This is a genomic window from Hydrogenophaga sp. RAC07, from assembly GCF_001713375.1.
In the GTDB taxonomy this organism is placed as follows: domain Bacteria; phylum Pseudomonadota; class Gammaproteobacteria; order Burkholderiales; family Burkholderiaceae_C; genus Hydrogenophaga.
The window spans coordinates 2,477,563-2,531,470 of sequence record NZ_CP016449.1 but is presented as its reverse complement, the minus strand read 5'-3'; the positions used below and the strand labels follow the sequence as shown (position 1 = coordinate 2,531,470).

Genomic DNA, 53,908 nt, shown 5'->3' with positions numbered 1-53,908 from the left:
CGCGGTGGCAGACGCTGGCCGGTGCAAGGCGGCGTGAATCCGTTGGGCGACACGCTCGCGCAGCTGGAGGGTTCCGCTCACCAGCGTGCTGGCCAGCAGGCTGGCGCCCAAGCAGACCAGCAGGTCGGTGGCGATGCGCAGGCGATCGCGCAACTCGGCGGCTTCGGCCACCGCCTTTTCCAGCCGAACCTGAACATCCCGCGAGGTCGGCTCCAACGCGGCTTCGGGCCGCGGTGTGCCTGTGTCGGCGGCCACGAGAAAAAACACGGTGCGGCCGTTCAGTTCGAAACGCACCGAATCCGGTGTGGCGGTGTGCGTCACCGTGGGACGTTCAGCGTTGCGCAGGGCCTCGGCCAGCGCGACTCGGGCGAGTTCCACCCGGTCGGCGGGCGAATCGCCGAGCAGGCTGGCGCGAAAGGTGGCGATGTGCCGGTTGTGCAGGTACAGCGCATTCGCTGGACGCGTGTCGTGCTGCACGCCGGTGGGGCGTGGCGTGAACACGTCCAGCGGCTGTGCGAGCGCGAAGCCCGCAACGAGTCCCAGCCAGCCCGCCAGCGCGAAACCGCGGATGGCGTTGCGGGGGAGGAGAAAACAGCGCGTGCGCAACACGAACTCCTGGCAGAACACAGACCGCCAGCGTTCCACAGTGCGTCACTCGCGACCAGCCGGTGCAGACCGCAGGCGCTTGGCCGCAGACGCCCCGGGTGTCAGCGGCGGATGGCGTTCGGAAAGTACAGCGCGGTGAGGCTGCGGCTGTGCACGGGCGAAAAGTCGTCGCTCACGCGCGAGGCCGTGTTGCCCCAGCGGCGCCAATCGCGTACCCAGTGCAGCTGGTCGCACACCTCGGCCAGGCCCACGGTCTCGCGGTCGCCGATCAGGATGCCGTGCACGCGCAGCGCCAGACGTTGTTTGGCATCGCGCAGTTGGGCCAGCGTCGCGTGGGTCACGCCGAACTCGCCATCGCCCACGATCAGCACATCGGCCTCGTGCCATCCCGTGGTCTGCACCAGCGCCACCGCGCGCTCCAGCGGTGTCTGCACATCGGTGCCGCCATCGAAGCTCTGGCCCATCAGGTCGAGCAGGAGCGACAGGCCGTCGGCGTCCATCGCCAGATCGCGTTCCAGCAGTTCGTCGGGTCCGCCGAAGGCCAGCAGGCGGCAGGCGCGGCGGCCCGCGTGGGCGCTGCGCAAGGCCTGCAGCACGCAGGCCTTGGCCACGTTTTCCGGCGCGCCGCGCATCGAGCCCGAGGTGTCCAGGCACACGATGAGCGGGCCGCGACCGGCGTGGGTGGCGGCTTGGCGCAGCGCTTGGGGCTCGGGCTGCGGCAAGGGGCGCTTCGACTGTTCGCGCGCGCGGTCGTCGTAGGTGAGCAACTGGGCTTCGGCAAAACGCGCGCGCCACAGGCGCCGCAGCACCGGGCGGGTGAGGTTGAGGCTCTCGCCACCGGTCATGCGTGCCAGCGTGCGCGAGCGGCGCACACCGTCCACCGCGGTGGGTTCGGGACGGCGCTCGTCTTCGTCGGCCGGATGGCGCGCGGCGGGCAACTGCTGGCGGGTATCGGGCTGTGTGGTGATGGCCGGCGGCTGCTGCGCGTGTTCGCGCCGACCCACGCCGTCGATGAAGCGCGCGAGCTGTGGCAGGCGCTGCAGCAGCTCGCCGATGCGCCGCGCCTCGCCCCATTCGCGCCGGTTCAGGTGGCCTTGCAGATCGTCCCAGCGCAGGTGGGCGAGGTCCCCCAGCGACTGCAGCAGCGAGAGCACCTCGTCCCAGCCCTGGCGTTGCACGTCCCAGCTGTCGCGGAATTCGGCCCGCATGCGTGCGATGGCCTGGTCGCGTGGTTCGCCGGGCGGGCGGTCGACCAGGCTGTCCAGGTGCCACAGCAGGCTCTGCATCACCTGCCGTGTGAGCGGCGCGCTGCCCTGGGTGAGGGTCAGCAGTTCCAGTTCCAGCAGCAAGGGGCGCAGGGACTGCGTGGCGGGGGCGTCGCCAAAGTCGTCGGTGGTGTCGGGCAGGGCGCCGGCCATCAGCGCGGTCATCCAGCGCGCCATGTGGGGCAGGCGCGCGGCGGGCTGGCCACTGCTGCACACCACGGCCCATCGCCACAGCTCGCGCGGCAGGGTCTCGAGGTGGTGGTAGGGCGTTGAGGGAGCTGACACCATCGTGCCCTCGAATCGATCAGGCCTCTTGCCAGGTCAATGGCGCAGGCCGATCCGTGAGCACTGTGTCCACCGGCAGGTCCGCGAAACCGCTGCGGGTGACGCGCAGTTGCGCCAGCAGCGCAGCCAGGTGCTCGCAGCGGCCCAGGTGCACCGATTCGATCTGCGCCAGCCACGACGGTGGCAGCCAGTCGTGTGAGCGCGCGGGCTCCAGCACCGCGTGCGCCACGGCCACCAGCTCGCTGTGCAGCGCTCCCAGGCGCTCGAGCAGTTCGTCGGTCTGCGCCACGCGCGCCTCGATGTGCACCGGGCTGTAGCGTCTGTGCGCTCGCTCGCTGGTGATGCGCACCATCTCGCTCTCGCCCGCGGTGGGGCCGGCGATGGACCGGGCCAGGGCCACCTTGCCCGCGCTGTCGTCCTGCGCATCGGCCGGGGCGCGGCGCTCGATGTCGAGCTGCTGTTCAAACGCGTTGACCGCGCGCTCCAGTCCGTCCAGCGCAAGCGGGGCGGTCTGCGCCACGCGGTGCATGAAGAAGTCGGTCCAGCCGGGCACGTGTGACGGATCGGCCGCGAGCACAAAGGGCAGCAGCCACAGGTCCCAGTCGGACACCTCGGGAGTGCCTCGGCTGGCGGCCTGCAGTTTCAGCAGCTCCACGAGCTGGCGCCAGCGTCGGTCCGACACGGACTGGCTTGTGTGCGTGGCGTGTTGCCGCGCCTGCAGCAACAGCCCGAGCACGGAGTCGCCCAAGGTGGTGTGCGATGCCTGCGCGCGCAGGGCATCAAGCCGGTGCCGATCGATCAGCGTTTCGGCCGGGGGTGCGCCGGCGCTGGCCACGCTGGTTTGCAACAGTGCGGCAAAGTGCGCGTCGTCCACCGGCTGCACCGGCACGCGCAGCAGAAAGCGGTCGTAAAACGCGAGCAGGCTGTCGTCCTGCGGCTGCTCGTTGCTGGCGCCCACCAGGCACACCAGCGGCACCGGCAGGCGCTGGCTGCCGTTGTCGAACTGGCGTTCGTGCAGCAGGCCCAGCAGGGTGTTGAGAATCGCCGAGTTGGCCTTGAACACCTCGTCCAGAAAGGCCACCTCGGCGCTGGGCAGGTAACCCTCGGTCAGGCGCTCGTAGCGGTCGTCTTCGAGCGCGCGCAGCGAGAGCGGGCCGAAGAGTTCCTCGGGCACGGTGAACCGCGTGAGCAGGCGCTCGAAATAGTGTGCGCCCGGCAGCAGGCGCTGCAGCCGGCGCGCGAGTTCGCTCTTGGCGGTGCCCGGCGGGCCGAGCAGCAGCACGTGTTCACCGGCCAGCGCAGCGAGCAGCAGCGCGCGGGCGGCCACGTCGCGCTGCAGCAGGCCGCGTTCAAGTTCGGCCAGGGCGGGCGCCCAGGGTCTGGGTGGAGCGGGAGCGTGATCGGGCATGGCGGTCATTCTGCCGCCTGGCCTTCAAATCCGCTCGAAGATCGCTGCAATCCCCTGGCCGCCACCGATGCACATGGTCACCAGCGCGTAGCGGCCCTGCACACGGTGCAGTTCGTGAATGGCCTTGACCGTGATCAGCGCGCCGGTGGCGCCGATCGGGTGGCCGAGCGAAATGCCCGAGCCGTTGGGGTTGACCTTGGCCGGGTCCAGGCCGAGGTCGCGCGTGACGGCGCAGGCCTGGGCCGCAAAGGCTTCGTTGGCCTCGATCACGTCCAGGTCCTTCACCGTGAGGCCCGCTTTTTCCAGCGCGATCTTGGTGGCGGGCACCGGGCCGATGCCCATGTACTTGGGGTCCACGCCGGCGTGCGCGTAGGCCACCAGACGCGCCAGGGGCTTGGCGCCGCGCGCCTTGGCGGCACCGGCTTCCATCAGCACCACGGCCGCGGCCGCGTCGTTCAGGCCCGAGGCGTTGCCGGCGGTCACGGTGCCGTTTTCTTTCAGGAACACCGGCTTGAGCTTGGCCATGTCTTCCAGCGTGCAGTCGGGGCGGAAGTGTTCGTCGGTTGCCCAGGACACGTCACCTTTGCGGCTCTTGAGCACCACCGGCACGATCTGGTCCTTGAAGCGGCCTTCCGCGGTGGCGCGCTGCGCGCGGTTGTGGCTTTCCACCGCCAGCTTGTCCTGGTCTTCGCGGCTGATGCCCCACTTGGCGGCGATGTTCTCGGCCGTCACGCCCATGTGGATGGTGTGGAAGGGGTCGTGCAGCGCGCCGACCATCATGTCCACCATCTTGGTGTCACCCATGCGGGCGCCCCAACGCATGTTGAGACTGGCGAACGGTGCAAGGCTCATGTTTTCCGCGCCGCCGCCAATGGCCACGTCGGTGTCGCCCAGCAGGATGCTTTGTGAGGCCGACACGATGGCCTGCAGGCCCGAGCCGCACAGGCGGTTGACGTTGAAGGCGGGCGTGCCCTCGGCGCAGCCGCCGTTGATGGCGGCCACACGCGAGAGGTACATGTCCCTGGGTTCGGTGTTGACCACGTGGCCAAACACCACATGGCCCACCTCCTTGCCATCCACGCCGGCACGCGCCAGCGATTCGCGCACCACGAGCGCGCCGAGCTCGGTGGGGGCCTGGTCTTTCAGGCTGCCGCCAAAGGTGCCAATGGCGGTGCGCACGGCGCTGACGACAACAACTTCTCTGCTCATGGGATGTCTCCTGATGTGTGTGAAATCGCTATCGTAGCCCCCGCATCAGGCCCCACCTTGATCTGCGTCAGAACGTCTGGCGGGCCAGCACACGCAGGCGGGCAGGGTCTTTGCCCTGCGCACCGGGGCGCGTCACGAAAACCTCGCCCATGGCCAGAAACTCACCCGTGAGTGCGCTGACATTGACCTGGTGCGTGACCAGCATCAGGTTGCGCGGCGCCTGCCAGCCCTGCACGGCTGCCAGCACCGCGCGGGTCTGTTCGTCCTGCCCACCCGCACCAAAAAACGAGTTGATCGGTGGCCACACGGTGTTCTGCTTGAAAGCCAGCATGGCGGTGTCCACACAACGGCACCAGGCGCTGGAGCGCACCTGGTCGAGCTTCACACGTTCGCGCATGAATGCCGCACCCACGCGCCGCGCCTGCTCGCGCCCGGCCTCGCTCAGGTTGCGCTGCGTGCTGCAGTTGCCGATCTGGAAGTTCGGCGGGTCGCCCACACCGGGGTCGGTCAAAGCATGGCGCATGAGCACCACGCAGCCGCCTTCACGCAGCAGGTCCCAGAAGCCCGGTGCCTGGGCCCAGGCGGGCAGGGCGGTGCTGCCCAGGCCCACGGCGGTCGTCAGTGCAAATTCGCGTCGGTTCATCCATCGCTCCGTTGGGTCGGGGTCTCAGCCACGCACGTCGGCCACCGCCTGTTCGCCGAAATCGGCGCGTTCCAGAAAGGCCAGCACGCGCGCGGCCGCGGCGTCGGGTGTTGTGAGCTGGCCCTGGCGCTGGAGTTCCACAAACCGGCTGCGGTCGGGAAAGGCCGCCGGGTCTCCCGCGCGCAACTGCACCTGCATGTCGGTGTCGATCACACCGGGGGCGAGTGAGACCAGGCGTGCGCCGTGTTCGCGGTGGGCTTCGTCGAGCGCGCTGCAGCGGGTGAAGTGGTCCATGCCGGCCTTGGCGGCGCAGTAAGGGGCTTGTGCGGCCATGGCGCTGCGGCCCAGGCCCGAGGAAATGTTGAGCACCTTGCGCGGCCCGCGCCAGCCCGCCTCCACCCACGCAGTGGTGGCGCGCAAAAAGGCGGCGGTGAGTTGCATGGGCGCTTCAAGACCCACACGCAGTGCGTTGGCCAGATCGTCGGGCGGGCACTGATCCAGCGGGCCGATGCGCGGGATCACGCCGGCGTTGTTGATCAGCGTGGCGCTGACCCAGGTGTTGGCGGGCTGGCTCTCCAGAAAGGCCTGCAGGCGGTTGGCCGCACCGGTGGTGTCGGCGAGGTCTTGCGACCACTGGGTGAGCGGGGCGCCGAGGGCTTTGGCTTCTGCCGCCAGTTCGTCGTTGACCTGGCGCGAGATGCACAGGAGGTGGCGTGTGGGGTCGAGCAGCTGACGGGCCATGGCCAGTCCCATGCCGCGCGAGGCGCCGGTGAGGATGGTGAGGTGTTGAGGCGTCATGGTGTGTTCAGAAAGGGCAGGGGCTGTGGAATTCCAGGGTCTGGCCGTGGACGGGGTGCGGCAGCGAGAGCCAGTGCGCGTGCAGCAGCAGGCGGCTGGCCATGGCAACGGCGTCGGGCGCAGCGTACAACGCATCACCAACCATGGGGTATCCAAGGGCTTGCAGGTGCACGCGCAGCTGGTGTGTGCGTCCGGTCACGGGTTCGAGTTCGAGCCGGGTGGTGCCGGATGCTGTGTGGCCCGGGGCGATGCGCCAGCGGGTGGTGCTGGGTTTGCCGTGTTCGTGGTCCACCTTCTGCATGGGCCGGTTGGGCCAGTCGGCCATCAGCGGCAGGTCGATGGTGTTCCAGCCGTTGTCGGGTTGGGTGTTGACGAGTTCACCGGCGACGACGGCGGTATAGCGTTTGTGCACGCGGCGTTCTTCAAACGCGAGGCTCAGTGTGCGTTGTGCATCGATGCCTCTGGCCATGACCACGAGGCCGGAGGTGGCCATGTCGAGCCGGTGCACCACGAGGGCGTCGGGCCAGCGGGCTTGGGCTCTGGTGCTCAGGCAGTCCTGTTTGTCTGGGCCTCTGCCCGGGACGGCCAGCAGCCCATCGGGTTTGTTGAATACCAGGACATGTGGGTCTTCGTGGACCAGGGAGACATGGCTCACAACGACCTCGCGGGCTCGCGGACGCACGGCGCTCTGCTCCGCGGCTGTCCCCCGAGGCGGCTGCGCCGCCTCTCCTCCTCTACGCCGCTGCGCAGAGCGCCATGCGCCCGCGAGCTGCAACGATGGTCACGCACCAACCGTCCTCGCACCAACGAGGTCATCGGCGATCGGGTGGAACGGCGCAGCGAAGTCAAGGAGGAGACCCGGCGCAGCCGGGTCGGGGGACATTCGCGGAGGCGTTCCGCCCGGTCGCCGATGACCGGACCCGCCGGAGAAAGAAAACAAGCCATGAAACGCATTGTCCAAGCAAAGGACAATACCCCCATGCTGTTGCTCGCCCCCATGGAAGGTTTGCTCGACGCCACCCTGCGCGATGTGCTCACGCGCACCGGTGGCATCGACCGCTGCGTGAGCGAATTCATCCGCGTCACCGACATGCTCTTGCCCGAGCGCGTGTTCGTGCGCGTGGTGCCGGAGCTGCTCAACGGCGGCCGCACCCGCGCCGGCGTGCCGGTGCGGGCGCAACTGCTGGGCTCCGACCCCAGCTGCCTGGCCGAGAACGCGGAGCGACTCGCCGGTCTCGGCCCGCACGGCATCGACCTCAACTTTGGCTGCCCCGCCAAAACCGTCAACCAGAGCCGCGGCGGCGCCGTGCTGCTCGACGAGCCCGACCTCATCGGCCGCATCGTGGCTGCGGTGCGCCGCGCCGTGCCGGCGCACGTGCCCGTGTCGGCCAAGATGCGCCTGGGCTTCAACGACGATGCGCGCGCCGAGGACTGTGCGCACGCCATCGCCGAAGCCGGCGCCGACGAGCTCGTGATCCACGCGCGCACCAAGGCCCACGGGTACCGGCCGCCGGCTTACTGGGACCGGTTGGCCGAGGTGCGCGAATCCTTGCCGCCCCACCTGCGCCTGCCGGTGATTGCCAACGGCGAGATCTGGACCGTGGCCGACGCCGTGCGCTGCCGCGAAGTCACCGGTTGCGAACACCTCATGATCGGGCGCGGCATGGTCACCGACCCCGGCCTGGCCCTGGCCATCAAGGGTCACGGCAATGTGCCGTGGGAGGTGTTGCCTCCGCTCATGCAGATCTTCTGGCAACAGGTGAGCGCGCGCGTGGAGCGCCGACACCGCGCCGGTCGCCTCAAACAATGGCTCAACTACCTGCGCAAGCGTTACCCCGAAGCGCGGCAGGCCTACGACGACCTGCGATTGTTGAACGATCCACAGCACGTCGAGGCCTGGCTGCAGCGGGCGCAAGGCCCGTCCCTGCGTACCACAGAGCCGATCCAGGTGCGGCCAGCAGAAATGGCGCAGCCGTGTTAACTTCCGCCCCCCGGACCTGCAACACGACCCCTGTATGACCTCTCTGAATCACCGGCTGGACGCCCTATCGGGTGAGCGCCTGCGCGGCATGCGCCGCGGCCTTGAAAAAGAGAGCCTGCGGTCGCAGCCGGACGGCAAGCTTGCGCTCACGCCGCACCCCGCGGCCCTGGGCAGCGCGCTGACGCACCCGCACATCACCACCGATTACAGCGAGTCGCAGCTCGAACTCATCACCGGCGTGCACGGCTCGGTGGAGTCCTGCCTGGCCGAGCTCACCGAGGTGCACCAGTACACCGTGCGCAGCCTGCGTGCCGTGGGCGACGAGATGATGTGGGCCTCCAGCATGCCCTGCGGCCTGCCCACCGACGAGACCATTCCGCTGGGCCGCTACGGTTCGTCCAACGTGGGCCGCGCCAAGAGCGTCTACCGCATGGGCCTGGGCCACCGCTATGGCCGGCGCATGCAGACCATCTCGGGCATTCACTACAACTGGTCGCTGCCCGGTGTGAGCAGCGACGAGTACTTCGCCACCATCCGCAATTTCCGCCGCCATGCCTTTCTGCTGCTCACGCTGTTCGGTGCATCGCCCGCGGTGTGTTCGTCGTTTGTCGAAGGCCGTGAACACGAACTGCAGAAGCTCAGCGAGCGCACGCTCTACATGCCGCACGGCACCTCGCTGCGCATGGGTCGTCTGGGTTACCAAAGCGAAGCGCAGGCCACGCTGGCCGTGAGCTACAACGGCCTGGAAGGTTATGCCGCCTCGCTGCACGATGCGCTCACGCGCCCGTGGCCCGCGTACGAAGCCCTGGGCATCCGCAACCCGGGCGGCGACTACAACCAGCTCGCCACCACCTTGCTGCAGATCGAGAACGAGTTCTACGGCACCATCCGCCCCAAGCGCGTGATCTACCCCGGCGAGCGCCCGCTGCACGCGCTGCGCGAACGCGGTGTGGAGTACATCGAGGTGCGTTTGATGGACCTCAACCCGTTCGAGCCCATCGGCATCGGTGCCTCCACGCTGCGTTTTCTCGACGTGTTCCTGCTGCATTGCATGCTGTCGGACAGCCCGCCCGACACGCCGGCCGAAATCCACGAACTCGCGCACAACCAGCACCTCACCGCTGCGCGCGGTCGTGAGCCCGGCCTGACCCTCCTGCGCAACGGTGTGGCCGTGCCGCTCATGCAGTGGGCCGACGATATCCTGGCCGAGCTGGTGCCCATCGCCGAGTCGCTGGACCTCGCGCACGGCGGCATCGACCACGCCAACGCCGTGGCACTGGCCATCGCCCACCTGCGGTCGCCCGAGCTGCTGCCTTCGGCCCGTGTGCTCGAGGCCATGCACACGCACCACGACGATTCGTTCGTGGGCTTTGCGCGTGCGCAATCGCGGGTGACGCACCAGCACCTGCTCGGGCTTGAATGGAGCACCAAGCAGCAGGCCCGCTTCGAGGCCATGGCGGCCAAGTCGGTGGAGGACCAGCGCGCCATCGAAGCGGCGGACACCATGCCGTTCGAGATCTACCGGCAGGAATACGTTTCGCCTGCCCGTCTGGGCCGGCCACAGGCACAGCCCATCGCCGTGACCGCCTGAGGCCAGGGCAGCGGCGCGCTGCCCGGTGGCACCTCAAGACCCGCACTCCCCGGTGGTGATTGCGCTCGGTTGGCGCGGGTCGCGTCTATCCTGCACGCTTTGCCTCAGGAGACACCATGCCCCGCCTCACTGCCGCCGACTTCGATCAAGAACTGCTGATCCTGTTTGACGCCTACGTGCACGGCGATCTGGACCGGCGGGGATTCCTCGACCGCGCCAGCAAGTTCGCCGTGGGCGGCATGACCGCCGCGGGCCTGCTTGCAGCGCTGAGCCCCAACTTTGCGGCGGCGCAGATGGTGCCCAAAGACGATGCGCGACTGAAGACCGCGGTGGTGGACGTGCCCTCACCGGCGGGCCACGGCACCATCAAGGCCTATGTGGCCAAACCGGCCAACGCCACCGGCAAGCTGCCCAGCGTGCTCGTGATCCACGAAAACCGTGGCCTGAACCCGCACATCGAAGACATCACGCGCCGCATTGCGCTCGACGGATATCTGGCCCTCGCCCCCGATGCGCTCACGCCGCTGGGTGGTTACCCGGGTGACGAAGACAAGGCGCGCACGCTGTTCGCCACGCTCGACCAGGTCAAGACCCGCCAGGACATGTTGGCCGCTGCGGCCACGCTCAAGGCCCGCTCCGACAGCAACGGCCGTGTGGGTGTGGTGGGCTTTTGTTATGGCGGTGGCATCGCCCACATGCTGGCCACACAACTGCCCGATCTGGCCGCGGCCGTGCCTTACTACGGCAACCACCCGCCGGTGGAGGACGCGGCCAAGGTCAAGGCGCCGCTGTTGATCCATTTCGCCGCGGTCGACGAACGCATCAATGCCGCCTGGCCGGCCTACGAGGCGGCGCTCAAGGCGGCCGGTGTGCGCTACACGGCCCACCAGTACCCGGGCACGCAGCACGGCTTCAACAACGACACCACGCCGCGTTTTGATGCGGCCGCCGCGAAGTTGTCGTGGGACCGCACCATGGCGTTTTTCAAGCAGACGCTCAGCGCCTGAGGGGAAGTTGACCAGAGCTGCCGAGGAACCGGCTTTGCCGGGCCGCAGGCAGCGCCCCCCTTGAAGGGGGGTCGCGCGTGAGCGCGGCGGGGGGTGTTCCTAGCTTTCACCGCCGAAGCGTTTGATGAGGTTGTCGATGTATTTTTCGACCAGTTTTTCAAACTCGCCTTCAACGACCGGCGCCACCACCATCTTCATCAAGCCAGGCAGCGGCACTTCGATCTCGCCCTGAATCGCCAGGGTCACGTTGGTGGACTTCTTGTTGTCCACGATCTTCCAGTGGCCGCCCACCAGCGCGTTGCCCACGCCCTTGACCGGTGTCCACTTCACGGTCCCCTTGGCCTTGTCGCTGACGTACTTGCTGGCGTAGATGGTCTGGATGTTCACCTGCGCGGTGCCGACCTTCTCCATCTCCCACTGGTACACGCCGCCACCCAGGTCGGTGAGCTTCTCGACCTTGGGAAAATGGGCAACCGATGTGGGCACATCGGAGAGCACCTCGAACACTTCGGCCGCCTTGGCCTTGACGTCGAATTCGTAGCCCAGATCGATTTTCACGGTGATGGCCATGGGGCTCCTCGGGAGTTGTTGTGGTGGAAATTCATTGTAGGCAGCGACATGGCCCGCACACCCCGGGAAATACACCAAGGCACAATCCCCGCTCCCCTTCCTCTTCAAGACCCTTCTTCAACACCCATCCATGAGCATCCAGTGGTTCCCCGGGCACATGCACCTCACGCGCAAGGCCATCACCGAGCGCGCGAAGGAGATCGACGTCGTGATCGAGATGCTCGACGCGCGCCTGCCCGGGTCGAGTGCCAACCCGCTGCTGGCGGAGCTCACAGCCGGACGGCCCACGCTCAAGGTGGTCAACAAGCAGGACATGGCCGACCCCGAGCGCACCGCGCTCTGGCTCGCCCACTACAACGCCCAGCCCAACACGCGCGCCATTGCGCTGGACGCCAGCATCACCGCGCCGGCGCGCGCCATCATCGCGTCGTGCTTCGAGCTCGCACCGCTGCGTGGCGGCATGGTCAAGCCCATGCGCGTGCTCATCTGCGGCATCCCCAACGTGGGCAAGAGCACGCTGATCAACACCCTGCTGGGCAAACGCTCGGCCAAGACCGGTGACGAGGCCGGCATCACACGCACCGAACAACGCCTGGTGCTGGCCGACGACTTCTACCTGTTCGACACTCCCGGCATGCTGTGGCCGCGCATCGTGGTGCCCGAGAGCGGCTACAACCTCGCCGCCAGCGGCGCGGTGGGCCGCAACGCCTACGACGACCAGGAGGTGGCGCTGGAATTGCTGTCCAAACTCAAAGTCAGTTACGGTGCCCAGCTCGAAGCGCGCTACAAGCTTGGTCTGCCGATGGACACCGTGGCCAGCCTGCCCGACGAAGAACTCATGGCCGCCATCGCGCGCAAGCGCGGTGCCATCGGCACGGGTGGCAGCATCCACTGGCAGAAAGTGGCCGAGCTGCTGATCGCCGACTTCCGCAGCGGCGTGCTCGGTCGCATCACACTCGAAACCCCGGAGCAGTTTCTCCAGTGGCTTGCCGCCGGCCAGCTGGCCGACGCCGAGCGCCAGAACAAGAAAAAAGAGCGCGCCAACAAACCCAAGGTGCGCAAGCCCGACCGGCGCTGAGGTGTTGGTGGACTTGATCCGCGTCAAGTCCAACCCGGCGCTGGCGCGCCACCATGGCACTCCCCCGTTCGATGGAGTCCGCCATGCCACTCCCCGTCACCGCCTCTCGCCGCATCCTGCTGATTGAAGGCCACCCCGACCCGGGCGCCGGGCGCCTCAACCACGCGCTGGTCGACGCGTATGCCGATGGCGCCTCGGCTGCAGGGCATGAGGTGCGTCGCATCGCCGTGGGCGCCATCGACTTCCCCTGGCTCAAGACCGCCGAGGCCTGGAACCACGGCGCCCTGCCACCCACGCTGCAGCCCGCGCAGGACGGTATCGCCTGGGCCGAACACGTGGTGATCTTTTTTCCGCTCTGGCTGGGCGACATGCCCGCGCTGCTCAAGGCGTTTCTGGAACAGGTGGCACGCCCGGGTTTTGCGGTCGGCCCCGAGGGCCCCAAGCCCTTCGGCCGCAAACCGCTGAGCGGGCGCTCGGCACGCGTGGTGGTGACCATGGGCATGCCGGCGCTGGCCTACCGCTGGTACTTTCGCGCGCACAGCGTCAAATCGCTGGAGCGCAACATCCTGGGGTTTGTGGGATTTGCCCCCATCCACGAAACGCTGGTGGGCTCGGTGGAGGGCCTGGGCTCGGCGGGCGTGGCGCGTTGGTTGAACAAACTCAGGAAGCTCGGCGCGCAGGCCGCCTGAACCCGGCTTGGCAGGGGTGTCGTCAAGGCCGCAGGGTGATCTTCAGGACGCGGCCATCGGACAGCCAGGCGCAGGCGCCGTCGGCTCTGGGTGTGAGCCGCTCGACGGTTCCGGGCAAGGGCTGGAGGTCGGCCAGCTCATGCCACTGCCCGGGGGCTTCCCAGCGCAGGGCGTGCAAGGCCTGGCGCGCCATGTCGGGCACGACGATGGTGGGTCGAAAGCCGGGCTGCTGCACGATCACTGCCAGTTGCTGCTCCAGCGCGCCCATGCGGTGGTTGGACACGTCGAGCGCGCGGGCGTACGGCACGAGGGCCGGGGGTTGCAGGTGGTGCAGCGTGAGCACGCCGCCGATGTGGGGCGTGGTCACGCTGGCCACGTCCAGCCGGCCGTCACCGTCGAAGTCGGCAAAACCCACCGGGTTCAACCAGCGGAACGTCGAGCCGGCGTGGGGTCCCCGGGCGCGTTCCACCAGCCTGGTTTGCCCATCGCGCTGCGCCAGCCCCAGCACCACCAGCGCAGCTCCCCTCAGGGCATCGGCTTCGACCAGCACGATCTCGTCGCGGCCGTCGCCATCGAGGTCCACGAGGCGGGGTACCCGGTCCTCGAAGACGCGGTGCACCGGCAGGGACAGTTCCACCGTCGCCATCAAGCCGGGAGGTGTCCGGGTCAGCACGTGAACACTGCCTGCGTGCACCGGTGAGCCGAGGGCGCCGTGCGGATAGCGCCGGGTGGGCGAGCCCAGCCAGACCCAGGCGATGTCTTTCGAGCCCGCCACCGCCTGGCTGTCGGGCAAGCGGCTGGACGCCTCAACCGGTGCGGGCGGCGGTGTGATGGTCGGCGCGCAGGACGCATCGGCGGGCTCCACCGACAAACCCATGGCCATAGCCCAGGCCGGGAGCAGGCCGGGCACCAGCCCGAGCCACCCACGCATGGGCAGGCGCCCGGTCATTTCACCGTGATGGTGATGCGCTCGCTGATCACCACCGGGTGATGAGGGATGTGGTTCTGGTCGGCCACGATGAGTTGCAGTGTGTGCGTGCCGGGCTTGAGCTCCACGCTGGTCTCGGTCTGGCCCAAACCGAAGTGGCGGTACTGGTCGTTGGCCGGCAGGGGTGCGTTGGCGTCCACCGCCGCCACGTCGATCAGCAGGTGGTGGTGGCCGGTGCCGGCTTTTTCGACACCGGCCGGGGCCACACCCATGCCGCTGAGTCCGAACACGACCTTCACCGGACTGGTGACGGTGGCGCCGTTGCGCAGGTTGGCGAAATAGACCTTGGCCTCGGGCGCTGCAGCCACCTTCTTGTAACCCGAGCCCAACGTGGGCGTGCTCTGGGTCATGCTGACCGGGGCGGTGGGCGCGGCACTGGTCATCATGCCGCCGTGGTGCATGGCATGCATGGCGGCGTGGTCGTGGCGCGCGCAGCCGGTGAGCACGAGCAGGGCTGCGGCCAACAGGCCAATTTGCGCAGTGCGGGGGGCGAAAGTCATGCGTGTCTCCTGGGGTGGTGGTTGTGCCACTCAGGATACGTCGCGGAGCGTGGGCGCGTGGGCAGTCGCCCAGCGCCGGCCGGGGTCATTGCGACCCCGGCTTGCGAGAGGTCAGGGTGCGACCTTCACGCCTTTCCAGAACGCCACGCGCCCGCGGATTTCTTCCGCTTCGGGCTTCGGGTCCGGGTAGTACCAGGCCGCGTCGGTGTTGAGCTCACCGTTGACCAGCAGCGAGTAGTAGCTCGCCTGGCCCTTCCATGGGCAGCTGGTGCGGTGGTTGCTGAAGGTCACGTGATCGCGGTTGAGCGAACTCTCGGGAAAGTAGTGGTTGCCTTCCAGCACCACGGTGTCGTCGCTCTCGGCGATCACGGCGCCGTTCCAGGTGGCCTTCATGCCAGGCTCACTTGTTCTTTTCCTTGCCGCGCGGGAGCACCGCCGTCACCGGTGGCATGGGCCGGTCGGACGTGACCGGGCCTTTGGGCGCGGAGGTGTCCTTCTTGGGTTTCTTGGACAGTTTTTCGTTGCGCTGCTCTTTGCCCATGGGGGCCTCCGTTAAACAGCCGCGAAGGCGGCTCGACTGCGCGATGGTAAGCGACAAAACAGCGCTTCACGGGTGTCACAGGCCGAGGAAAGTGGCGAGGGACTGGGTGTCGTTGGCGCCGGCCTGCATCACCACCTGACCACTGCGCTGGTGGCGCGCCACGATGTAGGGCACCGAGGTGGCGCCCAGGCGCTCCAGCAGCTCGGTGTTGGTCTTGATGGCGGCCAGCACGTCGGGCGCGATGTCGGCCGAGGCCGCGGTGCCACCGCTGCCGGCGAGCAGCGAGGTTTCGTGCGCCGCCATGGCCTGCACCGGGTTGGTGGCGGTCATGATCGCCGCGCCTTGCGGCGCGCTCTTGGCGTTCATGATGGCCACCGGCAACCAGACAAACTTGACGCTGGTGTGCAGCGGCATGGACGCCTCCCACAGGCGCGCGCAGTGCGGGCACTGCGGATCGAACAACACATACACGGCGTTGGTGCTGAGGATCTTGCCGGCGGCAAACCCCTTGCCCTGCGCGGCGAGCACGTCCATGGCCTGCGCGGCTGCGATCGGGGTGGTGTTGGCGGCGGCTGCGGGTGCGCTGGCCGCCGGGGCGCCGGCGTCTTCCTTGGAACAGGCCGACAGCAGGGCCAGCGAGGCAAACAAGGGCAGGGCGAGGTATCGAAGTTTCATGGTGGGCAGTGCGGTGTGGGCCAGGGCAAGGATCATCGCAGACCTCACCCTCCAATGAAAAGGCGCAGCGCCCTGGTCAGAGGGTGCGCTGCGCCCGGGGCTCCATTCGGTCGGAGCGAGGTCAGTTGTTCAGCAACAGGTTGACGATGAGGCCGGTGGCAACGGCGACCAGCACGTAGTCACTGCCGACCTGCACCCACTGTTGACCACGCGGTGGCGCGTACAGGCGGTGCTGGTGCGGGTTCACCACAACGTACTGGCGGTTGCGGTACTCGGCGGGGATGTAGCGTCCGCGCTGAAATTGCGGACCGCGGGCATGGTAGTAGCGCACCTGGGCGCCATGGCGGTGGTCGTGGCGGTCGGCGCGGCGATCGTGCTTGAAATCGCGGCGGTCTTCGCGACGCTCCTGGCGGAAATCGCGCCGGTCGTCGCGGCGGTCTTCGCGGAAATCCCGGCGGTCGTCGCGCCGATCGTCCACCCGGTGCATCGTGGGAGCTTCAAAGCGTCCGCCGTGGGGGTTGCCCTGTGCGAAGGACAGGGAGCTGATGCTCAGCGTGGCGGCGGCGATGGCGTAGACAACGAGGTTTCGGGGTTTCATGGAGTGGACTCCTTGGGGTTGGTGAGACTTCATGTTGTCCCCGCCATGTCTCTGATTGGTGAACGCGCCGCGCGAGGCAGGCAAAGTTCGGTAGCGGCTTGTGTGGGGCGTGCGGGGCATCAGCCCTGCGCCGCGGCCTGGGCGTGCAGCTTGGCGGCGATGTATTCCCCGTGGGTCACGTGCAGCAGTCCGGCCACCTTGCTGATCACGTGGTGCTCGTTGGCGTCCAGGTGCTGGTCGGCAAAGGCGACTTCCCACATGGCCTCGACCACGCTGATTTTTTCTTCCTGGCTGAAGCGCTCGTTCATCAGGCCGGTGAAGCGCTGGTAGTCGTAGGCGGTGCGGGCGGTCTCGTGGGCCAGCTCCATCAACCGGTCGAGCTCGTCGTCGCTCAGGGCGAACTTGCGCCGCAGCGCGGAGATGACCGCGTCGCGCTCGCTGTCCTTCAGGGCGGGTTCGGCGCGCATCACCTCCACCAGCAAAACAGCTGTGGAGAGTTGAAGCGTGTGCGTGTGCTCTTCCGGCAGCAGCGCGCCCGCTGGCGCGGTGAGGCTGGCAGCCAGGTTGTCGAACAGGTCTTTGAGGTTTTTGAGCATGGGTGTCGGGAGTGGATGGCAAGGGAAGATGGAGCTCAGACCGGGGCTGGTGGTTCCCGGCCCCACACCAGCAGCAGGTTGTTGGCCGGCATGGCGTGGCGTTCGCGCAGGTGCAGACCTGCCCGTTTCGCCTCTGCTGCCACAGCGGACAACTGGCGGATGCCCCACTCGGGGTGGGTGTCGCGCAGGCTCTCGTCAAACGCGAGGTTGCCGGGCGAGGTGGGCACACCGTCTTCCAGGTAAGGGCCGTAGGTCACCAGCAGGCCATCGGGCGTGAGCACCCGGGCCGCTCCCTGCATGAGGCCGATGCACGCGGTCCAGGGCGCGATGTGCAGCATGTTGGCGCAGTAGACCGCATCGAAGGTCTCGCCGAAGGCCTCGCCGAACAGATCACCTTCGTCGGGCCACTGCGCCGAGGTCACGTCCAGCCGCATGGGAGGCAGCACGTTGCGCACTCCCGATTGTTCGGTCCAGGCGGCGATGGTGGCCATGGCGCTGGCCTGCAGGTCGGTGGGCTGCCACTGCCAGCCCGGCAGGCCGGCGGCGAACCAGGTGGCGTGCTGGCCGGTGCCGGAGGCGATTTCCAGCGCCATGCCGCGCTCGGGCAGCACCCGCTGCAAGGTTTCGAGGATCGGCTGCTTGTTGCGGTCGGCGGCGGGGCTGGAGGGCAGTGCGGTCATGGCTGCATTGTGGTGCAGGCATTGCCTGGGAAAAATCCCGGGCCTGATGCAACACCGCGCCGATCGGCACTGACCCGGGGAATGTGCGGGTCTTTCGGGCCATCCGACGGGTGCCCGTCCAAGGCAAAGGTGCGTGCTAGAGTCCGCCCTCGTTCTCGCGTGGGTCCTTCCGTGCGTCTCCTTCATGCACGCCATTCCCATGCCAGCAGCCTCCGCTTTTCCCGATGCCCCCGAAGCCCGCATCGACATCGTCTACCTCTGGGTCGACGGCAACGATCCTCGGTGGCGCGCCCGTCGCCACGAGGCTGCGCGACACCACGGCGCCATCGACCCGGGCGCCATGGCGCTGTATGGCAACGTGGAAGGGCGTTTTCGCGACAACGACGAACTGCGCTACAGCCTGCGCGCGCTGGAGCGCCATTTCCCCGGGCACGGCCACGTGTTCGTCGTCACCGACGGGCAGACGCCTTCGTGGTTGCGGCCTTCCCCGCACCTCACGCTGGTGGACCACCGCGAGCTGATTCCCGCCAGCCAGTTGCCCACGTTCGATTCGGCCCACATCGAGTCGTACGTGCACCGCATCCCGGGTTTGTCGGAGCGCTTCTTTTATTTCAACGACGACGTGTTCTTCGGCGCACCGGTGCGGGTCGATGACTGGTTCTGGTCCGGCGGTGTGTTTGCCACCTGGTCCGACGACCCCGTGGTTGAAGGCACCGCGCTGCGCCCGGATGAGAACGCGCTGGAGAACGCCAGTCGCCTGTCTGCCCAGTGGCTGAGCCGGCGGCCGGACTACTTGCACACGCCGCGCACCTTTGCCCATTCGCCACGGCCCTTGCTCAAGTCGCTGCTGCAAGCCGCCGAGCTTGATGCGTCCGAACTGTTCGAACGCGTGCGCTCCACCACCTTCCGCACCTGGGCCAGCCCCACGCTGGTGTCGGACTTCGTGCTGCGTCGGGCGCTCGCGCTCGGCCAGCTTCGCATGCGCGAAAGCGCACACCTGCATGTGACGACCGGCTGCGACGACCAGGCGCAACAGCTCGACGCCTTGATCGATGCCGCCGGCACGCTGGATTTTTTCTGCATCAACGACACCACCGACGACGCCCACGGCCACGACCCCCGGCTGGCCAAGGTGCGTGCGGTGTTGCAGCGGCTGTTTCCACTGGCCTCGCGCTTTGAACAGGAACCCGCGCATGTGGCCACACACGCACCGCACCGCCACCCCGGGCGCGTGCGCGGCCCCCATCAGCTAGCATGACCCGATGAGCACCCAATACGAGAGCCTCCAGCTCGCCCACCTGTACCCCGACGCCTTCAACGTGCCCGCGCCCGACACACCCGCCGGGCGCGACGTGTGGCCGCGCAAGCCGGGCGTGTTTGTGCGGCTCGAGGCCACCGGGCCCGTGGCCGAAGGCGCCGAGCCTGCCCAACCCGGGCTTGAACTCGCCAGCGGCCAGTTCGGCCTGGTGCCCACCTGGGTCAAGTCGGCGTCGGACGCCAAGCTGCGTTCGACCAAGCTGGTCAACGCGCGCTGCGAGATCGTGACCACCTCCAACAATTTCCGCGACGCCTGGCTGGGCGCGCAGCGCTGCATCGTGCCCATGATGTCGTTTCAGGAAGACGACCTGCGCAGCGGCAAGCCGGTGCCCACGCGCATAACGCGGGTGGACGGCAAGCCCATGGGCGTGGCGGGTTTGTGGGAGCGCTGGAAGGGCGCGGGCGACGAGGAGATCGTGAGCTTCTGCCTGCTCACGGTGAACGCCAACGCGCACGCGCTGATGCACCGCTACGGCCAGCCCGGCAGCGAAAAGCGCATGCCGGCGATCCTGAACGAGGGCGCCTACAGCGCCTGGCTCACGGCGCCCCACCCGGAGAAGGCGCGCGAGTTCATGCGGGCCTATTCGGCCGCGCTGCTCACGGCGAATCCGATCCAGAAGTGAGGGGTTGACGCGCGCTCAGTCGACGCTGACCGGGGTCGGGTGCTTCTTGCGCGACGTTTGCCGCCGCACTTCGCGCCTGGGCGTGGCGAGCACTGGCGGCATGGGTTCGTGAAAGGTGGAGTGCTGGCGCAACAGCATGGCCGCCTCGAACCGCGTGCGCCGCTTGATCACCATGTGCAGCAGCAGCAGCGCCGCACCCAATGCCAGCGCCATCCAGGCAGGCGCCAGCAAGGCCCTGGCCGCGACCTTGAAGTTGGCCTGGTGGTCCATCACCAGCGACAGCACCCACAAACCACCACCCGCCAGCAAGGCGCTCACCCCGTTGATCAGCATGGGGTCGTGTTTGCGACGGCTGGGTTTGCGTGACGGCGGTGTCGCCTTGCGCTGGAAGTCCTGTTCTTTTGGCATGCCTGTGCATCGTGCCCTGAACCTGGACCCGGCGGCGCCGCAGACCGACGAAACCGACGCCTGGCCGGCTGACCGTGCAGGCCTGGCAACAGGTGGAGTTGCTTTGGCCTAACGCGCTGGAACGCGTGAAAACTTATGGGTGAAGCGCTTCTGTGCGGCAACGCTCATTCGAGCGCGGCCGGTGTGGTGGCGATGTCGTGTTCCGACATCGGGTGCTGCTCGCCCACGGACGCGAGTGCGCGCCGCTCGGCCTGGTTGATCACCTCCATCGGCGTGACGCCGTCGGGCTCCAGCGTGACCACGCCCATGCCCACCTGCGGCGCGAACGGCAGGTAGGCCTGCTTGGCGTCCATCACGGTCAAGGGCATGGGCACGGTGGCGCGCAGACGGGTGACCACTTCCAGTGTGGCTTCGGTGAGCTTGTCGCTGGTGATCACCACCACGAAACAGCGCGGGTGGTACAGGCCCACCACACAGCGGAAGCCCGCCGCGCGCCGCACACGGGCCGCCAGCGTGGTGAGGATCTGGTGCTCGGTGCCCTGGCCGGGGGAGTCGGTGAGCTCGTACAGGTTGCTGATGTGCATGCACACCACGGTGCAGACACCGCCACGGCGCGCCGTGCGCCAGAACACGTGTTCTACCTCGGTGAGCAAGGCCGCGCCGGTGGGCAGGCCGGTGGCCGGTTCGGCGCCCTGGTTCAGGCGGGACAGGCGCGCGAGCTGGCGGTTGTGCTGGTTGCGCAGCAAGGCCAGCACCGAGGCAATGAGGAAGTAGGCCACCGTGAACACTGCGGTGGCCAGCCACGTGCCCAGGCCCAGGCCGGGCAGGCTCAGACCGCGTGCATACAGCCCCGCGGTGGTGGCCGCCAGGCAGACGATGCCCACCGACATCCAGCGCGCCAGCGGGTCGCCCAGCTGGTGGGCGCGGCGCACCGCCAGCAGGGCCAGCAGCACCGGCACCATGTTCACCGCGGCGGCCAGCACGAGCAGGTCGCGAAAGTTGGTCGGCGCCACCCGGGTGGCCACGGCCGCGAGCGCCAGCGCGGCCAGCAACAGCACCGCGCCACCCATCACCGTGAAGCGGTGCACCAGCGAGTCTTCGCGCACCCCGCCCAGCCAGTTGCTCAGGTAATACAAGCCCATGGCGCCGGCCAGCGGCCCCAGGCCCGCCTTGAGCACCATCATCAGGCGATCGGGCAGCGCAGGAAAGAAGACCTCGGGCAAGCCTGTCATGACCACACAGCTGGTGCCGGCGATCAGCAGGAACAGCACATTGCGCACCGACGCAATGGAACGGCTGGTCAGAGCGTCGCCCAGCGCGACGGCCGCCAGTGTCAACAAGCCTCCCAGCATTGCCGACCAGATTGCGATTTCAGAAACGGGCATGCGGCGGATTGTGGTGGGCCGGGCACGAAAACCCTGCGACATTTGTCACGCTGCATACCCGGGCGGTGTATTGCCCGGTGCGTGTGTCTCGCACACGCCACCCGCGAGCCCCGGTGAACGATGCGCCTACAGTCCCACCCATGAACCTTGTGATCACCCCGGCCCAGGCCGCCACGCCCGACCATGCCGTGTCACGCCTGCGTTTGACGCGCCTGGCCGCCAGCGCCAAGCCCTTTGTGGCGCGCGGCTCGGGCGGCGGTCGCTGCGCCGGTTGCCGCCTGGTGGCGAGCCATTGTGTGTGCGCCCTGCGCCCGCAGGTGGCCACGCGCGCCGGCATGTGCCTGGTCATGGGCGACATCGAAGCGCTCAAGCCCAGCAACACCGGCTGGCTCGTGGCCGACGTGGTGGCCGACACCTGGGCTTTCGGCTGGTCGCGCACCGCGGTGGACCCGGGCCTGCTGGCCCTGCTGGCCGATCCGCAGTGGCAGCCCGTGCTGGTGTTTCCGGGCGAGTTCGTGCCGCCCGAGCGGGTGGTGACCGCGCTGCCGCCCGACGGGGAGGGTGGCAAGAAGCCGCTGTTCGTGTTGCTCGACGGCACCTGGTCCGAAGCCCGCAAGATGTTCCGCAAGAGCCCGTATCTGGACGCGCTGCCCGTGCTCAGCCTGCACCCCGACGAGGTGTCCAACTACCGGCTGCGCCGATCCGCGCGCGAGAGCCACTTCTGCACCTCGGAGGTGGCGGCGCTGTGTCTGGCGCTGGCCGGCGAAACCCACGCCGCCGAAAGCCTGGCCGCCTGGCTCGACGTGTTCACCACCCACTACCTCAGCGCCAAACGCAGCGTGGTGCTGGACCGCGAAGATGAGCCCCACCAGCGATTGCGCGCCCTCGCCGCTCAGGGACATGAGACGTCCGCACCGTCGAGCGGTGTAGCATGAGTAGCCTCCCAAACCACCCCAGGTGACGAGGCATGAACGATCCCAACCCCCACATCCCGCGCACACCACGAACGCCCGCTCGCTTCATCACGGTGCTGGTGCTCGCGGTGGTGCTCGTTGCCGGCTACTTCGGCTGGCAGCAATTCAAACCCCGGCCGGCACCTGAGCCGGTGGTTGAGCCTGTGGCCTCGGCGCCCGACGCAACGCCCGCGCCGCTGTTGCCATCGGCTCCTGCCATCCAGCACCCCATCGACCCCCCGGCGCCCGATGCTGCCGTGGCCGCCGCGAGCTTCCCTGCGTTGGCGGATTCCGATCAGCTCGTGGGTGAGCTGCTGAACGATCTGCTCACGCGCAAGAACGTCCTGAATTTCCTGCAGCTCGACGGTTTTGTGCGCCGTACGGTGGCCACGGTGGACAACCTGGCGCGCGAACAGGCGCCTTCCAGGGTCTGGCCCGTCAATCCCACGCCCGAGCGTTTCAGCGTTCAGCGCGGCAGCGACGGCGTGGAAACCATTCACCCCGACAACCAGCGCCGCTACACGCCGCTGGTGCAGATGATCGATGCGGTCGACACCGCACAGGCCGTGGCGCTGTACCGCCGGCTCTACCTCCTGTTTCAGCAGGCCTATGAAGAGCTGGGCTTTCCGGGCCGGTACTTCAACGACCGCCTGGTGCAGGTGCTCGACCACCTGATTGCCACACCGGTGCCCGGCGCGCCGCCGGCCGTCACATTGGTGCAGGTGAAGGGCGAGGTGCCGTCAACGAGGCCCTGGGTGCGTTACGAATTCGCCGATCCGGCGCTGGAGTCGATGTCGGCGGGGCGAAAGATGTTGGTGCGCACGGGCCCCGAACACCAGCGACGCCTGCAGGCCAAGCTGCGCGACATCCGCCAGCGCATTGCCCGGCCTTGAGCGCCGCTGACGTGTTGCCCATGCCAGAAGCGTCCGCTGCCCGCCTGATCTGCTTCAACAAGCCCTATGGCGTGTTGAGCCAGTTCACGCCCGAGGGCCGCTGGCGCGGGCTCAAGGACTTCATCGACATCCCCGGCGTGTACGTGGCCGGCCGGCTCGATGCCGACAGCGAAGGCCTGCTGCTGCTCACCAACGACGGCCAGCTGCAGGCCCGCATCAGCGACCCGCGCCACAAGATGGAAAAAACCTACTGGGTGCAGGTGGAAGGTGTGCCCGACGAGGCTGCTTTGGAAGCGCTGCGCCAGGGGGTGCAACTCAACGACGGCCCCACGCGCCCCGCACGCGCGCGCAGCATGCCCGAGCCCTCGCCGCTGTGGGAGCGCGACCCTCCCGTGCGCTTTCGCCAGTCCATTCCCACCAGCTGGCTGGAGCTGGTGATCACCGAAGGGCGCAACCGGCAGGTGCGTCGCATGACCGCCGCCGTGGGCCACCCCACGCTGCGGCTGATCCGCGCGGCCATCGGGCCGCACTCGCTGCAAGACCTGGCGCCCGGCGCGCTGCGTGGCTGACCTCGACGCATCGACACATGACACATGACACATGACACAGAAGATCCTGCTCACCGGTTTTGACGCCTTCGGCGGCGCGACGCTCAACCCCAGCTGGCTCGCTGTGCAAGCCTTGCACCGCCGCCAGATCCTCGGACACACCGTGGTGGCCGCGCAGCTGCCCACCGTGTTCGACGCCTCGTTGAAGGAACTGAACGTACTGCTGACACAACACCGGCCCGCGCTGGTGGTGTGTGTGGGCCAGGCCGGCAGGCGCAGCGCACTGTCGCTGGAGCGCGTGGCCATCAACGTGAACGACGCACCCATTGCCGACAACGCGGGCGGTCAGCCGGTGGACACGCCAGTGAAGCCAGGGGCCCCGGCGGCCTACTTCACCAGCCTGCCCATCAAGGCCATGCTGGCCGCGCTGCAGGCCGAAGGTGTGAGCGCCGAGGTGTCGCAAACCGCCGGCACCTTTGTCTGCAACCACGTGTTTTACGGACTCATGCACACGCTGGCCACGCGGCGCGAACTGAAACACACGCGAGGTGGTTTCATCCACGTGCCCTGGCTGCCGGAGCAGGGCGCACCCAACATGCCGCTGGAGGACATCGTGCGTGGCCTGCGGGTGGCGCTGCGCTGCGCACTGCAGGTGGAGAAAGACGCCACGCTGGGCGCCGGCGCCACCAACTGAGCCGCCGCAGCCTCAGGCCTGCCAGACCCCGAAGCCGGCCGAGCGCAGGTCGATGCCGACCTCGATCTCCTTGTCCACCGCGTCCGCGTACTTCATCGGGTTGAAGCCCTCGTACAGATCGGGCAACAGGCGCAGCCCGTACTTCATCACATACGCGTTCGACTGGATGCCGGCCTTGTGCTTGTCGAAGCGCACGTCCGGGTCCAGCCCGGTCATGCCCACATACACACAGGGCTTGCCGTCCACATAGCCCGGGTTGTTCTTGCGGAAGCGGGGCTCGAGCAGCACGTCTTGGGACAGCTCGATCACGTAGACGTGGTGGTGGGGGCGGCGGGCCATGGTGGGCGAGAGTTTGCCTTGCTTCACAGCGGGCGCCAAAACGGCACAAGGGGCGCCAACCTGTCGATTGGCGCCCCTTGTTCAAGGTGGGCTCACTGGCGCCGGCATGGCCGGCGAAGCGAAAACTCAGGCTGCGCGGCGGCGGCGGGCCAGACCCAGGCCACCGAGTGCCAGGGCGATCAGCGCCAGGCTGCCTGGCTCAGGCACGTCGGTGGGCGGGGTGCGTGGGGTGTAGTCGAACTTGAGCGCGGCGATCTTGAACAGGTCGTCGCGGTCGCTCGCCAGGGCGGAGGCGCCAAACAGCAGGCTGTTGACCAGGCCGCTGGTGATGCTCACAGAGCGGGCGTTGCTGCTGGCGCTGTCGTTGTCGTCCGTGCGGCTGCCGAAACCGAGCGCGGCCAGTTCGGCCAAGCTCTTTCCGGCAAGGCTCAGCACATTGGCGGTGGTGCCCGTCCAGTAGCTCACGTCGCGGTCGTGGGTGCCGTAGGGGTCGATGGTCACGCTCGTGGGGTCCACGGCTGCGCTGAACTGGAACAGCACGAAATCCAGGGAATCGTTGTTGCTGACCTGGTGTTCGGGAGAGCCGCAGTTGCTGCCGCCTTCGTCGCGGTTGCAAATGCCGAGTCCGGTGGAGTACTGGCCGAGCCTGGAGGTTTCAAAGATCGTGTTGGAGCCGCCGCCAGTGAGCGACCATGCGCTGGCCGTGACGGTGACGCCGCCCATGGTGAACGTGCGCACGTTGCCGTAACTGCCGCCTGTGTTCGTGCCGCCTGAACTCAGGTTCACGGTCACCGGGGCTGCGGTGGCTGAAAGGGCCGCCATCGCCAGCGCAGCTGCCATTGCGAAGTTTTTTGCTTTCAAGGTGTTTCCTTTGTTGTGTGAATCAAATGACTGCTTCGGGTATGTACAACCATGTTCTACATACAAGCAAATCAAAAGCATTAGTCATGCCAGAAAGATTCATTCACACAAGTTGTTGATATCCATCAACATGTTGAGCGTTCTGCCTGTTGAACTTGCAACCTCTGTAAAGTTGCTCGACATACGTTCGACGTATCCAACGTGGGCGGCAGGCTCAATCGTGCGGGTTCAATACCGCCCGCATGCGCTCACCCACCAGCGACGCGGCCCGCCCAAACCCCGCCACGGAGCGCAGCGATTCCGGCTCGATGACGAAGAGCGAAAAATCCCCGAACGAAAACAGCGGTTCTGCGTCGGGCAGTTTGGCCAGGTAGGCCTGGCGCGCCTGCCCGTACCCGGGCGACTCGGGCGGGCAAGGGTGCGCCTTGCCTTGCACGCTGGCCCGGGGCAAGGCCAGCGGTGATTCCGCAGCGGCCGCGGGCGCCATCACCAGCAGCGCCACGGCCGGGTTCTGGATCATGTCTTGCGTGTGGGTGGCCAGCCGGCTCACATGGATGACGAAACCCGAGCCATCAGGCAGCAGCGCGAACGGCACCATGGACACGGCCGGTGCGCCCTTGTGCAGTGTGGCCAGGGCGGCCACGGGCTGCGTGCGCAACAGGGCGGTCAGGGCGGCGGATTCGGTGGCGTCCATGGTGCTGTTCAAGAGTTGGGTTTCCCCGGCCGCGAAGCCAGCGGCGCATGCACCGCCATCAGCTCCACCACCCAGTCGATGAAGGCCCGCAGTTTCGCACTCACATGCCGGTTGGGAGGGAAGGCCACGTACATCGGCATCGGGTCGAACTGCCAGCCGTCGAACAGCGGCACCAGCTCGCCGCGCGCAGCATGTTCGTTCGCCATGTACTGCGGCAGCCAGAGCACGCCCAGGCCCGCCACGCCGGCGGCCAGGTAGGCGTTGCCGTCGTCCACCGCCACCACGTGGCGGCCTTGCACTTCCAGTTGTTCGCCATCGCGCTGCATGACGATGGGCGCCACCTTGCCGCTGCGTGAACGCATGAACCCCACGGTGCGGTGGTGCGTGTCATCGAGTTCGCCCGGGTGCTGTGGTGTGCCCGCGCGTTGCAGGTAGCTGGGCGCGGCGTACACGCCGAGCTGCAAATCGCCCACATGGCGCACCACCAGCGACGGGTCGGTCACTTCACCGCCGCGCAGCACGCAGTCCACGTTGTCGCCGATCAGGTCCACCACCCGGTCGCTCACGCCCATGTGCAGCTGGATCTCCGGGTAACGCTCGTGGAACGCAGGAAGCGCCGGCATGAGGATCAGCCGGGCCAGCGGACTGGGCACGTCCACCCGCAGCCGGCCTTTGGGGGCCGCCAGGGCGCTGGACAGGCTGGTGTCCGCGTCTTCCATGTCGGCCAGCAGGCGCACCACACGCTCGTAGTAAGCGGCGCCGTCGGCGGTGATCTTCACCTGCCGCGTGGTGCGGTTCAGCAGCTTCACGCGCAGCCGCGCTTCGAGCTGCTGCACCAGTTGCGTCACCGTGGTCTTGCTCATGTGCAGCGTCTGCGCCGCCTTGGTGAAGCTGCCGGCCTCCGCCACGCGGGCAAAGGCTTGCAGTGCGTCGAAACGGTCCATTGCGGCTCCTCGCGCCGGGTTGATTGTTTGGGAATCTCAAACAGTCATTGTGCGACTTGCCTGTTTATCCCCGGGCCGCCGGTGCCTAGAGTCCACCCATTCCCACCACTTTCAAGAGGTTTTCCATGTCTGCACGTGATGTTGTTTTTCCCGCCGGGCGCCAGGCGCTGTATGAAAAAAACCGCTACTCGCCCGCGATCCGGTCCAACGGTTTTCTGTTCGTCTCGGGCCAGGTGGGCAGCCGCCCCGATGGTTCACCCGAGCCAGATCTGCAAGCCCAGGTGCGGCTGGCGTTCGACAACCTGAACGCCATCCTCTCGGCCGCCGGCTGCACGTTCAAGGACGTGGTCGACGTGACCGTGTTCATCGTCGACCCCGAGCCCAGGTTTGAAACCATCTGGACCGAGCTCACCAGACACTGGGGCGACGCGCCGTACCCCACGCTCACCGGCGTGGGCGTGACCTGGCTCTACGGCTTTGAATTCGAGATCAAGGTGATTGCGAAACTGCCCGAGGCCGACGCCGCCTGATCTGAGAGGCCAGCGGGCCGGGTTCAGACCGGTTTGAGCAGCTTGCGCAGCGAGCGAATCTTCTGCCAGAGCACCGCCTTGGGCAGCGTCATGGCCATGGCCTTCATGCATCGCTCCAGCCAGCCTTGGCGCTCTTGCAGGCGGTCAATGGCCTTGGTGAGGTCCCGCGCCACCGCTGGGCCATAGGCCTTTTCGGCCTTGGCAAGAGCCCGGCGTTGCAGGGGCAAGGGCAGGCCCATCATGGCCAGGTCGATCACGTCCCGGCTGAACACGCTGTCGTCTGCCCAGCGGTCTGAATTGGCCAGCAGTTTGGACGCTGCCATGTCCAGCGGCGTGAGGGTGTGGACACCACACACCACATCGTCGTTGGCCGGCGTTTCCAGCTCCATACGTGCCTCGCGAACGATCTCGAACTTGATGGCCTCGCCGTCCATTTGCACCGTCGTGCGCAAGCCGTACTGATCGGCGCGCACTTCGCGCAGCATCGTCAGCGGCTGGGCACCTGGGCGCACCAAGGCGTTGAGCCCAGCCGGGCCGGTGAGCAACTGGCGCAGTTCCCGGTAGCCCGCAGCGTCGGACACCAGAAAGTCGATATCCACCGATTCGCGGTACTCGCCATAGCGCAGGGCGATGCAGGTGCAACCGCCAAACAGGCAACCGTGGTGGCGTAGCGCATCGCCGTCCAGCGCGGCCAGCACATGCGCGATGCGCTGGTGGTGTGGCCGCTCAAACATCAGACATGCCCACCGACGCGCCACCCCCCAGACCCGTTCGCAACGCCTGCAACAGCGCCTGCTCAGCGACCGACATGGCTGCGGTGTCCAGATGGCGCGCATTGCGTTCGTAGATGCCCAGTGCCTCCATGGGCGTGAGCGTGTCGGTGCCGTGCACCTGCCAGGCCAAGGCTTTCAACTGCGGGTAGTCCGCCAGGCGCACACGCACCGGTATCCACTCGTTGAGGTCGGCCGGGCTCGTTCCTGTGGCTTGGGCGTCCTCTGTGTTTCGGGCCAGCAGCGTCATGCCCAGCGCCGCCATCGCGTTGGCCCAGGCGCCGCCGGTCACCGACGGCTCGCCCTTCTCGATGCGGTGCAACGTCACCCGCGACATGCCCGCCGCCTCTGCCGCTGCGGTGCTGCTCACCCGCAAGGCTTTGCGGCGCGCACGAACCTGCTCGCCCAAGGCTTGCAGCTGGGCTGTACTTTGGTCTGAAGGGAGCGGTGCGTGGGCCGGCATTTGTTTCTCATTCTGATCAAAACGACCATTTTGTCAAGTATGAGAAACAATTTTCGCCTTCAGGTCTGCGTGGACCGGTACCGACTCACAACCACACCGACCCCGGTGCCGGGCTGGTCTCGATGGTGAACTCGGGCGAGCCGCCCAGCACGAAAGCGCCGAGCACCAGGCTGAGCAGCGAGATGAACAGGCTGGCCCAAAACGCGGTCCAGAACCCGTCGACCTTGAAGCCGTCCACCAGCCTGGCCACCAGCAACAGCATCAGCGCGTTGATCACCAGCAGGAACAGGCCAAAGCTCAGCAGCGTCAAGGGCAGCGTGAGCACCACCAGCAGCGGCCTCACGATCGCATTGGCCAGCCCCAGCAGCAGGGCCGAAACCACCAGCGCCGAGGTGCTGCCGAACCGGATGCCCTTGAACAAATGGCTCGCGACCCACAGGGCGAGGGCGGTGATGGCCCAGTGGAGGAGGAAGGGGGTGAGGTTGGCGAGCATGGGGGCGAAGTCTTGGGAGAGGTGGTGATCAGGCGTGCCTGTAGTTTAGGTTGCACGCATTGGCGGACTTTGGTTGCGTTCGATTCGATTGCGTGCATCATGCGGACAGGGACGCAATTACTTACAACTAGATGGCCACACTCATACCTGCACTGGGCGCTTGTCTTTCACGCATGACCAACGGCGAGAAACGCCTCGCCGAGCGGCTGGAGCAAAAGTTAGAGGACGACTACCTGCTTTGGTACGACGTGCCCGTTGGCCCCAAACAATCGCACCCCGACTTTGTGATCCTGCATCCGCGCCGCGGGCTGCTGATTCTGGAAACCAAAGACTGGAAGCTGGAGACCATCAAGAGCGCCACACGCCAGGCCTGGGAAATCATTCCCGACGGGCATGTGAAGGTGGTCATCAACCCGCTGGCACAGGCGCGGCATTGCGCCATTCAAGTCGTGAACGCGCTGGAGCGCGACGAACAGCTGGTGCAGCCCAGCGGCGCCCACCAGGGCAAGCTGGCTTTTCCGTGGGGCCATGGCGTGGTGTTCACCCGCATCACGCGCAAACAGTTCGTGACGGCTGGCCTGGGCGAAGCGATTGAGCCGCACCACGTCATCTGCTCCGACGAGATGACCGAGTCCACCGACCCGGAGGCGTTTCAGCAACGCCTGTGGAACATGTTTCCGCACGCGTTCGGCAACGTCATGTCGTTGCCGCAGCTTGACCGCGTGCGCTGGATCATGTTTCCCGAGGTGCGCGTGCAGGTGCAAGGCGCCCTGTTTGACGACAGCGACGAGGCCGCCGAAATGCCCAGTGTGATGCGGGTGATGGACATTCAGCAGGAGCAGCTGGCCCGCAGCCTGGGCGACGGGCACCGCGTGATTCACGGTGTGGCCGGCTCGGGCAAGACCATGCTGCTGGGCTACCGCGCCGAGCACCTGGCCAAGGCCCACACCGCCACCAGCAAACCCATCCTCATGCTTTGCTACAACATTCCCCTTTCGCTGCAACTGGCGCGGGTGATGGCTGCAAAAGGCATTGCCGACCGCGTGCAAGCGATCAACTTCCACAAGTGGTGTCGAGAACAGCTCAAAGCGTACGGTCAGCCGTTACCACCCAACGGACGCCCCGACTATTCCGCTGAGCTGGTGCAACGCGTCATCAACGGCGTGGACCGCCAGCAGATTCCCAGCGGGCAATACCAGGCCGTGCTCATTGACGAAGGCCACGACTTCGCGCCCGAGTGGCTCAGGCTCATCACGCAGATGGTGGACCCGGCCACCAACAGCCTGCTGGTGCTGTACGACGACGCGCAGAGCATTTACGAGCGCAGCCGCAGCAAGCAGTTCAGCTTCAGGAGCGTGGGCATTCAAGCGCAGGGGCGCACCACCATCCTCAAGATCAACTACCGCAACACGCGGCAGATTTTGCAAACCGCCAGCCTCGTGGCCGCCGATCTGTTGACCGCCGAAGACAAGGACGAAGACGGCATCCCCATGCTCAAACCCGTGAGCTGCGGGCGCGACGGCGAAGCGCCGCTGATCATCCGCCTGCCCAGCCTGCGGGCCGAAGCCACGCGCGTGGCCGAGCTGCTGGGTGCCGCCCACCAGGAAGGCCACGCCTGGGGCGACATGGCCATCATCTGCCGGCACTACAGCGAGATGGACGAATGCGCCGGCGTGCTGCGCCAGCGCGGCCTGCCGCACCAGGTGCGCAAAGGCGCGGGCAGCTTCGACCCCGCCGCCGACACCATCAAGGTGCTGACCATGCACGCCAGCAAAGGGCTGGAGTTCCCGGTGGTGGCACTGGTGGGCGCGGGCAACATGCCCGCGAAAGGCGAAGACGAGCGCGAAGAAGCCAAGCTGTTTTATGTGGGCGCTACGCGGGCCACGCACCGGTTGGTGATTGGTTTGAGCGGCGGCGGACGGTTTGCAGACCGCTTTGCCGCCTGAGATTGATTCACGCTGCCATCAGCACCCCACATGGAAACCCAATTCAACGGCACGCTCAAGAAGTGGAACGCCGAGCGAGGCTTTGGCTTTGTGGTGGCCGAGCATGGCGACCAGGAACTGTTTGTGCACGTGTCCGCCTTCCCTCGCGATGGCCGAACACCCGCAATCGGCGAGCGGCTGACGTTTGAGATGGAGCAGGACAAGGAAGGTCGCAAACGGGCTGTGCGGGTGCGCCGACCGGGCGCCGCTGGCTCGTTGCTGTCACGCCATGCCGGTGAGCAAGCCAGACACCAGAACCGCCGTGAACACCATCGCAACGAGGGAAGCTCGTTCGGCGCACGCTTCGTGGTGTTGCTGCTGGTCGCCGGGCTTGGTTGGTACGGCTACGCGCAGTACGCCGAGCGGGCGGAAAGGCCGCAAACCGCACCACAAAGCGTGATGAGCCCGGCGACAACGAGCGCGCCCGAGTTCAAGGCACCCGCGTTTCAGTGCGACGGCCGCAAACACTGCGGGCAGATGACGTCTTGCAGCGAGGCCAAGCTGTTTCTGAAGAACTGCCCGGGCATGGAAATGGACGGGGATGGCGACGGGATTCCGTGCGAGCAGCAGTGGTGTACGGGGCTGTTCGGTGGGTGAGAGGGATTGGAATCTGACCCCGAATATCTGTGACCCCGAATATCTGACCCCGAATATCAGAGGAATTGGAATCTGACCCCGAATATCTGACCCCGAATATCGACCCCGAATATCGGGTTGGGTGGGGATGGGGTGTTTGGAACACGGATTGCTGACAAAGCTTTTGGCTTCTGGTTATTTGATTGACAAATGAACTTCGGGAAATTTAGTGGAAAAAGAGAAAAGTTATAGACAGCTCTGGCTGAAGTATTGAAATAAATAGAAACGGGGAAATTCATATGTACATCACGCGCGTGAAGGTGGTTAATTTTCGTTCTTTGGCAGATGTCGAGGTACTGCTGGATGATTACACTGCTCTTGTTGGTCTAAATGACTCTGGGAAGAGTAATCTGCTCAGAGCATTGAATTTGTTCTTCAATGGGCAGACGGATCTCGGGCATCAACTAAGTTTTGCCAATGATTTTAGCCAGCAGGCAAAAGTCATCGGAAAGAAGGCGAAGCAAATAGAAATTGAGATAGAGTTCTCGCCTCCGAAGAACTATTCTGATAGTGGTCCAGTAATTTGGAAAAAGAACTTCCGCGCAGATTCTTTAGCTCCGCACTTTGATCAGGTCTACAAGAAAGATGGTACAAAATTTTCGAAAGGGTCAAGGGTTGAGTATTGGGTGCGCCATATTGCATTTGAATATGTTCCTGCGATTCGTGGAAAGCATTTTTTTGATATTTTGAAGCGACGACTGTACACAACTTTGGCGGCGACGGTTGCTCCGAAGTTAACAGGTGCATCCAGTTCTTTTCTTTCTGATCTAAGAAAAGAAGTTAAGAAAATTGAGTCGGAATCTCAGCGGTTACTCAAATTGAAAACGGAGTTTTCTTTGCCAAGGGATTTGGGGGAATTATTTGAGGTGCTGGATTTCGATGCCGCCGATAGCCATGCTAGAACTGCGTTGCAATATCGAGGAGATGGTGTTCAAGGACGGCACGTTCCACTTATCTTAAAATTTTTGGCTGACCAAAGAAAGGTTAACTCTTCGAAAGGAAAGCCACCATCTGAAACGGTATGGGGATTTGAAGAGCCTGAGAACAATCTGGAATTGGCTAAGCAAATTGAGGTTGCGGAGGAGTTTAAGGATTACACGGCCTCAGTCCAGATATTGGTCAGTACCCATTCACCCGCATTTTATGGGATGGCTAAAGCATTTGGCTCTATCTCAATCGCGGTTCGCGATGTTGGGAAAACTAGCTTTGTTGAAAGCGTCTCTCCTGAGGACATTGATACGCACCTTGGTCTCATGCCATTTGTCGAGCCGTATCTTGCACGAGCTGTGAATGAGCGAAATGAGCTAATTCAAGCGATTAAGGACTTAAAGGCAAGCGTGCTGGTACGGGATAAACCAGCCCTCTATGTCGAAGGGAGTAGCGATAAAAAGATAATTGAGGCGGCGCTCAAGTCGCTTGGATTGCCTGCTACGTTTGAAATCGTAGCCAAAGAAGGGTTAAATGGAGGTGCGAACTGGGTGGCTGGATGCTGTGTTGCTAGGGCGGCAATGACAGACTTGCAAGCGAAAACTGCAGCAGTATTGGATGATGATGATGCTGGTGTCGAAGGTGTATCAAATATTCAAACGCGATGTGAAGCTATTGGGAGGCAGGGGCGCGTAAAGTGCTTTGTTGTGGGAAGATCTAACGGAAATGATGAAGTGCGAAAGGTAAAGACATCTGGAATAAAAATTCCTTTCGGAATCGAGGAGGTTTGCGGCCGAGAGGCTTGGGAGCACGCAGAGCTTAAAGGTTGGCTTGAGGAGCGGGGGCAAGAACTGATCGAGAAGAACTTTTCACTATTAACCAAAGAAAAAACTTTATCAAAAGTAATCGATGAACTAGTGGATGATGTTCAAGTCCGGAGGCTAATTGAGTATAAAATGATCCCCGAAAGAAAGGGGCAATTTGCAAAATATGCTGCAGATTCATTGGGCAATGGTGGAGAAATGCCGTTGTCACTTGAGGCGCTTGCGCGTGAGATCCATCGTTACTTTTAATTGCATTTGACGGTGTTGCGTTGTCGCACTGAGTGTCATTGAGTGCATTTACAGTCAAAAAAAATGCCGGCCCTCCATAGGGAGTGCCGGCATTTTTGTATTCTGTTCTAGGCAGTACGGCTTTACTTCCCCCAGCTGTCCTTCAACCCCGTAACCCGATTAAAAACCGGCTTCCCCGCCGCATGATCCACTCGATCCGCTACAAAGTACCCAAACCGCTCAAACTGGAATTTCTCATCCGGTTTCGCCGCAGCCAATGACGGTTCCACATAGGCCGTCACCACCTTCAAGCTGTTCGGGTTCAGCGCTTCAATGAAGTCTTTGCCGCCGGCGTCGGGCTGGGGGTCGCTGAACAGGCGGTCGTACAGGCGCACTTCGGCGGGAACGCCGTCGGCCACGCTCACCCAGGTGATGGCGGCTTTGGCTTTCACGCTGTCGGCGCCGGGGGTGCCGCTCTTGGTGCCGGGGATCACCTTGGCGTGCACGGCGGTCACGGTGCCGCTGGCGTCTTTTTCGCAGCCGGTGCACTCGATCACGTAGCCGCCCTTCAGCCGCACCACGTTCCCAGGAAACAGGCGCTTGTAGCCCTTGGGCGGCACTTCTTCAAAGTCTTCGCGTTCGATCCACACCTCTTTGCCGATCTTGAACACGCGCTCGGGCGGCGGGGTCTGGCCTTCTGCAATGGCGCTGTGGGGCAGGGCGGGCTGGGTGCAGTCTTCCGTGTAGCCGTCAGACCCAAAGGCCTCGGCCCAGTTGGTGAGCACCAGCTTGACGGGGTCGAGCACGGCCATGCCGCGGTGGGCCTTGTTTTCCAGGTCTTCGCGCAGGCAGCCTTCGAGCGTGCTGTAGTCGATCCAGCTGTCGCTCTTGGTCACGCCGATGCGTTCGGCAAACATCTGGATGCTCTCGGGCGTGTAGCCGCGTCGGCGCAGGCCGACGATGGTTGGCATGCGCGGGTCGTCCCAGCCGCTGACCTTGTGGTCGTACACCAGCTGCGCGAGCTTGCGTTTGCTGGTGATCACGTAGGTGAGGTTGAGCCGGGCAAATTCGTACTGGTGCGGCGCGGGGTGCGCGAGCAGGCCGCCTTCGCACAGGCGGTCCATCAGCCAGTCGTAAAACGGGCGCTGGTCTTCAAACTCCAGCGTGCAGATGCTGTGTGTGATCTGCTCCAGTGCGTCCTCAATGGGGTGCGCAAAGGTGTACATGGGGTAGATGCACCAGGTGTCGCCGGTGTTGTGGTGCGTGGCGCGGCGAATGCGGTAAATGGCGGGGTCGCGCAGGTTGATGTTGGGCGAGGCCATGTCGATCTTGGCGCGCAGCACCATGCTGCCGTCTTCGTGCTGGCCGTCGCGCATTTCGCGAAAGCGCGCCAGGTTCTCGGCGGGCGTGCGGCTTCTGAACGGGCTGTCGGTGCCGGGCTTGCCAAAGTCGCCGCGCGCGGCGCGCATCTGTTCGGCGGTTTGCTCGTCCACATACGCGTGGCCGGCTTCAATGAGGTACTCGGCCGCGCGGTACATGAAGCCAAAGTAATCGCTGGCCTGAAACAGGTGGCTCTGGCCGTTGGCTTCCCAGTTGAAGCCCAGCCACTTCACCGCATCCAGGATGCTGTTGACGTACTCCGTGTCTTCCTTCTCGGGGTTGGTGTCGTCAAAGCGCATGTGGCACACGCCGCCGTAGTCGCGCGCCAGGCCAAAGTTGAGGCAGATGCTTTTGGCGTGGCCCACGTGCAGATAGCCGTTGGGCTCGGGCGGGAAGCGGGTGCGGATCCTGGCGGGGTCCAGCGGGCCGGCGGCGTGGTGCGCGGCGTCGCCCGGGGTGCCGGCCCAGTGGCGCTGGGCGTAGGTGCCGGCGGCCAGGTCGTGTTCGATGATCTGGCGCAGGAAGTTGCTGACCTTGTGTTCGCCCTCTGCGGGGGCGTTTGCGGTGGTGCTGGATGGCTTGCTGGGGGGGGTGTTGGAGCTCATCAAGGCATTCTAGGGGCGCGGTGCGTTTCCCCTCGGTGCCAGCGGTCTGTGGCGCGGGCTGAATGGTCGTGGCGCACCGCTTCAATTCGGGGGCTTTCCGTTATGGTTGCTGCGGAGTCGAGGAAACCCCCCGGGGCACACACAAGATGCAAAACGAACACCCTGAAACCATCCCCAACGAAGAGCCCACGCAGTGGGAAATCACGCAGGCCGAAGACGTGTTTTTGCCCTCGGTGCGCGTGCGCCTGGGCTGGGCCGACATTGAAGCGGCCGTGGAGCGCGGCGCCATCGTGCCGAGCGAGGCACACGCCTTGTGGGCCTCGTGGGCATCACCGGGCAGCGACCAGCGCGTGAGCGCTGACGAACTGGCGCCCTCGGGCGCGCAGCCGGTGCCCTCGGGCGTGCCCATGTCACCCATGCCGCGCATGGCAGCGGGCCCGGCCTTCTCGTTCACCAACACGCTCTATTACTTTGGCGGCATGCTGGCCATTGGCGCCATGACGCTGTTCATGACGCTGGGCTGGGAACTGTTCGGCGCCTGGGGTGTGTTTGCCTTGGCCATGGGCTACATGGCGGGTGCGCTGCTGGTGGCGCGCAACCTCATGGTGCAGCGCCTGCGCACACCGGCCGGTGTGCTGGCCACGCTGGCCGTGTGCCTGGTGCCGCTGGCGGTGTGGGCGCTGCAGAGTGGTCTGGGCCTGTGGCCCGAAGGCCCGAACGACAGCTACCGGGACTACCACCGCTTCATCGACTGGCGCTGGCTCACGCTGGAGCTGGCCACGCTGGCGGCGGCGGTGGTCATGCTGTGGCGCTTCCGTTTGCCGTTCATGGTGATGCCGGTGGCCGTGACGCTCTGGTACCTCAACATGGACGTGGCGCACATGCTCATGCAAAAAGACGGCTTCGACTGGGAATTCACGCGCGACGTGTCGCTGGTGTTTGGTCTCGCCACCTGCGCCATCGCCGTGTGGGTCGACCTGCGCGTGCGAGCCGCCACGCACCCGCTGAACCGGCAAGACTTCGCCTTCTGGCTCTACTTGTTCGGCGCCATCATGTTCTGGTGTGGGCTGAGCCTGCGAGACAGCGACTCGGAACTCAACAAGTTCCTCTACGCGCTGATCAACGTGGGCCTGGTGTTCCTGGGCGCGGCCATCGGCCGGCGCGTGTTCACCGTGCTCGGTGCCATCGGCGTGGCGGTGTACCTGGGCTACCTGTCGCACCGCGTGTTTGAAGACAGCCTGCTGTTCCCGTTTGCGCTCACGCTGCTGGGGCTGGGCGTGGTGGCGCTGGGCATCTGGTGGCAGCGGCGCGAGGCCGCCATCCATGCGCGTCTGGCCGGCTGGCTGCCAGCGGCGCTGAGGCCGCTGGCGTCCGGCTGACGATCAGTACGTCAGGTTCAACTGCAGCACCGCGGTGGTGCCGCTCACTTCGTTGCCCACCACCAGCAGCGGTTTGCCGTTGGGTGACTGCGCGGCGGGGATGAACACCAGGCCTTCAGGACCCAGGTCTCCTGCGGTGGCCAGGTTGCCGGCGAGGGCGAGGTCTTCCGGCTTGCTCACCCACTCGTCGCGGGTGTTCAGGTAATCCACACGCTTCGGCGCCACGGGGTTGGTGATGTCGTACACCAGCACGCCGCCCATGCGCTCCAGCCCGATGAAGGCAAAGGTCTTGTTGCCGATCTTGCCCAGTGCCAGGCCTTCGGGCTCGGGGCCCTTGGCGTCGCTGCGGCTGTCCAGCCCGTTGCCGTCGGTGTGGCCGGAATTGAAGTAGGTGGCGCAAGGAATGCTGCGGTTGGAGCCGAGCTTGCAGTCGGCGCTGGCGAGGAATTTTTCGATCTCCGCGCCGGAGTCCCACACCAGGGTGCCGTTGGCGTCCCAGATGCTGAACGAGCGTGCGCCGTAGCTGTAGAGGTTGTCGTACATGAGGCGGTTGCCGTTGACATCGTCTCGCACCCCGGCAGCGGTGTACATGATGGGGTTGCCCGTCACGCTGTCCACTTGGTAGCCCATGGCCCAGCTGATGTTGAGACGGCCCAGCGCGTTGTCGGCGCGGCAGCCGAGCGGGTCGCCGTTGATGGCGCCGCAGTAGCCGAAGGTGGCGGGGTTGAGCAGGCCGCCGGCGGCCAGTGCCTTGAGTTGCGGCGGCAGGTCGTCGTATTCGCGGCCCGACCATCCGCTCTTGTTGATCAAGTGCTTCACGCGGAACTCTTCTACAAACCCCTTGCTGGCATCACCCGGGGTCGCAGTGGCCTTGTCACCCCAGTACAGGTCGTTGGTTTCGCCCCAGGCGCGCGCATCGCCTTCGTTGGCGGTCACCAGGTAGGTCTGGCCAGCCACAGCGTACGACGCCATGCTGTCGGGCAGGTACATGCCGCGCACGCCAGCCCAGTTGCGGATGTTGATCACCTTTTCGTCGTCGGCCACGTCCAGCTCATTGCCCACTGCGCCATGGTCCTTGTAGCCCAGCGGCAGCACGTTGGTCACGGTGGCCGTGGCGATGTTCACCTTGGCCAGCGCGTTGTTCTCTTGCAGCGTCACCCAGGCGGTGCTGCCGTCGGCCGAAATGGCGATGTACTCGGGCTCCAGGTCTTGCGCCACGCTGGCGCCCGGGCCGTAGATGCGCACGCCGGCCGTGCGCAGGGCTGCGGCCTGGCCGTTGAAGGCGGTGAAGCCGGCGGTGCGCACCACGGGCGTGGCGAGGTTGCGCACGTCGATGACGCTGATGCTGCCTTCGGGGTCGGTCTGGTAGTCGTCGCTGGGTTCGCCTTCGTTGGCCACCAGCACGCTGGTGCCGTCGGGCGTGAAGGTGATCATGTCGGGCTGCGCGCCGATGGTCACCGAGCTGATGAGGCTGAGGTCTGACGCGCGGTAAAGCGCCATGCGGCCCGGGTCGGTTTTCACGGGCGCCTGGATGGCCACGGCCACGGTGCCGTTGAACACGGCCACGCTGTTGATCTCGGCGCCTGCGAGCACGGCGGTGGCGTCGAGCGTGCCGATCTTCACCGGGTTGGCCGGGTTGGCGAGGTTGAGCACGTCCACCGCACCCAGCTGGGCATTCACCACAAAGAGGCGCTTGCTGGCGGCGTCAAACGCGGGGATTTCGGCCGCGCTCACCTCGTACTGGCCGGTGCTGAAACCACCAATCTTCTCCAGCGTGAGGCCCGCAGGCGTGGCTTCCACCACGGGGGTGGTGGGGGTGGGCGAGTCGCTGCCGCCACCGCAGGCGGCGAGCGCGGCGGTCATGACGAGGGAGGTTGCAAACAGGCGGACGCGCGGCTGCGGAGGCAGGAGTCTCATGGTGGTCTTGTGGTTGGGGTTGAAACCACAGGTTGTAGGCAAGCCCCATGAAACCCCGGTGACGACCGTGTGACGGTGGTGTGAATCCTTCACCGCTGGCGACCCGCGCAGGGCCGCCCGGCTACTGACCGAAGCGTGGACCGTCTTTCAGAAACGCATCTTCTTCGGGCGTGCCCTCGCGCCCGAGCACGGCGTTGCGGTACGGAAAGCGCCCGTATTGCGCCACGATGTCGCGGTGCACCACGGCAAAGCGCAGGTTGCTGTTGAGCTTGTCGCGCAGCGCCTCGGGGCTGCTGTCCACCAGCGTCTGGAAACGCGCCACGCATTCCTCTTGCAGCGCCAGGTTCTCGGCGTGCATGAGCGGCATGTAGAGGAACACGCGGCCGGCCGGTGTGAGCATGGTGTCCATGCCTTCGGCAATGGAAAGGCGGGTCAGGCGCTGCGCCCGGGCGTCGCCGTCAAACGCGCGGCGCTGGCCGCGGTGCACGTTGCGCGAGAGCTGGTCGAGCAGCACGATGAGCGCCAGCCGCGAGCGGGGCTCGGTTTCCCAGTCGGTGAGGCCACCGTTCAGTGCTTCGTCCACCAGCGGGCCGAAACGCTGTCGGATGGCCTCGTCCTGCGCGGGGCCGCCGCCAAACCACAGCGCGTTGAGGTCTTGCGAGGGCCAGTCCCGCTGCAGGCCGTCGCCGAACCAGAAATCGAGCACATCCTGGGCAGCGGGAGGTGGGGTGGGGGTGAGGTGGGTCATGGGGTTACGTCTGGCTACGACTTTGACGGGGCATGCGGTACACCGAAGCAGGCGTTTCCGTGTAATGCACGCACAGGGTAACCAAAACAAGACCCTGGCACCCGCCCCACGCGAACTCAGGAGCCCCACATGAAAACCGCCTCACTCAAAGCCCACTGGGCCCGCACCTCGGCCCTGGCCCGTGGCCTCACGCTGGCCGCCCTGGCCGCCGGCGCCTGGGCCGTGTCCACCGCCGCCACGCAAGCGCACGCGCGTGACAACATTTCCTGGTCCATCGGCATCGGCTCGCCCGGTGTGGCCGTGGGTGTGTCCAACTACCCGCCTGTGTACGGGCACGCCTACCCCGTGTACGAAGAGCGCTACCCCATCTACGAAGAGCGCCGCCCGGTCTACCAGCGCCCCATCATCGTGCAGCCGCGCCCGGTGGTGGTCTACCCGCAGCCGGTCTATGTGCAACCGCGCCCCTACTACCGCGCCGGCTGGGGCCACGGCCCGCGCTGGGATGACCGCCGCCATGGCCACGGTCACCGCAAACACGGCCACCGCGGTGGACGGGGTTGGGACGACGACGGCCGTCGCGGCCACCGCTGATGCCGCTTACAACCGGGACACGGTGTCCCGGTTGGTTTGAGCGATGTTGCGAAACCCCTTCGAGACGCGTGCGTCTCGCGCCACCTGGTCCCAGAAATGCAAGGCCAATGCCACAGCCTCTGGCCAAACCGCCAGGGTGTCGGCGTTGGGGTGCAGCGCACGGGCCGCAAAATCGCGCTCCACCAGTTCACCGTTCACCGGGGCATAGAGCATGGGCAACATGTCGTAGGTGGGCGAAAGGTGCCAACGGCCTTGGTCCAGCAGCAAGGAGATGTTGCCGTAGTGGCGGTCGGTGTTGCCGATCAGTGCGCCAAATGCATCGAGCAGGCGCAACCGGTGTGCATCTTCCAGTGTCATCAATTGCCGCGCCGCCATGCGCTGGGCGGTGGCGGCCCAGTGGTCCATCTGCCCCACGAACTGCGCGTCATACGCCAGCAGCGAGACCATGCCGATGCGGCCGTGACCCGTGCGGTCGAACCGCTGCGCTTCCAGAAAGACCCGGTTGGCCGCCATCACGATTCGGGTCCGGGCGGCTGGCAGGTTGTTCTGCCCCAACGTGTGCAGCGCCAGGTGTTCGCACACCAGCAGATCGCGCCAGCGTTGGTCGACGGGTGCCGCGCCCGCCGGCGAAAACTTCACGATCATGGGCTGGCCGTTCAGCGTGGTGCAGAACTTGGGCTGTTCACCGCCCGCCGACGAGCCTGGCAGCGTGCCCTGCATGGCACGTTCGGCAAGCAGGGGGTAGTCCCGCTCGGGAACGTTGGTGGTCGAGAGCCGCTGGGGCAATGTATGAAAGCGCTCAAAGGCCGACTGACCCACGATGAGGTTGCCAGGCAGATCGTCCCCGGCCTGCACCAGCGCCCGGAGCACATCGTCTTCGCTCCAATGACGCAGGTCGTTGGGCAAGCGCAGTTCGGGATGGGCCTGCGCAAAGGTGCGGCCCATGAACCCCTGCGGTCGCATGTCTTGTAGAAACCACGGCAGACCGGCGTGCAGTTCGCTCGCACCATCAACCTCGTCGACCCAGAAGCGTCCGCCCGGCAGCGCCACCATGCGTCCAAAGGCCGAGGCTTTGCCCTGCGCATCCACGCGCATCAGCGGAATCTCCCTGCCCACGCCGTCGATGTGTCGCGCCAGCAGGTATTGCTGTGATCGTGCTGCACCCACCTTGATCACGCGACCATCGCGCAGCAAGGGCGCCAGAGCCCGTGAAACGGTGGGTTGGCTCACGCCCATCCGCGCCTTCAGATCGGCGCTGGTGGCCACACCGCCGAGCAGTCGAAGGGTGTCCAGCAAAGCTTCGCTCATTGGAATGTTGAATAGATACTTGAATAGATATGTGAATGTATCCGTATATGGATAAATCTGGGGATTATCCCGGTCTGAATGAATAGATACTCCCGCTCAAACGGCGGGTCAGGCCAGGGGGCTGCCCTCACATCGCCCGAAACCGGTCCGCGTAGAGCCGGCTCACGGCGAAGGTTTCGGGTCGGGCGCGCAGGCGCAGGCCCAGGCGGCCGGCTTCGTTGCGGTTGACGCTCTCGATGGCGTCGGCGCGCACCACGGTGCCCCGGTGGATCTGCCAGAACACGGTGGCGTCCAGCTGGGGCATCAGTTCTTTCAGCGGGGTGCGGATCAGCACCTCGCCTTGTGCGAGCAGCACGCGCACGTATTTGTCGGACGCCTCGAACGCCAGCACCTCCCCCAGGTGCACCATGCGGATGCTGTTGCCCACGCTGGCCGGAATCACCTGCAGGCGCGTTGCGGTCGATGGCGTTTGGGCCATGAGGCAGCGCAGTTGCTCCAGCGTGGCGTCCAGTGGGCCGGTGGCGGGCCGGCGTTGTGCCAGCAAGGCCTGCACGCGCTGCACGGTCAGGCGCAGGCGCTCGGGTTGCACGGGTTTGAGCAGGTAGTCCACCGCCTGCGCCTCGAAGGCCTGCACGGCGTAGGCGTCAAACGCGGTCACGAACACGAGCGCGGGGAAGGCCTGGTCGTCGGGCCACTCTTCGGCCAGTTCGGCAGCGGCTTCCAGCCCGGTGCGCCCGGGCATGCGGATGTCGAGCAACAGCACGTCGGGCCGCAGCGCCAGCGCTTGCGCCACGGCGGCTTCGCCGTCGCCCACCACCTTCACCACCGTCAGCTCGGGCCAGGCGATCGCCAGTTCGGCCTGCAGCGCCTGGGCCAGCAAGGGTTCGTCTTCGGCGATGAGGGCGGTGGCGTTCATGGGGTGTGCAGGGGCAGGGTGAGCAGGGCGCGGGTGCCGGCGCCGGGGGCGCTGTGCCAGTGCAGCCGGGCCTGGCCGGGGTAGGCGGTGGTCAGGCGTTCGCGCACCTGGCTCAGGCCGAAGCCGGCCGCGGGCTCGGCCTCGCAACCCACACCGGTGTCGCTCACCTCCAGCTCCAGACCGCCTTCACCCCGACGCGCCACCACGCGGATTTCGCCGCCGTCCACGCTGGGCTCCAGCCCGTGGCGGATGCAGTTTTCCACCAGCGGCTGCAGCAGCAGCGGCGGTACGCTCTGGTGGCTCAGCGCCTCAGGGAGTTCGAGCGCGTAGCGCAGGCGTGGACCCATGCGCAGGGCCATGAGTTCGAGGTAGTCGCGCAGGCGGGCGAATTCGTCGGCCAGGGTGTGGCGCCCGGCGGTGGCGTCTGCGCGCGAGGCCCGGAGCGTGGCGCGCAGGAAATCGTTGAGCCGGTCCAGCATGGCCACGGCGCGCACGGGGTCGGTGCCGATGAGGGCGCGCAGGTTGGCCAGGGTGTTGAACAGCATGTGCGGCTCCAGCTGAGATTCGAGCAGCCGCAGGCGCGCTTCGGTGGCCTGGCGCTGGGCTTCTTCGCTGGCCAGTCGGGCGCGCGCCAGCATTTCGCGGCTGGTGAAGTAGTACGCACCAAAGGCACCGGCCGAGAGCGACATCAACACGAAGCCCAGGGTGGCGCGGGGGAAGTTCTTCAGGCCCAGCAGCAGTTCCCGGCCCAGCATGAAGTTGGCGCTGGCGCTGCCCAGGGGATAGGCCACCAGCACCGCGCCCACCACCAGCGCGGCCATGGCGGGCGCGCCGGGCCAGCCGCTGGCGTGCAGCACGTAGCGCCCTCCGTCGATCAGGCCCCAGATCAGCATGCCGATGCACTGGGAATACACCATGTTCTCCGCAAAGGTGTCACCCATGACCACGGTGATGGCCAGCGCAATGACCGTGTTGAACACCACGGCGGCAAAGGCCCGGCGGGCGATGGTGGCGAGGTTGAGCGGCGGCATGGGCGCAGTATCCCGCAAGGCCGGGGCGTGGCTCACAGGCCCTGGCGCTCCCGCATCAGGCGCTCGCGTTCCTGCGCCACCAGCCGCGCCTGCAGCCCCCCGCCGCCGAGCGCCAGCCACACGCCCACGCCGTGCATGAGCAGGCCCAGGCCCCAGCCGAGCGCGGGGTAGATGGCCCAGTGGCGCCCGCTGGCCAGCGAGATGCCCATCAGGGCGGTGTTGACGGCCAGGAAGACCAGGGCGTGGGCATACCAGCCCATGCGGGCGCCGGCGCGTCGGCGGGCGAGGCGGTCCAGGTCGGGTTCGGTGGCGGTGTGCTGGTGCAGCTTCATGGTGGACCTTCGGGGATGGAAAAGCGGTGGGTCAGACTAGGCCGAGCCATTGGCCCCAGACCAGCTGGCCGAGGACGCGCCCGGGGGCGAGCGTGAACGCACCCGCGATCAGGCAGCCGCTGATGTACAGCGACAGCATGGTGATGCGGTGGCCCTTCACGTTGCCGCGCAGCAGTTGCCGAAAGGCGAGGAACAACGCGCCCAGCACGATGGGGATCAGCAGGTGGATGGCCGAGAAGCCGGCGATGTTGGGCAGGGTGGGGTCGCTGATGAAGATGGCCGAGAACGCCGTGATGAGCATCAGCGTGACCCAGGCGTAGCCCGCGGCGCGGTGCAGCCGGGGGCGTTGGCTGCGGGATTGGTGGCTGGCGTGGCCGCGGCGCGCCCACAGGGCCAGGGGGCCGATGGCCACTGCGGCCAGGGCCGCGGTCATGTGGATGGCGATGAGGGGAGTGAGTTGCATGGCGCTCTCCGGTGGGGGGGGTGAGCGCACTGTGCCCAGCGGCCCGGCGCGGGCCCAGCGGCTTGCGACGGATCGGCGCAGCCGCGGCGCGAAACGCCCGCAGCACGGCGCGAAACGCAGCGGGCAGATCCCCCACGGCCCGTTTGCTGCGCTCGCCATTCCTACAATCTCCCCATGAAAAGATCGCAGTGGATGACAGGTGTGGTGGTGCTGGCCCTGGTGGCGGCTGGCGCCTGGTGGTGGAGCCAGCGCAGCGCGCAGGCGGCCGTGCAATACCGCACCGCGCCCATCGAGCGGGGCGGCATGCAGGTCAGTGTGTCGGCCAGCGGCACGGTGAACCCGGTCACGCAGGTGTCGGTGGGCACGCAGGTGTCGGGCCAGGTGCGCGCGGTGTATGTGGACTTCAATACCGAGGTGAAGGCCGGCCAGTTGATCGCCGAGATCGACCCCCAGACCTTCGAGTACCGCGTGAGCTCCGCGCAGGCCGACGTGAACGCGGCGCGCGCGGCGGTGGCGATTGCGGTGGCCAATGCGGCGTCGAGCCGGGCCAATGTGTCGCGCGTGCAATCCGACCTGGCCGAAGCGCAGCGCACGCACGAGCGCAACCTGAGCCTGGTCGCGCAGGGTTTCATTGCGCAGAGCGAGGCCGATCGCACGCGCGCCGTGCTGATCTCGGCACAAGAGTCGCTGCGTGCGGTGCAGGCGCTGGTGGGCGTGAGCGAGGCGCAGATCCACAGCGCGCAGGCGAATGTGGCGCAGCGCGAGGCCGCGCTGGCGCAAGCCCGCATCGACCTCTCGCGCACGCGCATCACCTCGCCGGTCAACGGCATCGTGATCAAGCGCACGGTGGAAAAGGGCCAGACGGTGGCCGCCAGCCTGCAGGCGCCCGAGCTGTTCGTGATCGCACAAAACCTCTCCGACATGCAGGTGGACGCCAGCATCGACGAGGCCGACGTGGGCCGCATCCGGCCGGGGCTGAAAGCGCGCTTCACCGTGGATGCGTTCCCGGGCCAGACCTTCGAGGGCGAAGTGCGCCAGGTGCGCAAGGCCGCCACCAACGTGTCCAACGTGGTGACCTACGTGGCGGTGGTGCGGTTCGCCAACGAGTCGGGCCGTTTGCTGCCGGGCATGACGGCCAATGTGCGCGTGGTGACCGAATCGCGCGCGAACGTGCTGAAGGTGCCGAACGCGGCGCTGCGCGTGCGGGTGCCGGGCCTGGAGCCGACCACAGCAGCCGCTGGCCCCACCGATGCCCCTGCGGTGGCTCCGGGCCGAGCCGGTCGCATCCATCTGCTGAACGATCAAGGCCAGCCCGTGGCCTACCCGGTGCGCCTGGGCGTGAGCGACGGCACGGCCACCGAACTGCTGGTGCCGCCCGACTCGTCCGAGGCGGGCGTGCTGGTCGAAGGCGCGCAAGTGATCACGGGTGTCACCGCGCCCGCCAGCAGCCGGCGCACCAGCGGCCCGCGAATGTCGTTCTGAACGTCGCGCAGCTCACCACCATGGCCCTCATCGAAGCCCGCTCCCTCACCAAGACCTACCGCATGGGTGGCCACGCGGTGCATGCGCTGGCGGGCGTGTCGCTCGACATCGAGGCCGGTGAGTTCGTGGCCATCATGGGCCCGTCCGGTTCGGGCAAGTCCACGCTGATGAACATCCTGGGTTGCCTGGACCTGCCCGATGGCGGCGAGTACCGCCTGGCTGGCGAAGCGGTGCAGCACATGAGCGCCGACGCGCTGGCCGCTGTGCGCAACCGGCGCATCGGTTTTGTGTTCCAGCAGTTCAACCTGCTGCCGCGCACCAGCGCGCTGGAGAACGTGGAGCTGCCCATGGTGTACGCCGGTGTGCCCACGGCCGAGCGGCAGCGGCGCGCCCGCGAAGCGCTGGAACGCGTGGGCCTGGGGGACCGCACCGGCCACACGCCGGCCGAGCTCTCGGGTGGCCAGCAGCAGCGTGTGGCGATTGCGCGTGCGCTGGTCAACCAGCCCCAGCTGATCCTGGCCGACGAGCCCACCGGCGCGCTCGACACCCACACCAGCGAAGACGTGATGGGCCTGCTGGCCGGACTCAACGCCCAGGGCATCACGGTGGTGCTGGTCACGCACGAACACGAGATCGCCGACTGGGCGCGACGCCGCCTGGTGTTTCGCGACGGCCAACTGCACGAGGACGCAGCCCAGGCCGGCCGCGCGGCGCCGGTGGTGGCGGCATGAACGCACTGGCGGCCATGCGCAGCGCCTGGCGGGCCTTGCTGGCCAACCCCTTGCGCAGCCTGCTCACCATGCTGGGCATCATCATCGGTGTGGCATCGGTCATCACCATGATCGCGATCGGGCAGGGCGCCACCGAGCGTGTGCAGGAACACATGAAAGTGCTGGGTGCCAACGTGATGCTGGTGCTGCCCGGCACGGCGAACACCGGCGGCGTGCGCCAGGGCGCGCAGACCAGCCAGGCCCTCACCGAAGCCGATGCGCTGGCGATCGCGCTGGAGGTGCCCGAGGTGCAGGTGGCCGCGCCGAGTTCGCGTGCCACCGTGCAGGCGGTGTTTGGCGGCACCAACTGGAGCACGCCGGTGTTCGGCACCACCAACGACTACCTCGAGGCGCGCGACTGGCCGCTGGCTTCGGGCCGCCTGTTCGAGGCCGGCGAGGTGCAGGGCGCGGCCAAGGTGGTGCTGATCGGGCAGACCGTGGCGCGAGAACTGTTCGGCGACCAGGACCCGGTGGACCAGGTGATCCGCCTGCGCAACGTGCCGATGACCGTGATCGGCGTGCTGGAGCGCAAGGGCCAGAACTCCTGGGGCTCGGACCAGGACGACGTGGCCATCGTGCCCATCAGCACGTTTCGCAACCGCGTGCAGGGCGACGCCGCGGGGCGGCTCAAACGCGTGGGCAGCATCTCGGTGAAGGTGCGCGACGGTCACGACATGAAAGCCGCGGAGGACAACATCCGCGAGCTGCTGCGCCAGCGCATGCGGGTGCAGGTCGAGGGCGACGAGCCGTTCCGCATCCGCAACCTCACCGAGATGTTGCAGGCGCAGGAGGCTTCGAGCCAGGTCATGACGCTGCTGCTCTCGGCGGTGGCCGGCGTGAGCCTGATCGTGGGCGGCATCGGCATCATGAACATCATGCTGGTCAGTGTGACCGAGCGCACGCGCGAGATCGGCCTGCGCATGGCGGTGGGTGCGCGCGGGCGCGACATCCTCTCGCAGTTCCTGATCGAGGCCGTGACGCTCAGCCTCATGGGAGGCGCCATCGGTGTGCTGCTGGGCGCCCTGGCCACCTGGGCCACAGCGCAGTTCGCGGGCTGGCAGGTGAGCATGACGCTCAACTCCATCGTGCTGGCGGCGGGCTTTTCGGCGCTGGTGGGCGTGTTCTTCGGCTTCTACCCGGCGCGTCGGGCGTCCCGGCTGCTGCCGATCCAGGCACTGCGGCACGAGTGACCGCGACCTACGCTCAGGCTGTCAAGGGTGCGTAGAGACTGAAGCAGAACATGGCGCCTTTGCCCGGCTCACCGGTGGCCGCCAGGCCACCGCCGTGGCGCTGCACGATGCGCAGCGAGGTGGCCAGGCCGATGCCCAGACCCGCGAACTCGTGCGGCATGTGCAGGCGCTGAAACGGCTGGAACAGCTTGTTCGCGCGCGCCATGTCGAAACCCGCGCCGTTGTCGCTCACGCAGAAACGGGTCTGGCCATTGACGTCTTGGGCATAGACACGGATCACCGCCTGCGGCGTCTTCGCGGTGTATTTCCAGGCGTTGTTCAGCAGGTTCTGCATGAGCGCCTCGACCAGGGGCGGATCGGCCATGGCGTTGAGGTCGGGTTCGATCTCCCAGCGCACGTCGCGCTGCGGGTCGGCGCTGGCGAACTCATCCAGCAGGCGGTTGGCGATGTTGCTGATGTTGACCGGCTTTCGCTGCAGCTCGCCGCGCGAGAACTGCGACAGCGTGAGCAGGCCGTCGATGAGTTCGCCCATCTTTTTGCTGGCGCCCATGATGCGCTCCAGATGGGCCCGGCTGTCCGCGTCGAGCTTGGGGTTGTCTTCGCGCAGGGCCTGGGCAAAGCCGTTGATGATGCGCAGCGGTGAACGCAGGTCGTGCGCCACCGCATAGGAGTAACTCTCCAGCTCGTCGTACGCGGCCTTCAGGGCGCGCGTGCGCGCGTCGATGCGATGCTCCAGCGAGGCGTTGAGCTGCTGGATCTCCATCTCGTTGCGCTTGCGCTCGGTCACATCGCGCGTGACACCCAGGGCGCGCACGGCGCGGCCGTGGGCATCGCGCTCGAACTCGGCGCGCACAGTGAACCAGTGCCATTCGCCGCCGTACCTGATGCGGTACTCGATGTCGTAAACCGCCTTGCCCTGCACCGCCAGCGCCCACTGGCGCAGCACGTGGGGTCGGTCGTCGGGGTGGGTGATGGCGAGCAGCTCGGTGTCGGTGAACTCGGCCTGCGGCAGCCCCAGGGTCTCGTGCGAACCCGACAGCGTGGTGAAACGGCGCTTGGCCACGTCGGCCTGCCAGCTCGCCAGGCCGGCGAGTTCGTGCGCCTGGCGCAGCAGATGCTCGCTGGTGCGCAGGGCCTGCTCGGCGTGCTTGAGGGCACTGATGTCCTGCACCACGGCGATCACGTAGTCGGCCTCGCCCGAGGCCTTGCGCACCAGCGAGATCGTGAGGTAGGCCCAGACCACGTGACCCTGCTTGTGGATGTAGCGCTTCTCGAAGCTGTAGTGGTGGATCTCGTCGTTGAGAGCGCGGTGGAACTGGGCGAGGTCGACTTCCAGGTCTTCCGGGTGGGTGAAGTCCCGGAAATGCATCGTCATCATCTCGGCCTTGGTGTAGCCGAAGATGTCGCAATAGGTCTGGTTGATGCGGATCCACTCGCCGTTGAGGTGGCTGTGGGTCATGCCGGTGGCGCCTTGCTCGAAGGTGTCCTCCAGCTGCTGTTTGCCTTGCTGGATGAGCGCCGTGGCCTCGCGCAGGTGGCGGTTTTGCCTCTGCATCAGGGCGATGGCGCCCACCACCACGAGCTGCGTGAGCAGGTGCCACAGGTTGAGCCAGAAGGCTTCGACCGGGTTCTCGAAGGCGAAGCTGAAGTAGGGCTTGACCAGCACGAAGTTGATTGCCAGCATGCCCACCACCGTGCTGAACATGCCGACACGAAAGCCGCCGTAGAGCGCGGAGACGGCTGCAGCAAGCGAGAGGGTGATGAAGCGCCCGCCCGACTCGGCCGGCGCCAGCGCCACCCGCATCCAGGCCGCCAGCATGGTGATCACCAGCGCCACGGCCAGCCGCGTCCAGATGCTGTGGCTGTCGGGCTGCCATTCTGCCAAGCGCTGCCACACCCTTTGCAAGGGGCTGCCCGGTGGGGAGGGAGGCGTCATGGGGTCGGACACATGGAATGGACTGGTGCGGAGGCGGCTGTTCCAAAAAGGGTTATACCGGACCGGAGCCCCCTCGGCGACGTGAACCCGCCCCGGTTCACGTTTTGCCTTGCAGCGATTGCAGCATCGTGTCGATGGCGGCGGCGGTCTCCAGCGGCTGCTCCATCGGGAACAGGTGGCTGCCTTCGATCATGGCCATGCGCTCGGGGTGGCGTTTGCCCACCAGCCGGTGCGTCATCGCCATGCCGACCTGCTTCATCTCCAGCGAGCGCGTGCCGCCGATGAACCCGACCGGGCATTGCAAGGGGTGGCGTCGCAGCAGGCGGTCCAGGTTGTGCGGCAGCGTGTTGTAGATGGCGGTCTCGACCTCGCGGTTGAAGTCCAGCGTGCGGTGCTGCTGGCCGCGCGCGTCGGCGGCATCGCGGGTGCCGTGGTCGATGTAGTCCTGCAGCACCTGCGGGTCCCAGGCGGCAAACGCCTTCTTGCTGGCGAAATGCGCGTGTGCCGCGTCGGCGTCGGGCCAGGTGTTGCGCCGCTTGTGGCTGATCTTGCCGGGCGAGACCGAACCCACCAGCTGGGTGCGCTTGATCAGCTCCAGCGTGCGCGCGCGCCAGCCGCCGAGCACCGGCGAATCGATCAGCACCACACCGCGCACCGCGTGCCCGCCCAGTTGCGGGTGGCGCGCGGCGCACATCAGGCTCAAAAAGCCGCCCAGCGAATGGCCCACCAGCCAGGCCCCCTGGCCGTGTGCTTCGATCTCGGGCGCGGCAAAGTCGGCGAGCTGCTGCACCAGGTGCGGCCAGTTGCTGGTGACGGGGTACTGCGGGTCGTGACCAAACTTGTCCACCGCCCGCACCGCGTGGCCGCGGGCGCGCAGGGACTTGAAGAGGACGCGGTAGGTGCTGGCGGGAAAGCTGTTGGCGTGGGAAAAAACGATCAACGACATGTTCAGATCAGCTTTTCCCGGGCGTTCGTGATCTTTCGCAACGGCTGACAATGGGGACCGGTGCTCAGCAAGGGCACATCGGTGTGCGAGCCGTCCCAGGTCGGGTGTTCAATGCTGTCGAACACCTCGCGCAGCTTCTGGCCCCAGGTGTTGTGCAGCATGCGGAAGTAGGGGTTTTCGTGGTCGATGCAGGTGATCTTGTCCGACTGCAGCTGGTTGGCTTCGTACACCACCAGATCCAGCGGCAGGCCCACAGACAGATTGGACTTGAGCGTGGAGTCCATCGACACCAGCACGCACTTGGCGGCTTCGTCCAGCGGGGTTTCGGGGGTGATGACGCGGTCGAGCACGGGCTTGCCGTACTTGGATTCACCGACCTGGAAGAACGGCGTTTCCGACGTGGCTTCAATGAAGTTGCCAGCCGAATAGACCTGGAACAGGCGCATGCCTTCGCCCTGGATCTGGCCGCCGAAGATCATGGACACGTTGAACTCCACACCGGCGCGCTGCAGGGAATCGCCGTCGCGTTCGTACACGTGGCGCACGGCCGCGCCCAGCACGCGCGCGGCGTCGAACATGCTCCTGGCGTTCCAGATGGTGATGGGCTCGCCTCCATCCACATCTTCGAGCTGTTCCACCTGCAGGATCTCGCGCACCGATTGCGAGACGCTCAGGTTGCCGGCCGAGAGCAGGCACATGAAGCGGTCGCCCGGCTTTTCGTAAACGATCATTTTCCGGAAGGTGCTGATCTGGTCGAGGCCCGCGTTGGTGCGCGAGTCGGACAGGAAGACCATGCCGGCGTTGAGCTTGACAGCGACGCAGTAAGTCATGATGAGGAGGCCAGTTTTTTCAGTGTGTAGAGCTGCTCCAGCGCTTCGCGCGGGCTCAGGGTGTCGGGGTCGATGCGGTCCAGCGCGCTTTGCAGCGGGTGCGCGTCGGCTTCCAGTGTCGCAGGTGGCGGCGCAAACAGGTCGACCTGGCTGCGGCTTTCCTCGCTCTGCGCCTCCAGCGCGGCCAGGGCGTGGCGCGCGTGCTGCACCACGCCGGCGGGCACACCGGCCAGCCGCGCCACCTGGATGCCGTAGCTGCGGCTGGCCGGGCCGGGCTCGATCTGGTGCAAAAAGACGATGCCACCCGCCTTGCCACCCGCTTCCACAGCGCTCACATGCACGTTCACCGCCGCGTGGTGGCCGGCCGGGAATTCGGTCAGTTCGAAGTAGTGGGTGGCGAACAGCGTGAAGGCGCGCGACTTGTCGTGCAGGTGGGTGGCGATGCCGCCGGCCAGCGCCAGGCCGTCGAAGGTGGAGGTGCCGCGGCCGATCTCGTCCATCAGCACCAGGCTCTCGGGTGTCGCCGCATGCAATATCTGCGCGGCTTCGGTCATCTCCACCATGAAAGTGGACTGCGCGTTGGCCAGGTCGTCGGCCGCGCCGATGCGGGTGTGGATGGCGTCGACGGGGCCGAGCCGGCAGGCCGCCGCCGGCACAAAGCTGCCCATGCTGGCCAGCAGCACGATCACCGCCACCTGGCGCATGTAGGTGCTCTTGCCGCCCATGTTGGGGCCGGTGATCACCTGCATGCGCTGCTTGGGGCCGAGCACCGTGTCGTTGGCGATGAAGCTGCCGCCATTGGTTTCGTTCAGCCGCGCTTCCACCACCGGGTGGCGCCCGCCACGGATGTCGATGCAGGGTTCGGGCACGAACTGCGGTGCGCTCCAGTTGAGCGTGAGCGAACGCTCGGCCAGCGCGCACAGCGCGTCGAGCGCGGCCATGGCGCGCGCCAGCTGCGTGAGCGGCGCAATGAAGGCCTGCAGCTGGTCGAGCAACTGCTCGTACAGCCACTTCTCGCGCGCCAGCGCCCGGTCTTGTGCCGAGAGCGCCTTGTCTTCAAACGCCTTGAGTTCGGGCGTGATGAAACGTTCTGCGTTCTTGAGCGTCTGGCGGCGGCGGTAGTCGTCGGGCACCTTGGCCGCCTGGCCCTGCGTGACTTCGATGTAGAAGCCGTGCACCTTGTTGAACTGCACCCGCAGGTTGGTGATGCCGGTGCGTGCGCGCTCGCGCTGCTCCAGCTCGATCAGGAATCCGTCGCAATTGGTCTGGATGGCGCGCAGCTCGTCGAGCTCGGCATCGAACCCGTCGGCGATCACGCCACCGTCGCGCACCAGCGCGGCGGGCTCAGTGAGCAGGGCGGCGCGCAGCAGCCCGGCGCAGCCCTCGGGCGGTGTGAGGTGGGTGCCGATGCCGTGCAGCAATCCGCCGGGCTCCTGCGGGCCGAGCTGGCGAGCGAGTTGCCGCGCGCGCTCCAGCGTCTGGCCCAGGCCCACCAGCTCGCGTGGCTTGACCTGGCGCAAGGCCGTGCGCGCGGTGATGCGTTCCACGTCGCTCGCGCCCTTGAGCGAAGCGCGCAGCCCCTGCCACAGGCCCCCGCGCAGGGTGGTGATGGCGGCCAGCCGGCCGCGCGCCTGGGCGCGGTCGCGCCGGGGTTCCAGCAGCCAGCTGCGCAGCGCGCGGCTGCCCATGCCGGTGCAGCACACGTCGAGCAGCGAGAACAGCGTGGGGCTGGTCTCGCCGCGCAGGGTCTGCGTGAGTTCAAGGTTGCGCCGGGTGTTCTGCGGCAGGTCGATCAGCTCGCCGCTGCGCGCCACCTGCAGGCTCTTGACGTGGCTGAGCGCGCGGCCTTGCGTGTGTTCGG

57 protein-coding genes (2 of these 57 running past the window's edge) are annotated in these 53,908 nt (G+C 66.5%); 20 read left to right on the top strand and 37 right to left on the bottom strand.

Going from position 1 to position 53,908, the window contains the following annotated elements; genetic code table 11:
* From BSY239_RS11770 to BSY239_RS11740, 7 genes are all read right to left on the bottom strand, one after another.
* On the bottom strand, positions 1–609 hold the beginning of the coding sequence (locus BSY239_RS11770; RefSeq protein ID WP_172823104.1) for a mechanosensitive ion channel domain-containing protein. It extends 753 nt beyond the left edge of the window; 609 of the gene's 1,362 nt are visible here — the first part of the coding sequence; it begins with the start codon at positions 607–609; its stop codon lies off the left edge, out of view.
* Between the two features lie 98 nt (positions 610–707).
* A complete protein-coding gene (locus BSY239_RS11765) occupies positions 708–2,159 on the bottom strand; it encodes a VWA domain-containing protein (RefSeq protein ID WP_069047015.1) in 1,452 nt (483 codons plus the stop codon).
* Between the two features lie 16 nt (positions 2,160–2,175).
* Positions 2,176–3,564: an AAA family ATPase gene (locus BSY239_RS11760; RefSeq protein WP_069048950.1), complete on the bottom strand. Its 1,389-nt coding sequence runs from the start codon at positions 3,562–3,564 to the stop codon at positions 2,176–2,178.
* Positions 3,565–3,588: 24 nt separating this feature from the next.
* Positions 3,589–4,773: a beta-ketothiolase BktB gene (gene bktB / locus BSY239_RS11755; RefSeq protein WP_069047014.1), complete on the bottom strand. Its 1,185-nt coding sequence runs from the start codon at positions 4,771–4,773 to the stop codon at positions 3,589–3,591.
* 67 nt (positions 4,774–4,840) lie between these two features.
* Positions 4,841–5,416, bottom strand: coding sequence for a histidine phosphatase family protein (locus BSY239_RS11750; protein WP_069047013.1), 576 nt, complete (start codon positions 5,414–5,416; stop codon positions 4,841–4,843).
* 24 nt (positions 5,417–5,440) lie between these two features.
* Positions 5,441–6,214, bottom strand: a complete 774-nt coding sequence (locus BSY239_RS11745) for an SDR family NAD(P)-dependent oxidoreductase (protein WP_069047012.1) — start codon at positions 6,212–6,214, stop codon at positions 5,441–5,443.
* 7 nt (positions 6,215–6,221) lie between these two features.
* Entirely contained in the window at positions 6,222–6,896 is a 675-nt protein-coding gene (locus BSY239_RS11740) for a pseudouridine synthase (protein ID WP_069047011.1), read from the bottom strand.
* Positions 6,897–7,193: 297 nt separating this feature from the next.
* Between BSY239_RS11740 and BSY239_RS11735 the strand changes: the two genes are divergently transcribed.
* From BSY239_RS11735 to BSY239_RS11725, 3 genes are all read left to right on the top strand, one after another.
* Positions 7,194–8,195: a tRNA dihydrouridine synthase gene (locus BSY239_RS11735; RefSeq protein WP_069047010.1), complete on the top strand. Its 1,002-nt coding sequence runs from the start codon at positions 7,194–7,196 to the stop codon at positions 8,193–8,195.
* Positions 8,196–8,229: 34 nt separating this feature from the next.
* Positions 8,230–9,786, top strand: coding sequence for a glutamate--cysteine ligase (gene gshA / locus BSY239_RS11730; RefSeq protein WP_069047009.1), 1,557 nt, complete (start codon positions 8,230–8,232; stop codon positions 9,784–9,786).
* A gap of 116 nt (positions 9,787–9,902) precedes the next feature.
* A complete protein-coding gene (locus BSY239_RS11725) occupies positions 9,903–10,793 on the top strand; it encodes a dienelactone hydrolase family protein (protein WP_069047008.1) in 891 nt (296 codons plus the stop codon).
* Between the two features lie 99 nt (positions 10,794–10,892).
* On the opposite strand, the gene BSY239_RS11720 is transcribed toward BSY239_RS11725, so the two are convergent.
* The gene (locus BSY239_RS11720; protein ID WP_069047007.1) at positions 10,893–11,363 is read right to left on the bottom strand and encodes an SRPBCC family protein; all 471 of its coding nucleotides are present in this window, start codon (positions 11,361–11,363) and stop codon (positions 10,893–10,895) included.
* A gap of 130 nt (positions 11,364–11,493) precedes the next feature.
* Between BSY239_RS11720 and ylqF the strand changes: the two genes are divergently transcribed.
* Together ylqF and BSY239_RS11710 are read left to right on the top strand one after the other, a co-directional pair.
* On the top strand, positions 11,494–12,441 hold the full coding sequence (gene ylqF, locus BSY239_RS11715; RefSeq protein ID WP_069047006.1) for a ribosome biogenesis GTPase YlqF: 948 nt from the start codon (positions 11,494–11,496) through the stop codon (positions 12,439–12,441).
* An 83-nt stretch (positions 12,442–12,524) separates the two neighbouring features.
* Positions 12,525–13,130: an NAD(P)H-dependent oxidoreductase gene (locus BSY239_RS11710; protein ID WP_069048949.1), complete on the top strand. Its 606-nt coding sequence runs from the start codon at positions 12,525–12,527 to the stop codon at positions 13,128–13,130.
* 22 nt (positions 13,131–13,152) lie between these two features.
* On the opposite strand, the gene BSY239_RS11705 is transcribed toward BSY239_RS11710, so the two are convergent.
* The 8 genes from BSY239_RS11705 to BSY239_RS11675 all read right to left on the bottom strand — a co-directional run bounded on the left by BSY239_RS11705 (position 13,153) and on the right by BSY239_RS11675 (position 17,708).
* On the bottom strand, positions 13,153–14,079 hold the full coding sequence (locus BSY239_RS11705; protein WP_069047005.1) for an FG-GAP repeat domain-containing protein: 927 nt from the start codon (positions 14,077–14,079) through the stop codon (positions 13,153–13,155).
* Entirely contained in the window at positions 14,076–14,618 is a 543-nt protein-coding gene (locus BSY239_RS11700) for a DUF4399 domain-containing protein (protein ID WP_236944056.1), read from the bottom strand. The genes BSY239_RS11705 and BSY239_RS11700 overlap by 4 nt, the downstream gene beginning before the upstream one ends.
* Positions 14,619–14,729: 111 nt before the next feature.
* The gene (locus BSY239_RS11695) at positions 14,730–15,011 is read right to left on the bottom strand and encodes a DUF427 domain-containing protein (protein WP_069047004.1); all 282 of its coding nucleotides are present in this window, start codon (positions 15,009–15,011) and stop codon (positions 14,730–14,732) included.
* Positions 15,012–15,018: 7 nt separating this feature from the next.
* The gene (locus BSY239_RS22610; RefSeq protein ID WP_172823103.1) at positions 15,019–15,159 is read right to left on the bottom strand and encodes a hypothetical protein; all 141 of its coding nucleotides are present in this window, start codon (positions 15,157–15,159) and stop codon (positions 15,019–15,021) included.
* A gap of 75 nt (positions 15,160–15,234) precedes the next feature.
* Positions 15,235–15,834: a thioredoxin fold domain-containing protein gene (locus BSY239_RS11690; RefSeq protein WP_069048947.1), complete on the bottom strand. Its 600-nt coding sequence runs from the start codon at positions 15,832–15,834 to the stop codon at positions 15,235–15,237.
* Positions 15,835–15,955: 121 nt separating this feature from the next.
* Positions 15,956–16,432: an RcnB family protein gene (locus BSY239_RS11685; protein WP_069047003.1), complete on the bottom strand. Its 477-nt coding sequence runs from the start codon at positions 16,430–16,432 to the stop codon at positions 15,956–15,958.
* Between the two features lie 119 nt (positions 16,433–16,551).
* Positions 16,552–17,028 carry a tellurite resistance TerB family protein gene (locus tag BSY239_RS11680; RefSeq protein WP_069047002.1) on the bottom strand — a complete coding sequence of 159 codons (477 nt, stop codon included), beginning with the start codon at positions 17,026–17,028 and terminating at the stop codon, positions 16,552–16,554.
* Between the two features lie 35 nt (positions 17,029–17,063).
* The gene (locus BSY239_RS11675; RefSeq protein WP_069047001.1) at positions 17,064–17,708 is read right to left on the bottom strand and encodes a DUF938 domain-containing protein; all 645 of its coding nucleotides are present in this window, start codon (positions 17,706–17,708) and stop codon (positions 17,064–17,066) included.
* Between the two features lie 199 nt (positions 17,709–17,907).
* On the opposite strand from BSY239_RS11675, the gene BSY239_RS11670 reads away from it, so the two are divergent.
* Together BSY239_RS11670 and BSY239_RS11665 are read left to right on the top strand one after the other, a co-directional pair.
* Positions 17,908–18,966, top strand: coding sequence for a Stealth CR1 domain-containing protein (locus tag BSY239_RS11670; protein WP_156775463.1), 1,059 nt, complete (start codon positions 17,908–17,910; stop codon positions 18,964–18,966).
* A 4-nt stretch (positions 18,967–18,970) separates the two neighbouring features.
* A complete protein-coding gene (locus BSY239_RS11665) occupies positions 18,971–19,648 on the top strand; it encodes an SOS response-associated peptidase (protein WP_069046999.1) in 678 nt (225 codons plus the stop codon).
* A gap of 15 nt (positions 19,649–19,663) precedes the next feature.
* Here BSY239_RS11665 and BSY239_RS11660 read toward each other — a convergent pair whose 3' ends face one another.
* Complete coding sequence (locus BSY239_RS11660; RefSeq protein ID WP_069046998.1) at positions 19,664–20,056, bottom strand: hypothetical protein; 393 nt, start codon at positions 20,054–20,056, stop codon at positions 19,664–19,666.
* Between the two features lie 164 nt (positions 20,057–20,220).
* Positions 20,221–21,441: a diguanylate cyclase domain-containing protein gene (locus tag BSY239_RS11655; RefSeq protein WP_156775462.1), complete on the bottom strand. Its 1,221-nt coding sequence runs from the start codon at positions 21,439–21,441 to the stop codon at positions 20,221–20,223.
* A gap of 140 nt (positions 21,442–21,581) precedes the next feature.
* Here BSY239_RS11655 and BSY239_RS11650 point away from each other — a divergent pair, with 140 nt between their 5' ends.
* The 4 genes from BSY239_RS11650 to pcp are packed head-to-tail and all read left to right on the top strand — an operon-like array spanning position 21,582 to position 24,529.
* Complete coding sequence (locus BSY239_RS11650; RefSeq protein ID WP_069046996.1) at positions 21,582–22,376, top strand: tRNA-uridine aminocarboxypropyltransferase; 795 nt, start codon at positions 21,582–21,584, stop codon at positions 22,374–22,376.
* A 32-nt stretch (positions 22,377–22,408) separates the two neighbouring features.
* The gene (locus BSY239_RS11645) at positions 22,409–23,287 is read left to right on the top strand and encodes a DUF3014 domain-containing protein (protein ID WP_069046995.1); all 879 of its coding nucleotides are present in this window, start codon (positions 22,409–22,411) and stop codon (positions 23,285–23,287) included.
* A gap of 20 nt (positions 23,288–23,307) precedes the next feature.
* Positions 23,308–23,856: an rRNA large subunit pseudouridine synthase E gene (locus tag BSY239_RS11640; RefSeq protein ID WP_083239935.1), complete on the top strand. Its 549-nt coding sequence runs from the start codon at positions 23,308–23,310 to the stop codon at positions 23,854–23,856.
* Between the two features lie 31 nt (positions 23,857–23,887).
* Positions 23,888–24,529: a pyroglutamyl-peptidase I gene (pcp, locus tag BSY239_RS11635; protein ID WP_069046993.1), complete on the top strand. Its 642-nt coding sequence runs from the start codon at positions 23,888–23,890 to the stop codon at positions 24,527–24,529.
* A gap of 12 nt (positions 24,530–24,541) precedes the next feature.
* On the opposite strand, the gene BSY239_RS11630 is transcribed toward pcp, so the two are convergent.
* The 4 genes from BSY239_RS11630 to BSY239_RS11615 all read right to left on the bottom strand — a co-directional run bounded on the left by BSY239_RS11630 (position 24,542) and on the right by BSY239_RS11615 (position 27,367).
* Positions 24,542–24,868 carry a hypothetical protein gene (locus BSY239_RS11630; RefSeq protein ID WP_069048946.1) on the bottom strand — a complete coding sequence of 109 codons (327 nt, stop codon included), beginning with the start codon at positions 24,866–24,868 and terminating at the stop codon, positions 24,542–24,544.
* A gap of 126 nt (positions 24,869–24,994) precedes the next feature.
* Entirely contained in the window at positions 24,995–25,729 is a 735-nt protein-coding gene (gene xdp1, locus BSY239_RS11625; RefSeq protein ID WP_172823102.1) for an exosortase-dependent surface protein XDP1, read from the bottom strand.
* A 214-nt stretch (positions 25,730–25,943) separates the two neighbouring features.
* Positions 25,944–26,423, bottom strand: a complete 480-nt coding sequence (locus BSY239_RS11620) for a HugZ family pyridoxamine 5'-phosphate oxidase (RefSeq protein ID WP_069046991.1) — start codon at positions 26,421–26,423, stop codon at positions 25,944–25,946.
* Between the two features lie 8 nt (positions 26,424–26,431).
* Complete coding sequence (locus BSY239_RS11615; RefSeq protein ID WP_069046990.1) at positions 26,432–27,367, bottom strand: LysR family transcriptional regulator; 936 nt, start codon at positions 27,365–27,367, stop codon at positions 26,432–26,434.
* A 125-nt stretch (positions 27,368–27,492) separates the two neighbouring features.
* Between BSY239_RS11615 and BSY239_RS11610 the strand changes: the two genes are divergently transcribed.
* A complete protein-coding gene (locus tag BSY239_RS11610) occupies positions 27,493–27,897 on the top strand; it encodes a RidA family protein (protein ID WP_069046989.1) in 405 nt (134 codons plus the stop codon).
* Positions 27,898–27,920: 23 nt separating this feature from the next.
* Here BSY239_RS11610 and BSY239_RS11605 read toward each other — a convergent pair whose 3' ends face one another.
* The 3 genes from BSY239_RS11605 to BSY239_RS11595 form a co-directional block, all read right to left on the bottom strand.
* Entirely contained in the window at positions 27,921–28,631 is a 711-nt protein-coding gene (locus BSY239_RS11605; protein WP_069046988.1) for a nucleotidyl transferase AbiEii/AbiGii toxin family protein, read from the bottom strand.
* The gene (locus BSY239_RS11600; RefSeq protein ID WP_069046987.1) at positions 28,624–29,130 is read right to left on the bottom strand and encodes a helix-turn-helix domain-containing protein; all 507 of its coding nucleotides are present in this window, start codon (positions 29,128–29,130) and stop codon (positions 28,624–28,626) included. Before BSY239_RS11600 ends, BSY239_RS11605 begins: the two co-directional genes overlap by 8 nt.
* Positions 29,131–29,215: 85 nt before the next feature.
* On the bottom strand, positions 29,216–29,623 hold the full coding sequence (locus BSY239_RS11595; protein ID WP_069046986.1) for a phage holin family protein: 408 nt from the start codon (positions 29,621–29,623) through the stop codon (positions 29,216–29,218).
* A 131-nt stretch (positions 29,624–29,754) separates the two neighbouring features.
* Between BSY239_RS11595 and BSY239_RS11590 the strand changes: the two genes are divergently transcribed.
* The 3 genes from BSY239_RS11590 (at position 29,755) to BSY239_RS22075 (ending at position 34,244) form a co-directional block, all read left to right on the top strand.
* Entirely contained in the window at positions 29,755–31,569 is a 1,815-nt protein-coding gene (locus BSY239_RS11590) for a DEAD/DEAH box helicase (RefSeq protein WP_083239933.1), read from the top strand.
* A 30-nt stretch (positions 31,570–31,599) separates the two neighbouring features.
* Positions 31,600–32,205, top strand: a complete 606-nt coding sequence (locus BSY239_RS11585) for a cold shock domain-containing protein (RefSeq protein WP_069046984.1) — start codon at positions 31,600–31,602, stop codon at positions 32,203–32,205.
* Between the two features lie 278 nt (positions 32,206–32,483).
* On the top strand, positions 32,484–34,244 hold the full coding sequence (locus BSY239_RS22075) for an ATP-dependent nuclease (RefSeq protein WP_083239932.1): 1,761 nt from the start codon (positions 32,484–32,486) through the stop codon (positions 34,242–34,244).
* A gap of 122 nt (positions 34,245–34,366) precedes the next feature.
* Here BSY239_RS22075 and BSY239_RS11580 read toward each other — a convergent pair whose 3' ends face one another.
* Complete coding sequence (locus tag BSY239_RS11580; protein ID WP_069046983.1) at positions 34,367–36,208, bottom strand: glutamine--tRNA ligase/YqeY domain fusion protein; 1,842 nt, start codon at positions 36,206–36,208, stop codon at positions 34,367–34,369.
* A 146-nt stretch (positions 36,209–36,354) separates the two neighbouring features.
* Here BSY239_RS11580 and BSY239_RS11575 point away from each other — a divergent pair, with 146 nt between their 5' ends.
* Positions 36,355–37,587 carry a DUF2157 domain-containing protein gene (locus tag BSY239_RS11575; protein WP_236944055.1) on the top strand — a complete coding sequence of 411 codons (1,233 nt, stop codon included), beginning with the start codon at positions 36,355–36,357 and terminating at the stop codon, positions 37,585–37,587.
* A gap of 3 nt (positions 37,588–37,590) precedes the next feature.
* Here the strand turns inward: BSY239_RS11575 and BSY239_RS11570 are convergent, their stop codons facing one another.
* Both BSY239_RS11570 and BSY239_RS11565 read right to left on the bottom strand, forming a co-directional pair.
* Complete coding sequence (locus tag BSY239_RS11570; RefSeq protein WP_069046982.1) at positions 37,591–39,504, bottom strand: choice-of-anchor I family protein; 1,914 nt, start codon at positions 39,502–39,504, stop codon at positions 37,591–37,593.
* 121 nt (positions 39,505–39,625) lie between these two features.
* On the bottom strand, positions 39,626–40,252 hold the full coding sequence (locus BSY239_RS11565; protein WP_069046981.1) for a DUF924 family protein: 627 nt from the start codon (positions 40,250–40,252) through the stop codon (positions 39,626–39,628).
* A gap of 129 nt (positions 40,253–40,381) precedes the next feature.
* On the opposite strand from BSY239_RS11565, the gene BSY239_RS11560 reads away from it, so the two are divergent.
* Entirely contained in the window at positions 40,382–40,843 is a 462-nt protein-coding gene (locus BSY239_RS11560; protein ID WP_083239931.1) for a hypothetical protein, read from the top strand.
* 6 nt (positions 40,844–40,849) lie between these two features.
* Here the strand turns inward: BSY239_RS11560 and yjjJ are convergent, their stop codons facing one another.
* From yjjJ to BSY239_RS11535, 5 genes are all read right to left on the bottom strand, one after another.
* Entirely contained in the window at positions 40,850–42,151 is a 1,302-nt protein-coding gene (gene yjjJ / locus BSY239_RS11555) for a type II toxin-antitoxin system HipA family toxin YjjJ (protein WP_069046980.1), read from the bottom strand.
* Between the two features lie 127 nt (positions 42,152–42,278).
* Complete coding sequence (locus tag BSY239_RS11550; RefSeq protein WP_069046979.1) at positions 42,279–43,067, bottom strand: LytR/AlgR family response regulator transcription factor; 789 nt, start codon at positions 43,065–43,067, stop codon at positions 42,279–42,281.
* Positions 43,064–44,098, bottom strand: a complete 1,035-nt coding sequence (locus BSY239_RS11545; protein ID WP_069046978.1) for a sensor histidine kinase — start codon at positions 44,096–44,098, stop codon at positions 43,064–43,066. Before BSY239_RS11545 ends, BSY239_RS11550 begins: the two co-directional genes overlap by 4 nt.
* 32 nt (positions 44,099–44,130) lie before the next feature.
* Positions 44,131–44,430, bottom strand: coding sequence for a 2TM domain-containing protein (locus BSY239_RS11540; protein WP_069046977.1), 300 nt, complete (start codon positions 44,428–44,430; stop codon positions 44,131–44,133).
* Between the two features lie 31 nt (positions 44,431–44,461).
* Positions 44,462–44,893, bottom strand: a complete 432-nt coding sequence (locus BSY239_RS11535; protein ID WP_069046976.1) for a DUF2306 domain-containing protein — start codon at positions 44,891–44,893, stop codon at positions 44,462–44,464.
* Between the two features lie 174 nt (positions 44,894–45,067).
* Here BSY239_RS11535 and BSY239_RS11530 point away from each other — a divergent pair, with 174 nt between their 5' ends.
* From BSY239_RS11530 to BSY239_RS11520, 3 genes are read left to right on the top strand one after another with little or no spacing between them, the layout of a single operon-like run.
* On the top strand, positions 45,068–46,375 hold the full coding sequence (locus tag BSY239_RS11530; protein ID WP_069046975.1) for an efflux RND transporter periplasmic adaptor subunit: 1,308 nt from the start codon (positions 45,068–45,070) through the stop codon (positions 46,373–46,375).
* Positions 46,376–46,395: 20 nt separating this feature from the next.
* Positions 46,396–47,106, top strand: coding sequence for an ABC transporter ATP-binding protein (locus BSY239_RS11525; protein WP_069046974.1), 711 nt, complete (start codon positions 46,396–46,398; stop codon positions 47,104–47,106).
* On the top strand, positions 47,103–48,335 hold the full coding sequence (locus BSY239_RS11520) for an ABC transporter permease (RefSeq protein WP_069046973.1): 1,233 nt from the start codon (positions 47,103–47,105) through the stop codon (positions 48,333–48,335). Before BSY239_RS11525 ends, BSY239_RS11520 begins: the two co-directional genes overlap by 4 nt.
* A gap of 13 nt (positions 48,336–48,348) precedes the next feature.
* Here BSY239_RS11520 and BSY239_RS11515 read toward each other — a convergent pair whose 3' ends face one another.
* From BSY239_RS11515 to mutS, 4 genes are all read right to left on the bottom strand, one after another.
* Positions 48,349–50,271: a PAS domain S-box protein gene (locus BSY239_RS11515; RefSeq protein ID WP_083239930.1), complete on the bottom strand. Its 1,923-nt coding sequence runs from the start codon at positions 50,269–50,271 to the stop codon at positions 48,349–48,351.
* Between the two features lie 97 nt (positions 50,272–50,368).
* Positions 50,369–51,217, bottom strand: a complete 849-nt coding sequence (locus BSY239_RS11510; RefSeq protein ID WP_069046971.1) for an alpha/beta fold hydrolase — start codon at positions 51,215–51,217, stop codon at positions 50,369–50,371.
* Positions 51,218–51,219: 2 nt separating this feature from the next.
* Positions 51,220–52,047 (bottom strand): proteasome-type protease, encoded by an 828-nt coding sequence (locus tag BSY239_RS11505; protein ID WP_069046970.1) that lies wholly within the window; start codon positions 52,045–52,047, stop codon positions 51,220–51,222.
* Positions 52,044–53,908 carry the 3' portion of a DNA mismatch repair protein MutS gene (gene mutS / locus BSY239_RS11500; RefSeq protein ID WP_069046969.1) on the bottom strand. It continues 784 nt past the right edge of the window, so the window shows 1,865 of its 2,649 coding nt (coding positions 785–2,649); its start codon lies beyond the right edge, outside the window — the gene reads right to left on this strand; it ends in the stop codon at positions 52,044–52,046. Before mutS ends, BSY239_RS11505 begins: the two co-directional genes overlap by 4 nt.

What these genes read in the sequence shown, in the direction of transcription:
- BSY239_RS22075 (WP_083239932.1), top strand. Translation starts at nt 32,484, where the DNA reads ATGTACATCACGCGCGTGAAGGTGGTTAATTTTCGTTCTTTGGCAGAT.
- BSY239_RS11510 (WP_069046971.1), bottom strand. Translation starts at nt 51,217, where the DNA reads ATGTCGTTGATCGTTTTTTCCCACGCCAACAGCTTTCCCGCCAGCACC.
- BSY239_RS11680 (WP_069047002.1), bottom strand. Translation starts at nt 17,028, where the DNA reads ATGCTCAAAAACCTCAAAGACCTGTTCGACAACCTGGCTGCCAGCCTC.
- BSY239_RS11580 (WP_069046983.1), bottom strand. Translation starts at nt 36,208, where the DNA reads ATGAGCTCCAACACCCCCCCCAGCAAGCCATCCAGCACCACCGCAAAC.
- BSY239_RS11600 (WP_069046987.1), bottom strand. Translation starts at nt 29,130, where the DNA reads ATGCCGGCCCACGCACCGCTCCCTTCAGACCAAAGTACAGCCCAGCTG.
- BSY239_RS22610 (WP_172823103.1), bottom strand. Translation starts at nt 15,159, where the DNA reads ATGGGCAAAGAGCAGCGCAACGAAAAACTGTCCAAGAAACCCAAGAAG.
- BSY239_RS11690 (WP_069048947.1), bottom strand. Translation starts at nt 15,834, where the DNA reads ATGAAACTTCGATACCTCGCCCTGCCCTTGTTTGCCTCGCTGGCCCTG.
- BSY239_RS11505 (WP_069046970.1), bottom strand. Translation starts at nt 52,047, where the DNA reads ATGACTTACTGCGTCGCTGTCAAGCTCAACGCCGGCATGGTCTTCCTG.
- BSY239_RS11570 (WP_069046982.1), bottom strand. Translation starts at nt 39,504, where the DNA reads ATGAGACTCCTGCCTCCGCAGCCGCGCGTCCGCCTGTTTGCAACCTCC.
- BSY239_RS11645 (WP_069046995.1), top strand. Translation starts at nt 22,409, where the DNA reads ATGAACGATCCCAACCCCCACATCCCGCGCACACCACGAACGCCCGCT.
- BSY239_RS11640 (WP_083239935.1), top strand. Translation starts at nt 23,308, where the DNA reads ATGCCAGAAGCGTCCGCTGCCCGCCTGATCTGCTTCAACAAGCCCTAT.
- BSY239_RS11760 (WP_069048950.1), bottom strand. Translation starts at nt 3,564, where the DNA reads ATGCCCGATCACGCTCCCGCTCCACCCAGACCCTGGGCGCCCGCCCTG.
- BSY239_RS11560 (WP_083239931.1), top strand. Translation starts at nt 40,382, where the DNA reads ATGAAAACCGCCTCACTCAAAGCCCACTGGGCCCGCACCTCGGCCCTG.
- BSY239_RS11655 (WP_156775462.1), bottom strand. Translation starts at nt 21,441, where the DNA reads ATGCCCGTTTCTGAAATCGCAATCTGGTCGGCAATGCTGGGAGGCTTG.
- BSY239_RS11675 (WP_069047001.1), bottom strand. Translation starts at nt 17,708, where the DNA reads ATGACCGCACTGCCCTCCAGCCCCGCCGCCGACCGCAACAAGCAGCCG.
- bktB (WP_069047014.1), bottom strand. Translation starts at nt 4,773, where the DNA reads ATGAGCAGAGAAGTTGTTGTCGTCAGCGCCGTGCGCACCGCCATTGGC.
- BSY239_RS11685 (WP_069047003.1), bottom strand. Translation starts at nt 16,432, where the DNA reads ATGAAACCCCGAAACCTCGTTGTCTACGCCATCGCCGCCGCCACGCTG.
- BSY239_RS11700 (WP_236944056.1), bottom strand. Translation starts at nt 14,618, where the DNA reads ATGACTTTCGCCCCCCGCACTGCGCAAATTGGCCTGTTGGCCGCAGCC.
- BSY239_RS11615 (WP_069046990.1), bottom strand. Translation starts at nt 27,367, where the DNA reads ATGGACCGTTTCGACGCACTGCAAGCCTTTGCCCGCGTGGCGGAGGCC.
- BSY239_RS11610 (WP_069046989.1), top strand. Translation starts at nt 27,493, where the DNA reads ATGTCTGCACGTGATGTTGTTTTTCCCGCCGGGCGCCAGGCGCTGTAT.
- BSY239_RS11590 (WP_083239933.1), top strand. Translation starts at nt 29,755, where the DNA reads ATGGCCACACTCATACCTGCACTGGGCGCTTGTCTTTCACGCATGACC.
- BSY239_RS11565 (WP_069046981.1), bottom strand. Translation starts at nt 40,252, where the DNA reads ATGACCCACCTCACCCCCACCCCACCTCCCGCTGCCCAGGATGTGCTC.
- BSY239_RS11705 (WP_069047005.1), bottom strand. Translation starts at nt 14,079, where the DNA reads ATGACCGGGCGCCTGCCCATGCGTGGGTGGCTCGGGCTGGTGCCCGGC.
- yjjJ (WP_069046980.1), bottom strand. Translation starts at nt 42,151, where the DNA reads ATGAGCGAAGCTTTGCTGGACACCCTTCGACTGCTCGGCGGTGTGGCC.
- BSY239_RS11595 (WP_069046986.1), bottom strand. Translation starts at nt 29,623, where the DNA reads ATGCTCGCCAACCTCACCCCCTTCCTCCTCCACTGGGCCATCACCGCC.
- BSY239_RS11660 (WP_069046998.1), bottom strand. Translation starts at nt 20,056, where the DNA reads ATGCCAAAAGAACAGGACTTCCAGCGCAAGGCGACACCGCCGTCACGC.
- BSY239_RS11525 (WP_069046974.1), top strand. Translation starts at nt 46,396, where the DNA reads ATGGCCCTCATCGAAGCCCGCTCCCTCACCAAGACCTACCGCATGGGT.
- BSY239_RS11735 (WP_069047010.1), top strand. Translation starts at nt 7,194, where the DNA reads ATGCTGTTGCTCGCCCCCATGGAAGGTTTGCTCGACGCCACCCTGCGC.
- BSY239_RS11520 (WP_069046973.1), top strand. Translation starts at nt 47,103, where the DNA reads ATGAACGCACTGGCGGCCATGCGCAGCGCCTGGCGGGCCTTGCTGGCC.
- BSY239_RS11575 (WP_236944055.1), top strand. Translation starts at nt 36,355, where the DNA reads ATGCAAAACGAACACCCTGAAACCATCCCCAACGAAGAGCCCACGCAG.
- BSY239_RS11535 (WP_069046976.1), bottom strand. Translation starts at nt 44,893, where the DNA reads ATGCAACTCACTCCCCTCATCGCCATCCACATGACCGCGGCCCTGGCC.
- BSY239_RS11695 (WP_069047004.1), bottom strand. Translation starts at nt 15,011, where the DNA reads ATGAAGGCCACCTGGAACGGCGCCGTGATCGCCGAGAGCGACGACACC.
- BSY239_RS11605 (WP_069046988.1), bottom strand. Translation starts at nt 28,631, where the DNA reads ATGTTTGAGCGGCCACACCACCAGCGCATCGCGCATGTGCTGGCCGCG.
- BSY239_RS11630 (WP_069048946.1), bottom strand. Translation starts at nt 24,868, where the DNA reads ATGGCCCGCCGCCCCCACCACCACGTCTACGTGATCGAGCTGTCCCAA.
- BSY239_RS11620 (WP_069046991.1), bottom strand. Translation starts at nt 26,423, where the DNA reads ATGGACGCCACCGAATCCGCCGCCCTGACCGCCCTGTTGCGCACGCAG.
- BSY239_RS11745 (WP_069047012.1), bottom strand. Translation starts at nt 6,214, where the DNA reads ATGACGCCTCAACACCTCACCATCCTCACCGGCGCCTCGCGCGGCATG.
- BSY239_RS11725 (WP_069047008.1), top strand. Translation starts at nt 9,903, where the DNA reads ATGCCCCGCCTCACTGCCGCCGACTTCGATCAAGAACTGCTGATCCTG.
- gshA (WP_069047009.1), top strand. Translation starts at nt 8,230, where the DNA reads ATGACCTCTCTGAATCACCGGCTGGACGCCCTATCGGGTGAGCGCCTG.
- BSY239_RS11585 (WP_069046984.1), top strand. Translation starts at nt 31,600, where the DNA reads ATGGAAACCCAATTCAACGGCACGCTCAAGAAGTGGAACGCCGAGCGA.
- BSY239_RS11530 (WP_069046975.1), top strand. Translation starts at nt 45,068, where the DNA reads ATGAAAAGATCGCAGTGGATGACAGGTGTGGTGGTGCTGGCCCTGGTG.
- BSY239_RS11550 (WP_069046979.1), bottom strand. Translation starts at nt 43,067, where the DNA reads ATGAACGCCACCGCCCTCATCGCCGAAGACGAACCCTTGCTGGCCCAG.
- BSY239_RS11710 (WP_069048949.1), top strand. Translation starts at nt 12,525, where the DNA reads ATGCCACTCCCCGTCACCGCCTCTCGCCGCATCCTGCTGATTGAAGGC.
- BSY239_RS11665 (WP_069046999.1), top strand. Translation starts at nt 18,971, where the DNA reads ATGAGCACCCAATACGAGAGCCTCCAGCTCGCCCACCTGTACCCCGAC.
- BSY239_RS11545 (WP_069046978.1), bottom strand. Translation starts at nt 44,098, where the DNA reads ATGCCGCCGCTCAACCTCGCCACCATCGCCCGCCGGGCCTTTGCCGCC.
- BSY239_RS11765 (WP_069047015.1), bottom strand. Translation starts at nt 2,159, where the DNA reads ATGGTGTCAGCTCCCTCAACGCCCTACCACCACCTCGAGACCCTGCCG.
- BSY239_RS11750 (WP_069047013.1), bottom strand. Translation starts at nt 5,416, where the DNA reads ATGAACCGACGCGAATTTGCACTGACGACCGCCGTGGGCCTGGGCAGC.
- BSY239_RS11720 (WP_069047007.1), bottom strand. Translation starts at nt 11,363, where the DNA reads ATGGCCATCACCGTGAAAATCGATCTGGGCTACGAATTCGACGTCAAG.
- BSY239_RS11515 (WP_083239930.1), bottom strand. Translation starts at nt 50,271, where the DNA reads ATGACGCCTCCCTCCCCACCGGGCAGCCCCTTGCAAAGGGTGTGGCAG.
- pcp (WP_069046993.1), top strand. Translation starts at nt 23,888, where the DNA reads ATGACACAGAAGATCCTGCTCACCGGTTTTGACGCCTTCGGCGGCGCG.
- BSY239_RS11670 (WP_156775463.1), top strand. Translation starts at nt 17,908, where the DNA reads ATGCCAGCAGCCTCCGCTTTTCCCGATGCCCCCGAAGCCCGCATCGAC.
- ylqF (WP_069047006.1), top strand. Translation starts at nt 11,494, where the DNA reads ATGAGCATCCAGTGGTTCCCCGGGCACATGCACCTCACGCGCAAGGCC.
- BSY239_RS11540 (WP_069046977.1), bottom strand. Translation starts at nt 44,430, where the DNA reads ATGAAGCTGCACCAGCACACCGCCACCGAACCCGACCTGGACCGCCTC.
- BSY239_RS11650 (WP_069046996.1), top strand. Translation starts at nt 21,582, where the DNA reads ATGAACCTTGTGATCACCCCGGCCCAGGCCGCCACGCCCGACCATGCC.